Raw genomic sequence first — 41,229 nt, 5'->3', positions numbered from 1 at the left:
CTCCTGGGCAGCCTGACGCTCAGCGGCCTCGGCAGCCTCCTGCGCGGCCTGACGCTCGGCAGCCCCCTGGGCAGCCTCACGCTCAGCGGCCTCGGCAGCCTCCTGGGCAGCCTGACGCTCGGCGGCCTCCTGGGCGGCCTCACGCTCAGCGGCCTCACGCTCAGCGGCCTGGCGCTCGGCGGCCTCCTGAGCAGCCTCGCGCTGGGCGGCCTGCTCAGCACGCTGGGCAGCGGCGCGCTCGGCGGCGGCCTTCTTCGCGGCCTCCTGGGCGGCAACCTTCTCGCGCCAGCGCTGCTCGGCGGCAGCCTGCTTCTCCGCCTCCGCCTTCTCGGCAGCGGCCTTCTCCTGCGCAGCCTTCTCAGCTGCGACCTTCTTCGCGGCAGCCTTCTTGGCGGCAACCTTCTTGGCGGCTGCCCTTTCCTGAGAGGCCTTGTCAGCTGCGGCCTTCTCCTGCGCAGCCTTCTCAGCTGCAGCCTTCTCAGCGGCGGCCTCCTGGGCCGCCTCCTCCTGGGCCGCCTTGTCCTGCGCAGCCTTCTTCGCAGCGGCCTTCTTCTTCGCGGCTGCCTTCTTGGCGGCCTCCGCCTTCTTCTTCTGGAGCTCGGCCTTCTTCTGGGCGGCGGCCTTCTCCGCGGCCTCGGCGTCCACGGAGGACTGACGCTCCACCTGCGCGCTGCGCTCGACCTCGACCTTGGCCTCCTCGGCCATGACGTTGTCCTCGCCCTTGCCGATCTGTCCCTGAGCGACGCCGCCGGCCACCACCAGGCCGCCGGCGAGGACGGCCACGGTCGCCTTGGTTGCAGTGCGGCCGGAACGCTTTGCATTGCGCGAGTGCAGGTTGTCAGTCACGGTGATCCTCTTCCGAGCATGTCCGTGTGCGATCCCTGCGCTCCCTGCAGAGCCTCCGACCATGGCGGTTGCCGTCGAAACGAGTGACTCCCCGCTGTCCACTCGGAGGACGCACACGGTGTGGACACGGGGCGCCCGGACCGACTCCTGCATCCGGGCACCGGCTCAGGCTACACACAAGGTCACAGGAATGTCACGCGTTCATCACGAAACGTCGCATCCCCTTCCGTCGATCAGACATGATCGCCCCTTGTCAGGAGCAATCATGAGAAATACCGACCGATCGGTCCCCCGCGACGCAGACCGTGACCGATCATCACGATCGAGACCGAGTCGCAGCTGGAGCACCCCCGTCCGCGACTCCGGAGTCTCAGGCCCTGCACCGGTGAGCTGCCGCCCTTCAGGCTCCGGTGGCGATCCGCACGTGGGCGGCGGTCTCGCGGCCCAACTCCAAGGCCGGGGCACCCTCCACATCCACGGCCTGCACACGCAGGTACTCCGGATCTGAGGTCTCACTGACCTCCAGCACCACGCCCGGTCGGATGTGGGCCCGGAACAGCTCCTCGAGCAGCTCCGCATCCGCCTGCACCGCCTCGGCAAGACTGGCAACGGTCGCCCGACCCCCCGCGGCGTCCACAAGAGACTTGGAGGACAGCCCCATGCTCGAGCTCCATTCGGCGGCGGACTGACGGTCCGGCCGCGGCGGGATCGGGGTGCCGTACGGGGTGGTGTCGGGGTCGTCGAGGATCTCGAGCAGACGCTGCTCGACCTGGTCGCTCATGACGTGCTCCCAGCGGCAGGCCTCGTCATGGACATAGGCCCAGTCCAAGCCGATGACGTCGGCCAGCAGGCGCTCGGCGAGCCGATGCTTGCGCAACACCGCCACGGCCCGTTCACGACCCTGCTCGGACAGCTGCAGACGCCGGTCCTCGCCGACATGCACGAGCCCGTCGCGCTCCATGCGGCCGACCGTCTGGGACACGGTGGGTCCGGAGTGTTCGAGGCGTTCGACGATGCGGGCGCGCAGCGGCGGGATGCCCTCCTCCTCGAGCTCGAGGATGGTGCGCAGGTACATCTCCGTGGTGTCGATCAGATCGGTCATCCGCCGTCGCCCTTCTCAACTCGTTGCCACCGCGTCCGGACTGCGTCTCGGCGCCGCCCCAGTCTAGCGAGCGCTGCCCGCCTGCGCGTCGTCACGTTCACCACGCCCCCGGCGGGCCGGAGCACAATGGCCTGATGCACGTGCCCCGCGCACCGTGCACTCTCCCCTCCCGGCTCCCCAGGCAAGAGAAGACGAGGTGTCCCGCCGTGGCCATGGATCCGTCCGCCATCACCCTGCCCGCCCACCTGCTCCCCGCCGACGGCCGCTTCGGCGCCGGCCCGTCCAAGGTCCGCGCCGAACAGGTCGAGGCGCTCGTCGCCGCAGGCCCGAAGCTGCTCGGCACCTCGCACCGTCAGGCCCCGGTGAAGAACCTGGTCCGCAGCGTCCGCGAGGGCGTCTCCACCCTGTTCTCCGCGCCGGAGGGCTATGAGGTCGTGCTGGGTGTCGGCGGCTCCACCGCCTTCTGGGACGCGGCGAGCTTCGGCCTGGTCCGGGCGAAGGCCCAGCACCTGAGCTTCGGCGAGTTCGGATCCAAGTTCGCCCGGGCGACGGACAACGCCCCGTTTCTGGAATCCTCAGACATCCGCACCGCGGAGCCGGGCACCCGTCCCGCCCCGGAAGCGGTGGCCGGTGTGGACGTGTACGCGTGGCCGCACAACGAGACCTCCACCGGTGTCTTCGCTCCGGTCGTCCGACCGGAAGGAGCCGACGCGGACTCCCTCGTGGTCGTGGACGCCACCTCCGCCGCGGGCGGACTGACCGTGGACATGGCCGAGGCCGACGTCTACTACTTCGCTCCGCAGAAGAACTTCGCTTCAGACGGCGGCCTGTGGCTGGCTCTGTTCTCTCCGAAGGCCCTGGACCGGGTGCAGGAGATCAAGGGCTCGGGCCGGTGGATCCCGGAGTTCCTGGACCTGTCCATCGCCGTGGACAACTCGGTCAAGGACCAGACCTACAACACCCCGGCACTGGCCACCCTCGTCATGCTGGACGAGCAGCTGAAGTGGATGAACGGCAACGGTGGACTGGAGTTCACCACGTCCCGCACCGCGGAGTCGGCCTCCCGGGTCTACGCGTGGGCCGAAGCCTCGGGCGTCGCAACCCCGTTCGTGCAGAACCCGGACGAGCGCTCGAACGTCATCTGCACCGTGGACTTCGACGACGCCGTGGACGCCGCCGCGATCGCCAAGGTGCTGCGCGCCAACGGCGTGGTGGATGTGGAACCGTACCGCAAGCTCGGCCGCAACCAGCTGCGCATCGCAACCTTCGCCGCCATCGAGCCGGACGACGTGTCGGCCCTGCTCGGCTGCATCGACCACGTGGCCGGTCAGCTCACCTGAGTCGGTTCCTCCGCAGCGTCCTCGGCCTCCGATGCCTCGGCGTCGGAGGCCGAATCCGTCTCCGGGGCCGCTTCAGTGCCGGCAGGGGCCTTCCCATCGGCGGGCTTCTCGGCACCGTCGTCCTTCGCGGCCGTCTCCTCGTCGTCGCTCTCGGCTGCGCGGTTCGGGTCGCGCCCCTCGGCGACCGCCTTCATGCGCTCGCGCTCCTCCTCGGAGACGCGGTCTGCGTAGGGCACCCAGGCCGGGGCGACGATCGAGTCCTCGCCGGCTGCCAGGCCGACCTCGCACACGGTGACGAGCTTCGAACGCGGCGCGCGGGCGACGGTGGCATACCACTGCCAGCCACGGTAGCCGGGCAGCTTCGCGTCCCAGCGGTGGGTCATGAGGCGGTCGTCGTCCACGGTGGCGCCGCGATGCTCGCCGATCTGCTCGTCCTCGGCCAGACCGGCCAGGCCGGCCCGTGCGGTGTGGATGGCCTCGGCGAGGACCTCGTCGCGGCGCGGGGCCCTGCGACGGGCCGGCTTCTTCACCGGATTGTCCGCCGCCTTCTGGTGTGCGGCACTCTTCCCGGCGGCCTTCTCCTCGGCCACCTGCCCGTTCTGCGGCACCTCATCTGCCACGGTCTGCTCGGTCACGGCTCAGGCCTCCAGGTCGTCGGCGACGCGGCGCAAGACCTGCGCCATCTTCTCGGCCTGGGCGCGCTGCGGGTACCTGCCGCGGCGCAGACCGTTGGACGTCTGGTCGAGCCACCTGATGAGGTCCTCCATGAGCATCGCCATCTCGTCCGGCTTCGGACGGTGATTGCGCACGGAGGAGGGCCCGGACTCCAGCACGCGCAGCGAGAGCGCCTGCAGGCCGCGGCGGCCCTCGGCGATGCCGAACTCGACGCGGGTGCCCGCGCGCAGCTCCTTCACCCCGGCCGGCAGCGCGGAGGAGGGCACGTGCACCTCCTCGCCGCTGTCCGCCTGTGCGAAGCCGAATCCCTTGGCGGCGTCGTAGAACTTGATGCGTCCGGTGGGCATCGGATCACTTCCCTGCTTCAGTCGTCGTGGCGTCCCACTGCGGCTCCGGCACCGCCGAGTCCTCCGGCGTGCACGGTGGCCGTCGTGCCGGGAGCGGGCGGGGTCCAACACACCGGCGCGGCGAGGCCGCGGCATCGGTGGGACCGTTCCTGCCGGGAAGGCTCCCGTTGACGAGGGGACGTGTCTTCTCTGACGGCTCAGGATACCCGCTCGGCCTACCATGGGCGGCATGTCCTCCACCCCTGCGCAGCACGACTCCACCGCCCGCCCGACCGGCCGCTCCGGCTCGACGCTGCTGACCGGCGTCCTGGTCGTCGGCGTGCTGCTCACCGCGGTCTCCCTGATCGCCCTCGTGTGGCTGCTGGTCGGCTATTTCGCCGGCGCTGTGAGCCATGCCGCCCTGTACGGGCTCTCACTGTTCGGCATGCCTGCCGGCTTCGCCCTGCTTCTGCTCTACGTCATCCTCGCGGCGATCCGCCGCTCCCGCCTCTGACCGGCGATGCCCGACGCCGCCCGGCCCGGCGACCGGGGCGAGCCGCCCCGGGAGCGCAGGCGACCGTCGTCGCAGGCCTCCCACAAATCCCGTGGCAGACCCGCAGGCGACGTGCAGACAACCCCCAGGTTCCGGGGCCACACTGGACGCATGCAGAACAAGAACCCCGAAGCCCGCCTCCTCGTCGTGGACGATGAGTCGAACATCCGCGAGCTGCTCTCAACCTCCCTGCGGTTCGCCGGCTTCGACGTCGTCGCCGCTGAGAACGGGCACGACGCCCTCGCGGCCGCCGAGGAATTCCAGCCGGACCTGGCCGTGCTGGACGTGATGCTCCCGGACATGGACGGCTTCACCGTCACCCGCCGCCTGCGCGCAGCCGGCCGCCACTTCCCGGTCGTCTTCCTCACCGCCCGCGACGGCACCGAGGACAAGGTCACCGGCCTGACCGTCGGCGGCGACGACTACGTCACCAAGCCCTTCTCCCTCGACGAGGTGGTGGCCCGCATCCGCGCCGTGCTGCGCCGCACCGCTCCCGCCGAGGACGACGCCGCCGTGCTGCGTGTGGACGACCTCGAACTGGATGACGACGCGCACGAGGTCCGCCGCGGCGGCGACGTGGTGGACCTGTCCCCCACCGAGTTCAAGCTGCTGCGCTACCTGATGATGAACCCCAACCGCGTGCTCTCGAAGGCCCAGATCCTCGACCACGTCTGGGAGTACGACTTCAACGGCGATGCCTCGATCGTCGAGTCCTACATCTCCTACCTGCGCCGCAAGATCGACGTCGGCGACCGCGAGCGCATGATCCACACCAAGCGCGGTGTGGGCTACATGCTGCGCACCGCGGACAAGCGCTGAGGCGCATGACCGGCCTCAGCGCCGCGAGAGGCCCCGGGATCCGCCCGTGGGCCTCGTTGCGCTACACGTGGAAGAACTCCTCGCTGCGCAGCAAGCTCATCGTGCTCATCACCGCACTGATGCTGCTCACGGTGGCCCTCACCGCGCTGTTCACGGCCACGCTCTTCCGCAACGAGCTCGTCCGCCAGCTGGACGAGGACCTGCAGTCCAACCGTGACAACGTCTCCATCTACCTGACGTCGGTGGGCCAGTCCGGCGGCTACTACACGCCGCCGCACTCGATCCTGCGCTTCTACGGCGAGCTCTGGGACAACGAGGGCAACCAGCTGGTCAGCACCCCGGTGGCCGCGGACATGGACGGCCCCCGCCTGGACGCCCTCACCGAGCAGCAGGTCACCCAGCGCGGCTCGGAGGCGTTCGAGGTCCCCGGCAGCACCGAGAACTCCGACGGCTGGCGCGTCCGCCTGTACCGCCTCCGCAGCGGTGAGGGCACCGTGGCGGTCGCCCTGCCCCTGCGCACCGTGACCTCCTCCGTGGAGCGCGTGACCACGCTCGTGGTGACGATCGGCCTGATCTCCACCGCCGGCGCGGTGATCCTCGCGAACATGGGGGTGCGCCGCGCCTTCCGTCCGCTCAACCGCGTGGAGCGGACTGCCTCCATGATCGCCGCAGGCGACCTCTCACAGCGTGTGGAGAACGCGCCCCCGGACACCGAGGTCGGCCGCCTCTCCCGTTCGCTCAACGCGATGCTCGCGCACATCGAGTCCGCGTTCCGGGACAAGGAGCAGTCCGAGTCCACCATGCGCCGGTTCGTGCAGGACGCCTCCCACGAGCTGCGCACCCCGCTGGTCACCATCCGTGGCTTCTCCGAGCTCTACCGGCACGGCGGCATCACGAAGGAGGAGGACGTGGCCGCGGCCATGGGCCGCATCGAGTCCGAGGCCACCCGCATGCACCAGCTGGTGGAGGACCTGCTGACACTGGCCCGGCTGGACGAGCAGCGCGCCCTGGAGTCGCAGCCGCTGGACCTGCAGATGCTCGCCATGGATGCCGTGCTGGATGCGAAGGTCAACGCCCCGGACCGCGAGGTCACCATGGTGGGCCTGGACGGGGGCCGCGCCACCTCCGCCACCGTGTACGGCGACGAGGGCCGCATCCGCCAGGTCGTCGTGAACCTGATGACCAACGCGCTGCGCTACACGCCGGCCGGCACGCCGATCGAGATCGCCGTGGGCACCGTGGACGTGCTGCCCGGCTCCACCGACGCCTCGGGACACCAGGTCAAGGGTGCCCGCGACTCGGTCATCGAGATCCGGGACCACGGCCACGGCATCTCCGAGGAGGAGGCGAACCGCATCTTCGAGCGCTTCTACCGTGCGGACAGCTCCCGCCACCGCGAGACCGGCGGCACGGGCCTGGGACTGGCGATCGTCGCCGCGATCGTCGCGCAGCACGACGGCTCTGTGCGACTGCGTGAGACCGAGGGCGGCGGCGCCACCTTCTCGGTACACCTTCCCTGGTCCTACGTGGAGGACGCCTTCGACGACGAGGACGACGACTTCGAGCCGGACGAGGAGCTCGAGCAGGACGACCCCTCCTCCACAGGCGACCGAAACGCCTGATCCGTCCACAGCAGCAGGACCCGGCCGCGCGCCCGGGTCCCTCCTTCTGTCAGCGTGGTGGTCACGGCGGCACCCCGCCGCCGGAGACGAGACGCAAGGAGACTGTCATGACCGTCGTCCAGATCGACATCGAGGACCTGTTCGCCAAGAGCGCCGCCGTGGAAGGCTCGATCGGCCGGCTGCAGGCCGAGGTCAACGCCATGGAGGCCAACCTCCGCCAGCTGCAGGACACCTGGCGCGGCCAGGCGTCCACGAACTTCCAGACCGTGCTCACCGAGTGGCGCGGCACCCAGGCCCGCGTGGAGGAGGCCCTGGCCGGCATCCGCCGTGCCATGGACCAGGCCGGTGCCCAGTACTCCGAGGCAGAGCAGGCGAACGCCGCGATGTTCCGCTTCTGAGCAGACGGCCGACGGGCGGGTCTAAGGTGGCCTCCATGGCCGTCTACATCGACCCGCCCGTCTGGCCCGCGCATGGGACGGTGTTCTCCCACCTGGTCTCGGACGCCAGCCTCGAGGAGCTGCACGCCTTCGCCGAGGCCACAGGGATCACCCGACGGGCGTTCGACCTGGACCACTACGACGTGCCTGCCCACCGCTACGACGAGCTGATCGCCGCGGGGGCCGTGCCGGTCAGCGGACGGGATCTGACCCGGCGGCTGACCCGCTCCGGCCTGCGGGTGCCCTCGCGGCGCCGGCCGAAGCGCCGGGATCCCATGCTCCTGCGGCGCTGGGAGAACCTCTTCGCCGCCGGGCCGGCCGCCGACCCCGCCGCGGTCGAGGAGCTCGGCCGAGACCTGCTGGCCCGGTGGAGCCAGCCGCACCGCCACTACCACGCTCCGGACCACCTGTTGGCGGTCCTCGAGGCCGTGGACCGGCTGCGCACGGACGGCGAGGAGCTCGGTCCGCACCCCCGTGCCGTGCCGCTGGCGGCGTGGTTCCATGACGCCGTCTACGACGCCGACCCGTCCCGCCCCGCCGGTCAGGACGAGGAGGATTCCGCCCGTCTGGCCGAGGACCTGCTCTCCGCACCGCCGCTGGCCGTGCCGGACGCGGAGATCGCCGAGACCGCCCGCCTGGTGCGGCTCACAGCCCGCCACCGGCCGGACGAAGAGGACTCCGCAGGCGCCGCACTCTCGGACGCGGACCTCGAGGTCCTGGGCCGCGACCCGGAGGCCTACGAGGCCTACGTGGCCCTCGTCCGAAAGGACTTCGCCCACGTGGCCGAGCCCGACTGGCGCCGCGGACGCTCCGCCGTTCTGGACGACCTGCTGGCGACGGAACGGCTGTACACGACGGCGAGCGGCCGTCGTCGTTGGGAGCAGGCGGCACGGGCCAACCTGACCCGGGAGCGCGACCTGCTGCGCTGAGGCCCCGCTCCTGCCGCTTCGCCGCCCCAGCTGGGAAGCCGCCCACCTGGCTGAGCGGCAATGTCTCCAGACATGCGGCGAGGCCCGGCCCCCTGTGAGGGGACCGGGCCTCGCCTGCGTCGGTCGACCCGGCTGCGGGCCGGGTCAGGCGTCAGCAGGCGGTCACATCATGCCGCCCATGCCGCCCATCGGGTCCATGCCGGCGTCGGCGCCCGGGGCGGCCTTCTCCGGCTTGTCGGCCACGACGGCCTCGGTGGTGAGGAACAGGCCGGCGATGGAGGCGGCGTTCTGCAGGGCAGAGCGGGTCACCTTCACCGGGTCGTTGATGCCTGCGGCCAGCAGGTCCTCGTACTCGCCGGTGGCGGCGTTGAGGCCGTTGCCCTCCGGGAGGTCCTTGACCTTGTCCGCCACAACGCCCGGCTCCAGGCCGGCGTTGAGGGCGATCTGCTTCAGCGGGGCCTCGATGGCGACCTTCACGATGTTCGCGCCGGTGGCCTCGTCGTCCTCGAGCTGCAGGCCGTCGAAGGCCTTGGCGCCGGCCTGGATCAGGGCCACGCCGCCGCCGGCGACGATGCCCTCATCCACGGCCGCCTTGGCGTTGCGGACGGCGTCCTCGATGCGGTGCTTGCGCTCCTTGAGCTCCACCTCGGTGGCGGCACCGGCCTTGATGACGGCCACGCCGCCGGCCAGCTTCGCGAGGCGCTCCTGCAGCTTCTCACGGTCGTAGTCCGAGTCGGTGTTCTCGATCTCGGAGCGGATCTGGGAGACGCGGCCGGCGATCTGGTCGGCGTCGCCGGCACCCTCGACGATGGTGGTCTCGTCCTTGGTGACGACGACCTTGCGGGCCTGGCCCAGCATGTCCAGGGTCGCGGTCTCCAGGGACAGGCCGACCTCGGAGGAGATGACCTGGCCGCCGGTGAGGATCGCGATGTCGGCCAGCATGGCCTTGCGGCGGTCGCCGAAGCCCGGGGCCTTCACGGCGACGGACTTGAAGGTGCCGCGGATCTTGTTGACCACGAGGGTGGCCAGGGCCTCGCCCTCGACGTCCTCGGCGATGATCAGCAGCGGCTTGCCGGACTGCATGACCTTCTCCAGGACGGACACCATGTCCTTCACGGTGGAGATCTTGGAGTTGACGATCAGGATGTACGGGTCCTCGAGGACGGTCTCCTGGCGGTCCGCGTCGGTGACGAAGTAGCCGGAGATGTAGCCCTTGTCGAAGCGCATGCCCTCGGTGAGTTCGAGCTCGAGGCCGAAGGTGTTGGACTCCTCGACGGTGATGACGCCCTCCTTGCCGACCTTGTCCAGGGCCTCGGCGATGAGGGAGCCGATCTGCTCGTCGGCGGCGGAGATCGACGCGGTGGCGGCGATCTGCTCCTTGGTCTCGATCTCGCGGGCGGCGCCCAGGAGCTCGGAGGTGACGGCCTCGACGGCCTTCTCGATGCCCCGCTTCAGGGCCATAGGGTCGGCACCGGCGGCCACGTTGCGCAGGCCCTCACGGACCAGGGCCTGGGCCAGCACGGTGGCGGTGGTGGTGCCGTCGCCGGCCACGTCGTCGGTCTTCTTGGCGACCTCCTTGACGAGCTCGGCACCGATCTTCTCGTATGCGTCCTCGAGCTCGATCTCCTTGGCGATGGAGACGCCGTCGTTGGTGATGGTGGGCGCGCCCCACTTCTTCTCCAGCACGACGTTGCGGCCGCGGGGGCCCAGGGTCACCTTCACGGCGTCGGCCAGGGTGTTCAGCCCCTTCTCCAGGCCGCGGCGTGCCTCTTCGTCAAATGCGATGGTCTTGGCCATGTCTGCATGTCCTTTCTGGACGGCTGCGTTCTCAGCGGTCGGTGACCTGTGCAGTGCCCGCGACGGACGGCGTCCCACCGGGAGCGCCTCACCGCTGTCAGGTCCTGCTCCGCATGCGCCCTGGTCTGCCGCGGGACGCGGCTGGCAGTCGGCACACCGGAGTGCTAAAGCCATTATGAGCACTCTCGCTCGGTGAGTGCAAAAGGTCCGCTGACGGCGCAACAGCGCCCCGCCTGCCCGCCGGAGAGCGGGTGGACGGGGCGCCGGAGGCGATCCGCGCCGGCCGGGCCGGCACAGGGATCAGGCGTCGGTCACTTGAACATGACTGCCGCGACGCCGTTCAGCTTCAGGTTGGGGGTCTGGTACGCCGGGATGCCCAGCTCCTTGGCGACCGCCTCGGCGGTGCCCTTGAACGAGGACTGGTTGTACAGCACCGCGGAGCTGCTCAGGCCGTAGCCGTTCCAGTTCTCCGCCGTCACGTTGGTGAAGCCGGCCTTCTCCAGCCGGTCGGCGTAGCCGGCGGCGAGCTTGTTGACGCGGGTGGCGTTGTAGACGACCACGCGATTCTTCTTGACCGACGCCTCCGCCTTCTTGGATGCCTCAGCCTTCTTCGACGCCTCAGCCTTCTTCGACGCCTCGGCCTTCTTCGATGCCTCGGCCTCGCGGGCCTCCGCGACCTTGCGGGACTCCTCTGCGGCACGCGAGGCGGCGGCGCGGGACTCGTCGGCCTGCTTCGACGCCTCCGCCTTACGGGACTCCTCAGCCTTCTTCGACTCTTCGGCGGCGCGGGACTCCTCAGCCTTCTTCGACTCCTCCGCCTTACGGGACTCCTCAGCGGCAGCGGCGGCAGCCTCGCGGGACTCCTCGGCCTTCTTCGACTCCTCCGCCTTGCGGGACTCCTCCGCCTGCTTCGATTCCTCGGCCTTCTTCGATTCCTCAGCCTGCTTGGATTCTTCGGCGGCCTTGCGGGACTCCTCGGCCTGCTTCGACTCCTCGGCCCGCTTCGACGCCTCCGCCTTGCGGGACTCCTCTGCCTTCGTGGACGCCTCCGCCTTCTTCGACTCTTCAGCGTCCTCGGACTTCTTCGCCTCCTCCGTCTCGGAGGCGGCCGTGCCCTCGCGCTCGTCGTCACCAGAGGCGGAGGCGGCATCGTCGGACGCAGTGGCGGTCACGGACGCGGTGGCGTCGGCGGTGGTGGAGTCGTCCCCGCGCTGGAGGAACGGAAGGGCAACGCCCACGAACAGGCCCACCAAGATGGCGGCCACGGCGATGAGCAGAAACGGACGGACGCCGGCACCGGCGGCCGCCGCCCCCTCGAAGTGGTCGCGGTGAGCGCCGCGCTGGTCCGTGTACTCGGGGACGTCGTCGAAGCGATCAGGCGTGTAGGCCATCGTGAATCAGGTCTCCTGGGCGACAGTGGGGGAAGTAGAGGCGGCCGGTCGGGCAGGTCGTCCGGCACGTCGACGGGTCCCTCGCCTGCGGCGAAGCCGCTGAACGAGGAGGGGCCTGCAGGCGAGCGCGGCCTCCCGATCAAGCAGGCCGTTCAACATCTGATAGTAGGCGGTGGGGGTCAGTCCCAATCGTTCGCGGATGGCCTGGTCCTTGGCCCCCGGGTACCGCCAGCGCAGGTCCTCGAGTTCGAGCACCTCCCGCTCCAGCGGGGTGAGCTCGTCTCGTGGGGTCGTCGGCATGTCCCACATGGTACGTTCCCCCGCCCCCACCTCGGCGGACGTGTCACCGTGGCGCGGCACACGTACCGGAAGCCCGTCGCGCCCGCGGACTGCCGGACGGCCTGCCGCAGGCGAGCGCAGACCGTGTCCGGATAGCCTGGCGGGATGGACCTCATCGCGCCGCTGGAGCCGGGCTGGGCCCGGGTGTTCGCCGACCACGACGCCGCCTTCGCCGCCGTCGCCGAACAGCTGCGCGCCCGCCGCGCCGCCGGCGAGCAGATCCTGCCGGCCCCGGAGAACGTGCTGCGGGCCTTCCGTCAGCGGTTCGACGACGTCCGCGTGCTCGTGCTCGGCCAGGACCCCTACCCCACGCCGGGGCATCCGATCGGCATGAGCTTCGCCGTCGCCCCGGATGTCCGGCCGCTCCCCCGCTCCCTGGTCAACATCTACCGCGAGCTCGCCGACGACCTCGGCGTCACCCCACCCGAGCACGGCGACCTCACCGCGTGGACCGAGCGCGGAGTGCTCATGCTGAACCGCTGCCTCACCGTGGCTGCCGGCTCCCCGGGTTCGCACCGCGGCATCGGCTGGGAGCAGATCACGCAGACCGCGGTGAAGTCCCTCGCCGAGCGTGACGCTCCGCTGGTCGCCCTGCTCTGGGGCGCCGACGCCCGCCGGCTCGCCGCGCCGCTGCGTGCACACGGGGTGGGCGTCGTCGAGTCCCCGCACCCGTCTCCCCTGAGCGCCCACCGCGGGTTCTTCGGCTCGCGGCCGTTCAGCCGGGCCAATGCGTGGCTGACGGAGCACGGTGCGCAGCCGGTGGACTGGAGCCTGCCCGCCTGAGGCGGGCGTCCGTCGTCGTCCCCTGTCCGCCCCGACGACGGCACGCGCCGCCGCCTGCAGGCGCACCCGACCCGACGGCCGGGTCCGGGCGGCGGCCTCCGGTCAGCGGACGTGGCCGGCGCCGGTGGCCGGCCGCGACCCCACGAAGATCCGGTCTGTCAGCGGCCGGGCGAGGATGTCGCCGAAGACCACGCCGCCGGCAATCGCGGCCACCACGACGGTCGCATTGAAGATGCCGGCCACGCCGAGCAGGGTGGAGCCGGACTCCACCGTGAATTCGTAGAGAGCACGGAAGATCGCCAGACCGGGCAGCAGGAAGAGCATGCTGGGCAGCACCACCACGATCTGCGGGAAGCCCAGACGCAGGGCCGCGATGCGGCCCAGAAAGCCCACCGCCATGGCGGCGATCGCCGGGGTCAGGCGCGGGCCCGTGCCGATGCCGTCGAACAGCAGCCAGACGCCGTAGGCGGCGGAGGCCACCAGCCCGGAGGCGATCAGTGCCTTCCATGTGGCCTGCTCGACGATCGAGTCGGACATCGCAGCGCAGGCCACGAGCAGCATCAGGACGATGGCCGGCAGCTCCGATCCCGTCGGCGCCTCGGCCAGGTCCAACGTCGGCAGGCCTGCGATCTCCGAGCCGATGACGCCGATCATGATGCCGCCCATCAGGCCCATGTAGCCCAGCAGCGCGGAGGTCAGGCGGCCTGCCGCGGTGAGGGGGAAGCCGTTGATGGCGTCCTGCACGGCGGCCACGAAGCGGGAGGACGGCAGCAGGATCATGATGCCGCCGGCGATCACCAGGGACGGGTCGATGCCCACATTCACCGCGTGCAGCGTCAGCGCGATCGTGGTGGCGAGGAAGCTGCCGAGCATGGTGCTGAAGATCTCCGGGAGCCCGCGCTTCTCCACCTTGATCTTCAGCCAGAACACGATCCATGTGGACACCATGCCCACCAGTGCCCCTCGCCACGTGCCGCCGATGAACGGCACGAACAGGCCGCAGAAGACGCCGGCCATGATGACCTCGGACCAGGCCGGGAACGGTTTGGGCGTGCGCCGGATCTCCACGAGGCGGCGCTGCGCCTCGGCACGGGTCGTCTCCCCGTCGGCGATCTCCTCCACGAGTCGGTGGAGCAGGCCGAGGCCGGCGAAGTTCGTGGACCAGGAGCGCACCACACGCTGCAGCGTGTACGGCACCTCTCCCCGTGAGGAGTCCGGGGCGTAGTTCAGGGAGATCGCCTGGTTCGTCAGGTCGATCTCGATCTCGTGGATGCCGAACGCCTGGGTGACCACGATGATCGAGGACTCCACGTCCATGGAGCTCGCCCCGAAGCTGAACATCGTCTCACCGAGCTTGAGGGCGAAGTCCAGGGTGGTGCGGGCGTCCACGGCCGCGTCCTGATCGGCCTTGCGGGCGCTGAGCCGGGAGCGCATACGGCGGCCGTAGGCGGAGCTGCCGAGGCGCTCCACAAGGGCGATCGCCTGGGTGGGCATGTGCTCGCCGTAGACGACCCGGTCTGGATTTGGGTCCGCCGCGGGCTTGGGAGAACGGCGCAGCCGCGGACGGGGCAGGCGGCGGCCCCGCGACCGCTCTCCCGGAACCGCGAACGGGGCGTCGGCGAAGCCGGACTCCTCGAGCTGGGGTTCGTGCAGGGCCGCGTCGGCGAACGCTTCGAGGGCGTTGGCGTCCGGGTCGGGGACGGCCTGCGGGGCAGGGACGCGGCCGTTGCCGTCGGCAGGGGCCAGCACGGAGGTGGTCACCGGCTCGGACAGCGGCGGCTGGGTGAGGGGCGAGTCCGCCACCGGCTCGGTGGACATCTCCACCATGCCGGTGGCCGCATCCGTCTCCACGGGGTCGAGGGCGGCGTCCGGGACGGCCGGGGCCGGGGACGTGACGGGGTCGGAATCGGCGTGGGCGGGCCGGATGACGGGGATGGCCGAGACCTCGACGGGCGCCTCCGGGATGCGCGGGTCGAAGGACTCCTGCTGGGGATCCTGTGACACCGTGACCTCCTGCCTCTGCTGGGCTCCGCTGACGCGGTCCAGTACACCATGTGCGCCGGGCACGTGGCGCGGGCCGGGCCCGGTGCGGCCGTCGCCCTGGGCGCCTCCACGGAAGGCACCTCCACGAAAAAAGCGAGACCCTCCGTGGCGGAGGGCCTCGCGGCGGTGGATCTTACTGGACTCGAACCAGCGACCTCTCGCGTGTGAAGCGAACGCTCTAACCAACTGAGCTAAAGATCCTTGGTCTGACTCCTCCACAGCGGGCGGAGCAACTTGCTGAAATATACACGATGTCCCGGCGGTCGTCCAAACCGTCGACCGGGCCCTGCCCCGGGCACGGAGCGGGGCGGAGACCGCCAGGTCCCCGCCCCGCCCCTCACGCCGAGGGGAATCGGTGTGTCAGGTCAGCGGATCACTCAGGGCGGCCGCCGACGTCCGAGCCGCCCAGTGCCGCGGCAGCGTCCACGAGGCCGGCACCGCAGCCCTCGGCGCAGGTGCCGGGCATGGTGCGGGCGGTGTCCTTCAGCTGCTGCTCGACGGCGGCCGGGTCGGCAGTGCCGTTGGCGACCAGCAGGGCGGCCACACCGGCCACGTGCGGGGCGGCCATCGAGGTGCCCTGGTAGGCGGCGTAGTCCGCGCCGGCCGGGGTGGTGGTGCCGGAGTCCACGGTGGAGATGATCTCCGCGCCCGGGGCGGTCACGTCCACGGCGTCGCCGTAGTTCGAGAAGGAGGCCTTGGAGCCCTGCTCGTCGGAGGCGGCCACGGTGACCACGTTGTCACAGTTGGCCGGGCGGGAGTTGGCGGCCGGCTGGGACTCGTTGCCTGCGGCGACCACGACGGTGGTGCCGTTGGCCACGGCCTGGTCGATGGCGCTCTGGTAGGCGGTGCCGCACATGCCGGAGCCTCCCAGGGACATGTTGATCACATCGGCCGGCTCGGGGTTGTCCGGGACGCCCGGCACGGACCCGCCCGAGGCCCAGACGATCGCGTCGGCGATGTCAGACAGGGAGCCGCCGCACTTGCCGAGCACACGGACCGGCTGGATGGTGGTGTCCGGGGCCACGCCCACCACGCCTTCGGTGTCCGCGACCGCACCGATGGTGCCGGCCACGTGGGTGCCGTGCCAGGAGGAGCCGGACTCCATCATGGCGTTGCACTCGCCGTACTCGATCCAGTCACCCTCATCGCTCGGGTCCGCGTCACGGCCGTCGCCGTCACGGGCGGAGTCCGCGTCCGAGATGAAGTCATAGCCGCCGGAGACGTTGGCGTTCAGGTCCGGGTGGTCCACGATGCCGGTGTCCAGCACGGCGACGGTGGAGCCCTCGCCGGTGCCGGCGTCCCAGGCGCCCTCGACGTTCATGCCGTTCTCCCCGTGGAAGCCCCACTGCTCCGAGTACAGGGCATCGGACGGGGTGGATGCGGCGACGGTCATGATGGCGTCCGGCTCGACGGACTCGACCGACGGATCCGCGGCCAGCTGGAGCATGAAGGCCTTCGAGGCGGCCTGGTCCAGCTTCTTGTCCGCCTGCACGACGTGGGAGCCGGAGGCGGTGGCGCGCAGCTCCTTGACGGAGACTCCGGCGGCCTTGGCGGCCTTGCCCCAGGCGTTCGCGCGGCCCTGGGAGGTGGTCGCGGCCTGCGCACCCTCCTTGTAGGTCACGATGAACTTGTCGTAACCGTCCGCGTTCGGGTCCTTGGCCGCCATGCCCTGGGCCACGAGGTCGGCAACCGGGGTGGCGATGGTCGGGGCCTTCTCGGCCGGGGCCGCGATCTGGTCGGCGAGGGCCGGGGCGGCGGCGAACGCGCTGCCTCCCAGCGCTGCGGCGGCGAGCAGGGCGCCGGCGCGGCGGGCGGTCTTGCGGGTGTTGTCTCGGTGGGCAGCCATCGGGCTTCTCCTCTGACAGGTGATCGGTGATCTGGTTGCTTCCGTCCGTCGCGGCCTGAACTCCCCTGGGGGAGCTCCCCTCGCCGCGACGTCCGGCGATGCCCTCACGCTAGGCAGGTGAGCCAGGTCACTTTCAATCCTCGGGCGCACATCCGGCACCTTGGTGCCGGATCCCGGCACGGTCGTCGACGTCCGGCGGCACCGACGGTCAGCACCCTGGTCCCGTCGGCCGGGACGGTCCGCCTGCACGCCGGTACACCGTGACCGGCACCGTGGTGCCGGAGGGGCACCCACGACGACGGCCGCGCACCCCCGCGGGGTGGGCGGCCGTCGTCGGGCACTAGGGGTACTTGACATCAGGCGCCGGCACAGACGACCCCGGCCCGGGGAGCGGGCGCTCCCCGGGCCGGGCCGTCGGGTCAGTGCAGGCCGGCGGGACCTGCGGCGTCACCGACGCGTCAGCAGACTCAGCGGGCGGTCAGCGAGACGTCGTCCAGACGGAAGACGGTCGCGGAGTACGCATCCTCCTCGCCACGGAAGAACACGGTCACGTCCTTGCCCGCGAAGCGGGACAGGTCCGCGGTGTGGGTCGCGTACCCGCGGCCCTGCTCCATGTTGGAGTGCGTCTTCAGCGTGTAGGAGGCGATGCCGTCGTTGACCATCACGCTCATGCGGTCATAGGCGGCGGAGGTGCCCTCGTTCGAGTCCACGCGCAGGGCGTAGGACAGGGTCGAGGTCGTGCCGGCCGGCAGGGACACCCGCTGCTCGATGGTGGCGGTGTTGCGGTAGCCCAGTCCGTTCATGGCGGCGTGGTAGTTGCCGGAGTGGGAGCCCGCCGCGGAGTACACCGGGGTGGAGTTGCCGGTGCCGAGCCACCCGGTGGCACCCTGCTCGAAGCCGCCGTTGGTCAGCAGTTCCCCGCCGATCGGGTCCGGGTCCGGCTCCGGCTCCGGTTCCGGCTCCGGCTCCGGAGCAGGGTCCGAGCCGCCGCCCAGAGAGGCGAGGGTCGTGGCGGCATCCACCAGGCCTGCGCCGCAGCCGCCGGAGCAGGATCCCGGCATGGAACGGGCGTTGTCCTTCAGCGCCGACTCGACGGCGGCCGGGGTGAGGGAGCCGTCCTTGGCCAGCATCAGCGCTACCGCGCCGGCCACGTGCGGGGTGGCCATGGAGGTGCCGTTGTAGGCGGCGTAGGTCGAGGAGCTCGGGGTGGTCTTGCCGGCGTTCACGGTGGAGATGATGTCCGTGCCGGGGGCCGTCACGTCCACAGGGGATCCGTAGTTGGAGAACGAGGAACGGTTGCCGCTGGAGTCCGAGGCGGCCACGGTGATGACGTTGTCGCAGTTGGCCGGGGTGGCCCCGGAGGCGTCCCTGTTGTCGTTGCCGGCGGCGACCACGACCGGGACGCCGCGGGACACGGCCGAGTCGATCGCGTTCTGATAGGTCGCGCTGCAGGCACCGGAGCCGCCGAGGGACATGTTGATGACGTCCACCGGGGTCTGGTTGTCCGGGACTCCGGGCACGGATCCGCCCGAAGCCCAGACGATCGCATCGGCGATGTCGGACAGCGAGCCGCCGCACTTGCCGAGCACGCGGGCGTGCTGCAGCTTCACATCCGGAGCCACACCCACGACTCCCTCGGTGTTCGCCACGGCGCCGACGGTGCCGGCCACGTGACTGCCGTGCCAGGAAGAGTCGGACGCGTAGGGCGAGTTGCACTCGCCGGCGACGGACCAGTCGCCCTCGTCGGTCGGGTCCGCGTCACGGCCGTCGCCGTCACGGGCGTTCCCCGGGTCGGAGATGAAGTCGTAGCCCGGGACGGTGTTCGCGTCCAGGTCGGGGTGGCTGGTCTGGCCGGTGTCGATGATGCCGACCGTGACGCCGGAGCCGGTGGAGTGGTCCCAGGCGCCGGGGACGCGCATGCCGTTGGCGCCGTGGAACCCCCACTGCTGGTTGTAGAGGGCGTCCTTCGGGTCAAGGGCCGCGGTGAAGATGACGTCCGGCTCGACCGACTCGACGGCCGGATCGGCCTTGAGCGTCTCCATGAACTCCGCGGACTCGGCCTGGGACAGCTTCTTGTCCGCCTTGATCACACGGGAGCCCACGGCGGTGGCGCGCAGCTCCTTCACGGAGACGCCGGCCTGCTTCGCGGCCTTGCCCCAGGCATGGGCACGGCCCTGTGCGGTGGCGGCCGCAGAGGCGGTCTCCTTGTAGGTGACGATGAACTTGTCATAGCCGTCCGCGTTCGGATCCGGGACCTCCATGCCCCGGGCCGCCAGGTCAGCGACGGGGGTCGCCAGGATCGGGGCCTTCTCGGCGGGGGCCGGGACCTCGGTGGCGGTGGCGGCCGGAGTGGCCGCGAGGGCGGAGCCGGCGACGACGGCGGCTGCCAGAGCGGCGCCGAGACGGCGGGTCGGGCGGTCTTCGGCGGTGGTCATGGTCGTCTTCACCATGATGGTTCTCCTGATGGAAGAGGTGATGATGGCACACCGCCGCAACCCTTGCGTCCCCCCGGTCCGGTGGTGATGTGGATAACAGTAGGCGCCGCTGACCAGGCCGGAAAGCAGGGCAGGGCGTTCCTGGACGATCGTCGAGAAACGTCGTCCCATGGTGCCTGTCGATGGCACGATCGGACAGGCGGCGGCACCTTCGGACAGATCGCTGCACCTACGTCCATATCAGCCCGGCGGTTCCGAAAGTCGGACATAAAAGTGTCCTGGACGCCTCGAGGGCGTATGGTCGTCCTGAGACGTGGCCCACACCCCGCCTCCGCAGTGTTTGCGGACAGGGCCGGCCGCCTCAGATCTTCCGGAATCGAACGCTCATGGACGAGCAGAACGGACGGCGCACCATGACCACCCTGATCCCCCACTTCATCGACGGCCAGCGTGTCGAGGGCACCGGCGAGCCGACGCAGGACGTCTTCACCCCCGCCACCGGCGAGGTGTCCGCCCAGGTGTCGCTGGGCGGCGCCGAGCGCGTGGCCGAGGCCGTGGAGTCCGCCCAGAGGGCCTTCCAGACCTGGTCCACCATCAACCCGCAGCGCCGCGGCCGCATCCTGCTCGAGTGGGTCCGCCTGATCAACGAGAACGCGGACGAGCTGGCCCGCTCCATCGCCCGGGAGCACGGCAAGACCGTGCCGGACGCCCACGGTGACATCCAGCGCGGCGTCGAGGTGGTCGAGTTCGCCGCCGGCGCCCCGCACCTGCTCAAGGGTGAGTTCTCCTCCGAGGTGGGCCGCGGCGTGGACGTGCACTCCATCCGTCAGCCGCTCGGTGTGGTCGCCGGCATCACCCCGTTCAACTTCCCGGCCATGATCCCGCTGTGGAAGGCCGGCTGCGCCCTGGCCGCAGGCAACACCATCGTCCTCAAGCCGTCCGAGCGTGACCCCTCCGTGCCGGTCCGCCTGGCCGAGCTGGCGGTCGAGGCCGGCATGCCCGCCGGCGCCGTGAACGTGGTCAACGGCGGCAAGGACGCCGTGGACGCCCTGATCGAGCACGAGGCCGTGCAGGCCGTCGCGTTCGTCGGCTCCACCCCGATCGCCCAGTCGATCTACGCGCACGCCACCTCCCTGGGCAAGCGCGCCCAGTGCTTCGGCGGCGCGAAGAACCACCTCGTGATCATGCCGGACGCGGACCTGGACCAGGCCGCGGACGGCCTCATCGGCGCCGCCTTCGGATCCGCCGGCGAGCGCTGCATGGCCATCTCCGTGGCCGTCCCGGTGGGCGAGGAGACCGCGGACAAGCTGGTCGCCAAGCTCCAGGAGCGCATGAAGGACCTGACGATGGGCGCCTCCGACCAGGAGGGCGCCGACTTCGGCCCCGTGGTCACCGCGCAGGCCAAGGAGCGCATCGAGGGACTCATCCAGGCCGGCGTCGACGAGGGCGCGGACCTGCTGGTGGACGGCCGCGGCGCAACCGTCGAGGGCCACGAGAACGGCTTCTACGTGGGCGCGACCCTGTTCGACCGTGTCACCGCGGACATGCGCATCTACAAGGAGGAGATCTTCGGCCCGGTGCTGTGCGTGCTGCGCGCGAAGGACTACGAGGAGGCCCTGCGCCTGCCGTCCGAGCACGAGTTCGGCAACGGCGTGTCGATCTTCACCCGCGACGGCGACACGGCCCGAGACTTCTCCACCCGCGTGAACGTCGGCATGGTCGGCGTGAACGTGCCGATCCCGGTGCCGATCGCCTACTACTCCTTCGGCGGCTGGAAGGCCTCCGGCTTCGGCGACCTGAACCAGTACGGCACCGACGGCCTGAAGTTCTACACCAAGACCAAGACCGTCACCACGCGCTGGCCCTCCGGCATCCGCTCCGGCGCCTCGTTCGTGATGCCCGAGGGCTCCTGATCCGCAGACCGCTGAGGAGGACTCCGAGATGAGCGAGAACACCGAGAACGTCGTCGTCCCCGAGGATGCCCGCCGTGTGGCCTTCCTGGGCCTGGGCAACATGGGCGGCCCGATGGCCGCGAACCTGGTGAAGGCGGGCGTGCAGGTCACCGGCTTCGACCCGGTGCCGGAGGCCGTGGAGGCCGCCCGTGCCGCCGGCGTCGAGATCGCCGCGACCGGCGCGGACGCCGCGCGGGACGTGGACGTGGTCATCACCATGCTGCCGAACGGCAGCCTGGTGAAGGCCACCTACGCCGGCGGTGAGGGCTCCGAGGGCCTGCTGGCCGTCGCGAAGCCGAACACCCTGTTCGTGGACTGTTCCACCATCGACATCGCCGAGGCCCAGGAGGCCGCACAGATGGCGAAGGACGCGGGCTTCGACTCCGTGGACGCCCCGGTGTCCGGCGGCGTGGTGGGCGCCCAGAACGGCACCCTGGCCTTCATGGTCGGCGCGGGGGACGCCGCGTTCGCCCGCGTCGAGCCACTGCTGCAGATCATGGGCGCGAAGATCGTCCACTGCGGCGACCACGGCATGGGCCAGGCCGCGAAGATATGCAACAACATGATGCTGGCGATCACCCAGATCGGCGCCGCCGAGGCGTTCGTGCTGGGCGAGCGCCTGGGCCTGGACCCGCAGGTCCAGTACGACGTCATGAGCACGTCCACCGGCCAGTGCTGGTCCGTGAACGTGAACTGCCCGGTCCCGGGCCCGGTGCCGACCTCCCCGGCCAACCGGGACTTCGCCGGCGGGTTCATGGGTGCGCTGATGGCGAAGGACCTGGGCCTGGCCCTGTCCGCCCTCGACCGCGAGAACGTGGACGCCGTGCTGGGCCGCACCAGCCAGCGCCTGTACCAGGCGTACGCCGACGGCGATGGCGCCCGCAAGGACTTCTCCGGCATCATCGAGACCGTCCGTGCCGACCAGGCGTCGGCCTCCCTCGAGTCCAAGGAGGACACCGCGTGACCGAGAAGACCACCGCTGACGAGCCCGTGATCCTGACGGAGACCGACGGCCGCGTCGGCGTCATCACCCTGAACCGTCCGAAGGCGCTGAACGCCCTCAACGAGGCCACCATGAACGCCGTCGTCGAGGCCGCCGAAGCCTTCGACATGGACCCGGAGGTCGGCGCGATCCTGCTGCTGGGCTCCCCCAAGGCGTTCGCCGCCGGCGCGGACATCAAGGAGATGAAGGACCGGACCTTCACCCAGATGTATGCCTCGGACTGGTTCCAGGCGTGGGAGCGTCTGGGCCGTGTGCGCACCCCGGTCGTGGCGGCCGTGACCGGCTACGCCCTCGGCGGCGGCTGCGAGCTCGCCATGATGGCGGACGTGCTGATCGCCGGCCCGGGCACCCGCTTCGGCCAGCCGGAGATCCAGCTCGGCGTCATCCCGGGCATGGGCGGCTCCCAGCGACTGACCCGCTCCGTGGGCAAGGCCAAGGCCATGGACATGGTGCTGACCGGCCGCCAGGTGGACGGCGAGGAGGCCGAGCGCATCGGCCTCGTCTCCCGCCTGGTGGAGGACGAGAAGGTCCAGGACGAGGCGCGCGAGGTGGCGCAGAAGATCGCGTCCTTCTCCAAGCCGTCCGCGCAGATGGCCAAGGAGGCCGTGGCCGCCGCGTTCGAGACGACCCTGCAGCAGGGCATCGTCCACGAACGCCGCATCTTCCACTCCCTGTTCGCCACCGCGGACCAGAAGGAGGGCATGGGCGCCTTCGCCGAGAAGCGCAAGCCCGAGTGGAAGCAGGCCTGACGGCCCGCCCGTTCCTTCCCGACGACGGCCTCGCACCTGACAGCGTCAGGTGCGAGGCCGTCGTCGTCCCGCCGGCGTTCTGCCCCACCGCCTGCCCCGGGGTGCGCGTGCCTGCCGCTGTCCCGTCACCGCCCTTCGCCAACTGGTGAGGACACGCCGTCTCGAGCCCCCTCAGGCCCCGTCATGACGGTGTGTCCTCACCAGTTCGTGAGGCAGGTGTCCCCTCGTGAGGCAGGTGTCCCCGCGCGAGGCAGATGTCCCCGCGCGGAGACCTGCCTCAGCGCTTCGGACGCTGGATGCCCAGGTCCTCCTCGCGGTACTCGACGCCGCCGACCTCCTCGCCGCCGTGGCGCTTGACCTCCTCGGAGCGCAGCTCCACGCGGCGCACCTTGCCGGAGATGGTCTTGGGCAGCTCACGGAACTCGATGCGGCGGATGCGCTTGTACGGCGGCAGCTTGGTGACCGTGTACTGCAGGATCTCGCGCGCAGTCTCCTCGTTCGGCTCATAGCCGGCGGCGAGGGTCACGAAGGCCTTCGGCACGGCCAGGCGCATCTCGTCCGGGGTCGGGACGATCGCGCCCTCCATGACGGCAGGGTGCTCCACCAGCACGGACTCGAGCTCGAACGGGGACACCTTGTAGTCCGAGGACTTGAAGACGTCGTCCGCACGGCCGACATAGGTGTAGACGCCCTGCTCGTCCTTCGAGGCGATGTCGCCGGTGTGGTAGAGGCCGTCGCGGAAGACCTCATCCGTCTTCTCCTTGTTGCCGAAGTAGGACTTCAGCACGCCCACCGGGCGCGGGTCGAGCTTCACGCAGATCTCGCCCTCGTCGGCCTCCTGACCCGTGAGCGGGTCGATGAGGACGATCTCGTAGCCCGGCAGCGGGCGGCCCATGCCGCCGATCTTCATGCGGGCGCCGGGGGTGTTGGCGATCTGCAGGGTGGTCTCGGTCTGGCCGAAGCCGTCGCGGATGGTGACGTCCCAGGCGCGCTGCACCTGGTCGATGACCTCGGCGTTGAGGGGCTCGCCCGCGGAGATGGCCTTCTTCGGCGGGGTCTTCAGCTGGGTCAGGTCGGCCTTGATCAGCATGCGCCACACGGTCGGCGGGGCACAGAAGCTGGTCACGCCGCCGTCCTGCATGGCCTTCATCAGCGCGCCGGCCTCGAACTTGCCGAAGTTCAGCACGAAGATCGTGGCCTCGGCCAGCCAGGGGGCGAAGACGTTGGACCACGCGTGCTTGGCCCAGCCCGGGGAGGCCACGTTCAGGTGCACGTCTCCGGGCTGCAGGCCGATCCAGTAGATGGTGGAGAGGTGGCCCACCGGGTACGACGTGTGGGTGTGCTCCACGAGCTTCGGCTTCGAGGTGGTGCCGGAGGTGAAGTAGAGCAGCAGGGTCTCGTCCGCGGCGGTGGGCGTGTCCAGGACGGGCTCGGCGTCCACCGTGTAGGCGTCCTCGTAAAAGAGGACCTTCCGATCCCCGACCTGGGGGACCTCCTTCTCGGCGTCGGAGGCATAGACGCCCGGGACGTGGATGAGCGTGCAGTCGCCCTCGACGTCGGTGAACTTGGCGAGGTTCTTGGCGTTGGCCACGGCCCAGCGGGCCTCGGCGCGGTCCACCCGGTCCTGCAGGTCCACCGCGGTCATCTGGGTGGTGGTGGGGACCATGACGGCGCCGATGCGGATGCAGGCGAGCATGGTCTCCCAGAGCTCGACCTGGTTGTCCAGCATGAGGATCAGGCGGTGGCCACGCTGCACACCGGTCTGCTGCAGCCAGGCGGCGACCTTCTTCGAGGAGGCGGAGAGGTCCGCGTAGGTGCGACGCAGCACGCGACCGTCCTCCTCGACGATCACGAGGGCGTCGGCGGTGCCGCGCTGCGGGTCTGCGGCCAGCTGGTCGAACCAGTCGGTGGCGAAGTTGAACTCGGTGAAGCGGGGCCACACGAACTCGCGGCGGGCCGCGTCATAGTCCTGCTGGTGCTTCACGAGCAGGTCGCGCGCAGCGCGGAGCTCTTCGGTCACAGTCATCGTGCTACCTCCTGTGGACGTACAATGATCGGAACATCGGGTTTCTATGACTCCCACCATAGGCGTGGCCCAGGTCACACGGAAGACTGTTTCACCCAGTGAACGGCACGTCACCGACCCGGGCGCCCAGAGCACGTCACGCCGTGAGACACAGCACCCTGCGACCAGACACGCACCGCACCGGCGCGGTGCCTTCACCCCTTCGAAGGAGACGACGATGCCCCAGTCCGACGCCCTCCCCTCGCCCGACCTCCTCGACCTCTGCGCCGAGCTCCCGGCCGAGGAGCGCACCCGTCTGGAGCGGATCGAAGAGCACCTGCAGACCGTGGTGCGCCCGGCCGTGATCGAGCCGTGGACCCGGGACGAGTTCGTGCCGGATCTGCTCCCGGGCCTCGGCGCCCTGGGCCTCGGCACGATCTTCACCGACGGCTCCTCCGCCCTGTTCCAGGGTCTGGTGCACGCCGCGATCGCCCGCGTGGACCTGTCCCTGTCCGCCCTGGTCGGCATCCACAACGAGCTGATCGTGGGCACCATCGCCCACCTCGGCTCGGAGGAGCAGAAGGCCGCGTGGCTGCCGAAGCTTCAGGCCCTCGAGGCCATCGGCGCGTTCTGCCTCACCGAGCCGGAGCACGGCTCGGACATCGCCGGCGGCCTGGCCACCACCGCCGAGCGCACCGAGCAGGGCTGGACCATTCGCGGCTCCAAGCGCTGGATCGGCGCCGGCACCCTGGCCCAGATCGCCCTGGTCTGGGCCCGCGACACCGCAGACGACCAGATCAAGTGCTTCCTTGTGCCCACGGACACCCCGGGCTACAAGGCCACGAAGATCGAGCACAAGACCGGCCTGAAGATCATGCAGAACGCGGACATCGTGTTCGAGGACGTCGAGGTCGGCCAGGACGCCCTGCTGCCGGGCGCCACCTCCTTCGCCCAGGCCAACGACCTGCTCCTGGCTTCCCGCGCCTGGGTCGGCTGGCAGGGCGTCGGTGCCCAGCAGGCCGTGTTCGACATCCTGCGCTCCTACGCCCTTCAGCGCGAGCAGTTCGGCAAGAAGCTGGCCGGCTTCCAGATCATCCAGCAGCACATCGCCGAGATCGCCGGCAACCTCATGGCGTCGGCCGGCATGATGCGTCAGATCGCCCGCCTGGCCGAGGCCGGAGACCTGGTGATGATGCATGCCGCCTCCGCGAAGGCCACCTCCACCCGCCTGGCCCGTTCCTCCGCGTCGCTCGGCCGTGACGCCCTGGGCGGCAACGGCATCGTGGCGGACTACGAGATGACCAAGGTCATGAACGACATCGAGGCCATCTACTCCTATGAGGGCACCTACGCGATCAACTCGCTGATCGTGGCCCGCGCCCTCACCGGCGTCTCCGCCTTCCGCTGAGCCGCCGGTGAGGCTGCGGCCCCGCCCGCGGCGACGACGGCCCCTCGCCCCCGCCCCTCCCCGCACCGGGTCGGCGGGGCCGGGGAACGGCGAAGGACCCCCGGAACCGTGGTTCCGGGGGTCCTTCGCGTCTGCGAGCCCCCTACCGGATTCGAACCGGTGACCCTCTGTTTACAAGACAGATGCTCTGGCCAGCTGAGCTAAGGAGGCGAAGCGGACCCGCCGAGTGCATCGGCGGGTCCCCTCAGCCTACCGGGTGCGGCCTGCGCGGCCGCGGCGGCGGGACGGGGTGTCCCGGCCGCCGCCGCTCAGCGCACTCCGGCGCGGCTCACTCGTCGCCCATCTGGGCGTCGGCGAACTCCTGGAAGGACTGGTCCTTGCCGTCCACAGCCCAGTTCTTGCCGTTCACGAAAACACCCGGGGTGCCCGGGATCTTGGCCTCCTGGGCCTTGGCGGTGGTGTACTTCACCATCGGGCGGTAGGTGCCGTCCTTGACGCAGGAGGAGATATCCGCCCCGGCGGAGTTGGCGATGGCAATCAGCTCGTCGTCCGAGAGGCCGGCGCCCGATTTCTGCGAGTAGGTGGCGAACACGTCGGACACGAAGGCGTCGTAGGACTCCGGCGCCTCCTCTGCCACGCAGTAGGACGCGGCGGCGGCACGGGAGGAGTAGTTGCCGGTGCCCGGGCGGTCCAGGAACCCGACCATGCGGTACTCGACGGTCGCCTTGCCCTCGGCCATCAGGTCCTGCAGGTAGCCGTTGTTCCTCTCCTCGAACTCGGCGCAGTGCGAGCAGTTGAAGTCCGCGTAGATGACGATCTGGGCCGGGTCTCCGTCCGCCGGCTCCTCGGCGCCCGGGATGGACTCCGGCTGCTCCTCGGAGGGCTCCTCCGGCACGTTGACGGCAGCGGCGTCCACCTCTGCACCCAGCTTGTCCTTCGGTTCGGCGAGGGTCTTCTTGCCGGTCATGGTCACGCCGCCCTGCTGGTTGGCAATGGAGGCGGCCTCGCCCTGGTCGGGAATGCTCTGCGAACCACGGGTGAGCACGAAGGCGATCACCAGGGCCACCACCAGCACGATCGCGCCGACGGTGCCCCAGATCGCGATGGTGCGGTTGCGGCGCTCCCTGCGCCGCTGCTGCTCCTGCATCTGACGGGCGCGGGCGCGCGAGTCGGCCACGCGCTCGGCCTTCGTCTTCCGGGAGTTGTTGGTGGCCACGGGTCCTCCTTGAGGGACGGGTGTTCTCATGCGGCGTCCCCGCACCCGGCCGCGCAGGGCACACGGCGGCGCCGTGACGGAACGCGTCGAGCGGGGTGAACTGCCATGTGAGCATACTGGGCCGATCTGGGAGGATCGTGGTCCGGGCCGACGCGCGTCACGTTCCGGCCCCCGTCCCGATCGCCGTCACGAGGAGCCCCGCCATGGCGAGCACCGCCCGCACCGGCCTGTCCATCACCGCGCCCGGCCGCGCCTCGGGGCCGGCGGCGAAGCTGCTGACCCTGCCCTGGTCCGTCCCGCTGGCCCAGTGGCCCGAGGACGTGCTGGCGGCCCTGCCCCGCGGCATCTCCCGCCACGTGGTGCGCTTCGCCCGGCTCGGGGACGCGACGGTCGCGGTGAAGGAGACCACCGAGGAGCTGGCGTTCCGCGAGTACCACCTGCTGCGGGCGTTGGAACGCAAGGAGGTCCCCTCAGTGGAGCCGGTCGGCGTGGTCACCGGCCGCACGGACGCGGACGGCCGGCCGCTGCCGGCGATCCTGGTGACGAAGCACCTGCGCTTCTCCCTGCCCTACCGCGCCGTGTTCTCCCAGCGGATGCGCCGGCCCACTCTGGTGCGCCTGATGGACGCGCTCGCCCTGCTGATGGTGCAGCTGCACCTGGAGGGGTTCTTCTGGGGCGACGTCTCCCTGTCCAACGTGCTGTTCCGCCGGGACGCCGGCGCGTTCGCCGCCTATCTGGTGGACGCGGAGACCGGGGAACTGCGCGAGCAGCTCTCGGACGGCCAGCGAGCCCATGACCTGGAGGTGGCCCGCACCAACGTGGTCGGCGAGCTGATGGACCTGGCCGCCGGGGACATGGCGGACGCGGACGTGGACCCCTTCGAGACCTCCGAGATGCTCGTGGAGGCCTACACCCGGCTCTGGGAGGAGCTGACCGCTGACACGGAGTTCACCCCGGACGAGGCCTGGAGGGTGGAGGAGCGCATCCGCCGCCTCAACGAGCTGGGCTTCGACGTGGAGGAGTACGCCCTGCGCCCGGTGGACGACGGCGCCCGCCTGGTCCTGCAGCCGAAGGTCGTGGACCCCGGCCACCACCACCGCAGGCTCATGCAGCTCACGGGCCTGGACGTGCAGGAGAACCAGGCCCGCCGCCTGCTGCAGGACATCGAGTCCCGCCGGCAGGCCGTCTACCCGGACGCCTCGGAGTCCGAGGCCGCGCACCGCTGGCTCGTGGAGATCTTCGAGCCGCTGGCCCGGCAGGTCCCGGAGGACCTGCGGCACAAGCTCGAGCCGGCGGAGGTGATGCACCAGGTGCTGGAGCACCGCTGGTACATGGCCGAGCGCCAGGAGCGCGAGGTGCACTTCTGGGAGGCCGTGGAGGACTACATCGACCAGGTCCTGCGCGCCCGCCGGGACGAGGACGCGGTGGTCCTCCACCCGACCACCACCATGCTGAAGGCGATCCCCACGCCCTTCGCCTCGGACGACGCCTGACGCATCGTCGTCCCGGGCTCAGCCCCGCTGCAGCAGGAGGAACCCCGGGGCGGGCAGGACGTCCGGCACCGCGGTGAGCGGGCCGTCGTCGTCGTGCCCGGCGAGCAGCTCGGCGCCGACGAGGTCCTCCGGCAGGGGCATCGGCTCCTCGCCGAGCGCCGCCAGGAGCACGACGACGGACCCGTCGCCGCCCCCGGCCGTCCGGCGGTCCCAGCGCACCCACCGCTGGTCGGCGGCAGACTGCACGGCGGTGGCGGCGCGCCGCGGCTCGGTGAGCTGCGGCACGGTGCGGCGCAGACGGATCAGCTCGCGGTAGGTCCCGCGGATCCGGGCCCCACGCCCCGCCACGGCCTCGGCGCGGTCCAGCACGGCGGAGTCCCGGGTGGCGGGGTCCTGCGGGTCCGGCACGGCAGCCTCGTCCCAGCCGTGTGCGGCGAACTCGCGGCGGCGTCCGGTGCGCACCGCCTCGGCGAGCTCGGGCTCACGGTGGGCGGTGAAGAACGGGAACGGCGAGGAGGAGGCGAACTCCTCCCCCATGAACAGCATGGGGGTGGCCGGTCCGGTGAGCAGCAGGGCGGCCGCGGCGGCCAGGGCCCCCTCGGAGAGGGCGGCGGCGGTGCGGTCGCCGGCGGCGCGGTTGCCCACCTGGTCGTGGTTCTGGATCGAGGAGACGAACGCGTGGTTCGGGACGTCCTCGGCCACCGGGCGGCCGTGGTCACGGCCGCGGAAGGAAGAGAAGGTGCCGTCGTGGAAGAACCCCGCCTCCACCGTCTTGGCCAGGGCGCCGTCGGCGGCGAAGTCGGCATAGTAGCCGTGGGTCTCCCCGGTGGTGGCCACGTGGATCGCGTGGTGGACGTCGTCGTTCCACTGGCCGGCCAGGCCCAGCCCGCCCGCCGCGCGTGGGGTGATGAGGGAGGCGTCGTTGAGGTCGGACTCGGCGATCAGCGGCAGCGGGCGGCCCAGCTGCGCGGCCAGGGCGTCCGCGTGGGCGGCCATCTCCTCCAGCAGGTGCACGGCCCGGGTGTCGCGCAGGGCGTGCACGGCGTCCAGCCGAAGCCCGTCCACGTGCATGTCCTTCAGCCACAGGGTGACGTTGTCCAGGATGAACCGGCGGACCTCGTCCGAGTCCGGTCCGTCCAGGTTGGGGCCCTCGCCCCAGCCGGTTCCCGCAGACAGGTAGGGGCCGAAGACGCCGAGGTAGTTCCCCGAGGGGCCGAGGTGGTTGTAGACCACGTCCTGCACCACGCCGAGGCCGCGCGCGTGGGCGGCGTTCACGAACCGGCGGTAGGCCTCGGGGCCTCCGTAGGACTCGTCCACCGCATACCAGCCGACGCCGTCGTAGCCCCAGTTGTGCTCACCCCCGAAGCTGTTGACCGGCAGCAGCTCCACGTGGGTGACGCCGAGCTCGGCGAGCTCGTCCAGGTGCCCGATCGCCGCGTCCAGTGTGCCCTCGGCGGTGAAGGTGCCCACGTGCAGCTCGTAGAGGACGGCGCCGCGCAGGCCGCCGCCCTGCGGTGCGGACGGGTCCCGCTCCACGCCGTCCGGGCCGGCCCAGCCGGCGTCGGTCCACGCGAAGTCCGCCGCCTCACGGTCTCGGCGGGAGGGACCGTGCACGGTGTCCGGCTGTCGGCGGGAGCGCGGGTCCGGGACGGGGGCGGACCTGTCCACCCGGTAGCCGTAGCCGGGGTTCGCCCTGCCGGCGGCCTCCTCCACGTCCGCCGCCGGCGTCCACCAGCCGCCGCCGGCGCGCTCCATGCGCACCGCTGCGCTGACGGGCCAGCGGTCCTCGGCGTCGTGTAGCTCGCCGGGCTCGGTGTCCACCAGGACGATCTCGACCGTCTCGGCATGCGGCGCCCACACGGCGTAGGGCACCTCGCGCGCGGCGTCCGCCGCCGCCTTGGCCTGGGCACCGGGGTCCAGCCGGGCACCGTCCAGGCGGGACCAGGCGGCGCCGCCGGTGACTGCGGCGTCGTTGTACGGGGTCTGCTCGGCCGGGGCCATCGGCCCGGTCACGGAACGGTCGGTCATGCGGTCTCGGCCTCCTCGCCGGCGGTCTCCGGCAGCGCGGTCTCGGTCTCGGTCTCGGTCGTCTCGTCCCGCAGCAGCAGCGCCACGGCCCCGGTGCCGGCCACGGTGCCGTCCTGCCCGGTGCGCGCCAGCAGATCCGCCAGGCGCACGCAGCCGTCCCCGCCGACGGCCACGAGGCGGTCGGTCAGCACCTCCCGCCAGGGCCCGGAGGGCAGCTGGACGACCGTGTCCCCGAAGCCGCCGGCGGCGGCCAGGGCGAGCGGCTCACGGACCACGACGACGACCGCCTCGCCCCGGTCGACCGCGATCGCCTTGTCCGCGGCCGCGCCGGTGACGTCCAGCGGACGGGCGCGGGTGAAGGCGTGCGGGCGGTCCCGGCGGGCACGCAGTGCGGCGGCCACGACGGCCAGCTTCGCGGCATCGGCATCGTCTCCGCTCGCGGCGGTCCAGGCCAGACCCTCGGCGGTCGTCTCCAGCACCGGGCCGGCCGGAACCAGACCGGCGTCGATCCGTTCCAGCAGGGCGGCGCGGCGCTCGTAGTCCACCGGGCGGCGGTTGTCCGGGTCGACGAGGGTGGGGGCGGGCAGCTCGGTGCCCTGGTACACGTCCGGGACGCCGGGGCCGGTGAGCTGCAGCAGCTTCTGGGACAGCTGGAGCACCTGGCCCGTGGCCGCGATGCGGTCGGCGAAGGACTGCAGGACCTCGCGGACCCGCCCGTCCTGGGCGCAGGCGGCGTCCATGGCGGCGGTGACGCGGGCCTCGTAGTCCTCGTCCTGCGCGGTCCACGTGGTGTGCAGGCCGGCCTCGCGAGCCGCCTTGAGGGCGAAGTCCACAAGGCGCTGTGACTCCGGGGCGGTGCCGTCCACCGGCCACACGCCGAGCACGGACTCCCAGAGCAGGCGGGCGAAGTCCGAATCCTCCAGCGGATGCAGCCGGTCGAGCTCGTCGAACGCCTCCGCCCAGTCGTCGGCGTGCTCGGCGAGCGCCATGATCCGGGCGCGGGTGTCCTCGCCGCGCTTGGTGTCGTGGGTGCTCAGCGTGGTCATGGCGTGCGGCCACTCGGCGCAGCGGCGGGCCCAGGCACGCAGCAGCGCCTCGGCGTCTCCGCCGGCGTCCGAGGGGTCGCCGCCGACCTCGTTGAGGTGGGCCCAGCGGGTGTAGCGGTAGAAGCAGCGGTCCTCCACCCCCTTGGCCATGACCATGCCGGAGGTCTGCTGCATGCGGCGGGCCGCCGGATGGGCCGGGTCCGTGAGCAGCGGCGCGAGTGCGTCCAGCACCCCGGCCAGCTCCGGGCGCGCCGCGGCGGCATCGGCCAGCGCGCCGTCCAGCCGTGCCCGACCCGTGGGCAGGTAGGTGCGGTACACGTGCAGGTGGGCCATGACCTCCCCGAGGGCCGCGGCCAGGTCTGCCTCCGCGGCGGAGGCGAGGGCGCCGTCGTCGGGAAGGCTCCGGCGGACCTCGCGGACCAGGCGGGCGGTCTCGGCGGCCAGCTGGCCGGCGGCCACGTCCCGCTTGGCCTCGAGCACCATCGAGTTCCAGCGGTCCTTCTCAGCGGCGTCCTCCTCGGCGGTGCCGGCGGCGCGGGCCGGGGTGAGGGCACGGTCCACCGCGCCGAGGGCGTCGTAGCCGGTGGTGCCCTCCACGTCCCAGGCGGCCGGGAGGTCCTCGCCGGGCTCGAGGATCTTCTCGATCCAGATCGGCCCGCCCGGCAGCAGGCGGCGCAGGCGCTCCACATACTGGCCCGGGTCGGCCAGGCCGTCCGGGTGGTCCACGCGCAGGCCCTGGACCCAGCCGTTGTCGATCCAGCGGGCCACCTCGGCGTGCGTGGCCGCGAAGACCTCGGGGTCCTCCACGCGCACGCCGGCGAGGGTGGTGATGGTGAAGAAGCGGCGGTAGTTCAGCTCGGCGTCGCCGCGGGTCCACGGCACGAGCCGGTAGTGCTGGCGGTCGTGGGCGGCGCGGGCGAGCTCGTTCTGTGCCGCCTCGTCCCCGGCGTCCGCGTCATCGGTCCGCTCCCCCAGCGCGGCGCGGGCGGCGTCCAGGCTGCCCGGAGCCAGGGGCAGGACGTTGTCCCAGTAGCCGAGGGCGGGCTCGCCCTCGTGGTCCACGATCCGCAGGTGCGCCAGCTCGGCCTCCGGGTCCTCCTCGGTGCCCTCGCCGAGGATCGGCACCATCACCCTGCCGTCGAAGGCCCCCCAGTCCACGTCGAACCAGCCGGCGTGCGCGGCGTCCTGCCCGTGCTGCAGCAGGTCCCACCAGGCGGGGTTCGCGGCGGCGGTGGCCACACCCACGTGGTTGGGGACGATGTCCAGGACCAGGCCGGAGCCGGCGGCCTCGAGGTCCGCGGCCAGGGCGGCGAAGTCCTCGTCCGTGCCGCGGGAGGGGTCCAGGGTGGTCGGATCCACCACGTCGTAGCCGTGGGCGGAGCCGGGCTCGGCGGCCAGCAGCGGGGACAGGTAGATCCAGTCCACGCCGAGGCGGCGCAGGTAGGGCACCAGGGCGCGGACGCGGGCCAGGTCCATGCTCGCGTCGACCTGGAGGCGATAGGTGGAGGAGGGGATGCGACGGCCGGACGATGCGGCGGGAACGGTGCTGCTCACGGCAGCGACGCTAGCAGGCGGGTGCCCGTCCGGGCTGCGGGTGCGCGCCCGGTGCCGGCACGTGGGGTCACATCCCGCCGGTGCCGGCACGGGGGTCACATGCCGCCGGTGCCGGGCTCGCCCAGGATGTCCTCGCCGATCCGGGGCTCGCCGGTCGTCTGCTCGACCATGACCAGCTCACCGACGGCGGTGTGCCCGTCCGCGTAGGTGAGGTCCGCGGTGAAGGACGTGCCCGTCTGCTTCACGTTCGTGACCTCCACGATCTCGGGGTACTTCGCCTTCACGTTGCTCTCGAAGGCCGCCCGGTCCTGGATGAAGACCACCACGCCCATGACCGCCGCGGCCGCCGCGAGCACGGCGAAGCCGTACCCGACCCGCCGCTGGATCGCGGTGTCGTGCAGCAGGTTCGGGTCCACGTTGCGACTCTCCCGGGCCGAGTGGGCGCGGTGGCGGCGCACCCGCACGACGGCCACGAGGATCAGCGTCAGCGCGATGGCCCCGCAGATCAGCGTCGCCCACAGGCCGACCCACGGCAGGGTGAAGCTGATCGTCTCGTAGTGGATGTTCTCGTCCATGGCGGAGTCCGTTCGCAGGGCCCAGGGGGCGGTCAGGGCAGGGGTACACCGCGGGCCGCGGTGAGCAGTCGGTACCAGTCTGAATGGTCGAGGGCCGCGGCGGCGTCGTCCGCGCGTGAACACGCCGCGATGCGCCCCGGGTCCATCGTCCCGACCACCGGCCGCACGTCCCACGGCAGCCGGCGAAGCCAGCCCAGCACCACGGCTTCACCCGGCAGCCCGAGCCGCTCGGCGATCTCCTCCACGACGACGGCCGCCTCCTGTTCGGGGCTCCTCGCCTCGTCCGTGGTGCGGCGGGTGTAGCGTCCCTGGCCCAGCGGACCCCACGCCTGCAGGGCGATGCCTTCGTCCGCGCACCACTGCGGCAGCGTGGCCGCTCCGGAGGTGGGGACGGCGTCGTCGTGGTTGGCGAGCACCGCGGCCTCCACCAGGGCCCGGTGGTGCAGGCCGAGCTCGACCTGCACGCAGTCCAGGCCGGTGCCGTCCGCGGAGAGGCTGCGCAGCGCCGCGTGGAACCGCTGCGCCCGTTCCCATGGCAGGTTGGAGACGCCGAGGCGCTCCACCCGGCCGGCCTCGCGCTCGTCCAGGAAGGCGCGGACGGTGTCCTCCACGGGGGTCAGCACGTCCGGGCGATGGATCAGCAGGGTGTCCACGCGGTCCGTGCCGAGGCGTTCGAGCGAGGCTGCGAGCGAGGCCTTCAGGTGGTGCGGCGAGGAGTCGTAGCGGGTGGTCGGCGCCGGGCAGGTGCCGGGCGCCGCACCCGGCGGTGTGGTCCCCGGCAGCACGATGCCGCACTTGGTCTGCACCCGCAGTCCGTCGCGGACCTGCGGGGCGAGGCCGGCGAGCGCGGCGCCCACGGCGCGTTCGGAGTCGCCGTCACCGTAGATGTCCGCGGTGTCCAGCACGCCCACGCCCGCCGCCAGCGCCGCCTCCAGGGCGGCGGCCGCGCGGGCGGGACGGTCCCCGTCGACGCCCCAGCCCATGGTGCCGAGCACGAGGGGCGAGGCGGTCTGCCGAGGCGCGCGGACGTCGTCGTGGTGCAGGTCCATGGCGGTCATGGTGCCACGCTCACCCGCTCAGCTCCGGGTACTCCGCCAGCACCTCGGGCGGGATCTGCGTGACGGTGGGGACGCGGCGGTCCTCGACGGTCACCAGGACGTCCGGGACCACGATCGCGTCGTAGACGTCCGGTGCCAGGTCCGGACGCCCTTCTGGGCGACGCCAGTGCAGCTCCACGAGGTAGCCGCCGTCCACCGCCTCGACCTCGTCCGCGACGATCAGGGCCGCGCCGTAGCGTGCCTTGAGGTTGTCCCGCAGGTTCACGTGGGCCTCGTCCCGGGTGTGGAGGCCGAGGAAGCCGAGCAGGAGGAACCCGCACGCTGCGACGATGCCCGCGGTGCGCACGAGCTCCCAGCGGCGCAGGCGCCGCCAGTCGTCCCGCTCCAGGGTGCGCCGCCGGTCCGCGCCGGGGCCTGCGGCGGCCTCGGCGGCGCGGATGGACTCCCGTTCCTCGGCGGCGCGGCGCCGGCCCCACACGAACAGGCCGATGCCTGCGACCAGCAACAGGAGCGCGCCCGCGTAGAGCGCCCAGGGCTCCCAGGTGTAGACGGTGCGGTAGCCGTAGACCAGGACCACGGCGTCCTCCCCTCCTCCAGTCAGGACGAGCGCGCACTCAGTCCTGCTCCTCGAGTCTGTTCCTCGAGCTCGACCTGGACGCCGCCGGCGAACGGCTCGTCGTCCGACCTTCTCTCGTTGCACCTCGGCCGCCCAGGGCCGAGCGGGCGGAACGTATGCGGGGGCCGGACGGCCCCGCCGGGCTCGCTCCACAGGTCCACCCTAGCAAGACGGTGTGAGCCGCATCACGTGGCGAGGCCGTTCCGCGGCCGGGCGCAGGGCGGGGCCGCCGGGCGGGGATGCCGCGCAAGGGGCACGGCCCGGTGCCGCCGACCGGCCCGGCTGTGATGTGATGGGACGCATGAAGCTCGCCACGTTCCGCCGCCCGTCCGAGGACGCCGCCTACCCGGGCAACACGTTCGCCGCCGTGATCACCGCCGTCGACGAGGCCGATCCGCAGATCGCCGTCGAGGCCGTGGAGATCGAAGGCTGTACGGACGTGGGCGAGTACCTCACCGCCGAGCCGGCCGAGCAGCGCCGCATGGTCGAGGAGGCCCTGGCCGCCGCCGAGCAGGACCGCGCTCGCGTGCTGGACGTCTCCACGCTCATGTACGAGACCCTCGTGCCGTTCCCCACCAAGGTGATCGGTGTGGGCCTGAACTACCGTGACCACATCAAGGAGACCGGACTCGAGGCCCCCGAGCATCCGACCCTGTTCGCGAAGTTCGCCCAGTCCCTCACCGGAGCCCTGGACGACGTGGAGATCCCTCAGGAGGACCACCGCCTCGACTACGAGGGCGAGCTCTGCATCGTCATCGGCGAGCCGGGCCGCCGCATCCCGGAGTCCCAGGCCGGTGAGCACATCGCCGGCTATGCCGTGGCGGACGACGTGTCCGTCCGCGGTTTCCAGGGCCGCACCTCCGAGTGGCTGCAGGGCAAGGTCTGGGACGCCTCCACTCCGGTGGGCCCCTGGCTGGTGACCCCGGACGAGTTCTCCTCGAAGGCCCAGATCACCACCACGGTCAACGGAGAGAAGCGCCAGTCCGCCAAGGCGCTCGACGTGGTGTTCACCCCCGAGCAGATCGTCTCCTACATCTCCCAGATGGTGACCCTGCACCCGGGCGACCTCATCATGATGGGCACCCCGGCCGGCGTCGCCCTCGGCCGCAAGGGCAAGGACGGCAAGCGCGCCTGGCTCGTTGCCGGTGACGTCGTCGAGGTGGAGATCTCCGGTCTGGGCCGTCAGCGCACCGAGATCCGTTGAGCGGCTCCGCACCGACCTCCGCGCCCGGTCTGCCCGACTCCGTCGGGATCCTCGGCGCCGGCCGGGCCGGCACATCGCTGGCCCGCGCCCTGGCACGCATCCCCCGGCTGGCCCCCGGCACGGACGCCCCGCGCGTGCTCATGGCCGCCACCCGTCCGCCGGCCGCGCTGCGCCACCACCTGGGCATCTACGCGCCGGAGGCCGAGGCCGTGCGTCCCGACCAGCTCGCCGCGGACACGCAGCTGACGGTGATCGCCGTCCCCCGCGAGGACCTCGACGAGATCGAGGTGCCGGACCTCGTCGGCCCGCGCACGCTGGGCGTCGTGGACCTCACCAACTCCTGGGGCGGCTACGGCCTTCCCGACGACGTCACCTCCTTCCTGCCCGACGTCGCCGGCGGCTCCCGGCCGGGCGACGACACGCTCGCCGTGGCCGCCTGGCTGCGCGACCGGGGCGTCACCGTCCCCGTGCTGCGAGCCTTCTTCGACATCTCGCACCACGACCTGGACAGCGCCGGCAGGGCCGAGGAACCCCTCCGCGCGCTGGCCGTCGGCAGCGACCACGGCGGCGAGCAGGCCCGGGCGGCGCTGGCCTTGCTCGTGGCCGCCATGGGCTACGCCCCGGTGCAGTTCACGGGCCTGCGCCGCGCCGCCGTCGTGGAGCCGGAGGGCCCCGGCTTCGGCGGGGAACACACCGCCGACGAGCTCCGGCACCTGCTGGACACAGCCTCCTCTCATCTAGGGTGGTGAGCGCGGCCACGCCGGCCGTGAACTGGACAGCCCGCACTGGAGGAACGCCATGAGCCGAGCCGACCGCCCCGAGATCCGCGCCACCGAGGCGAGCACGCCGCCGCACGGCTCGTCCGCGCGTCTCGAGGCCGACGGGCCCCGCCTCCCGGTCGCGGTGGCGGCGGGCGCCGTCCTCGGCCTGGCCATGCTCGGCCCCTCCCAGGCCCTCGCGGAGACGACGGCGGCCGGCGGGCCGTCGCGCTCCGGGGGGACGGCCGTCGTCGGCGCCTCCCTGTTCTCGGCCTCGGCAACGGGGCAGGAGCACGGGCCGGCCGCCGCCGAACAGGCCGCCGGTGAGCGAAGCACCGACCGACAGCCGATCACCGAGGTGGTGCTGGACGACACCGCCGGGATCATCGATCCGGCACAGCTGGAGCGGGACCTGGCGGAGATCGAGTTCCGCGGACCGGTGAAGGTGGCGGTGTACACCGAGCGCGGCGTGAGCCTGGACCACCTGAGCGACGACCGCGCCTCCCAGGAGTTCAACGGCCGTGTGCTGCAGCACGCCCGCTCCGCACGCCCGGAATGGATCAGCCCGGACGGGCAGAAGTGGGCCGACGGGCTGCTGATCTACGCCCTGGACCCGGACAATCGCATCATGGGCGTCTACGCCGGCGAGGACCTCGACCTGAGCCTGGGGCAGCAGGAGAGCATCCGGGAGGCGGCCACCGGCGCCGCCCGGGAGGCCAAGTGGACCGACGCCGCCGTGGACGCTGTGGACGAGGCCGCCGAGCTGATCGCCCGCCCCTGGTACCAGAACCCGGTCGTCTACCTGGGGGCCGGCGGCGTCGCGCTGGCCGGCGGCGGCGTCGGTGCCGGCCTGGCCTACCATCGCAGAACGCTGCGGAAGCAGACCCGGAGCAATCTCGAGGCGTCCCGCACCCACCTGACCAACGTCACCATGGACATGGAGGCCACCGAGGTCAACGCCTCCACCGTGCCCACGGACAACCCGTACGGTGCCGCGCTCATGGAGCGCTTCCGCGGCTTCAAGCAGCGCTCCATCGACCTCACCGAGGAGCTCGAGAGCCTCGAGGCACTCGACCGGAAGCAGCACCACAAGGCCGACATCGTCCGCCGCGCCTCGCGACTGAAGACGGAGGCCCAGACCCTCGACGCCCTCGACGACACCATCGGCGCCGCGAACACCTTCCTCAACCGCCACCCCGGATGGGAGGACGCCTGGGACCTGCAGACCACACCCCTGCGTGAGGACCTCGACGGCGCCGAGCAGCTCCTCGACGACCTGGACTCGTCCGTGCACGGCTCCCCCGCCGCCCAGGCCCTGAGCTCCTCGGTGACGAGCATGAGGCAGCGGCTGACCGCCCTCGGCGCGGAGCTCTCCGAGCAGCAGGCCACCCCTGAGGCGGCCCTCGACGAGCTCGACCGGATGCGCCAGGACTTCACCGATCGCCTCGACGCCCTGGCCGAGGCGCAGATCGACGCCTACGCGAAGACGTCCAAGGAGAGGGTGGCCATGCGCCGCAGCATGGACAACCAGCGCCGCACGCGCAGGCCCGGGCGAAGCGGATCCATCCTGGACACCACCCACGACTCCGGCTTCTACTGGCAAGTCTGGTCCTACAGCGCCGGCTACAACGCCGGACGGCGCTCCGTGGACGAGGCCCGCAGCAGCTCCTCCTCGTCCAGCGGCACCGGCTACGGCAGCGGAGGCGGCAGCTTCTCCGGCTCCGGGTCCTCCGGGCGCTTCTGAGCCGTGACGGACCGCTCCTGGCTGCCGAGACGGGCGCCCGTCCACGCCGGACACCGCCTCTGACGCCGGGCCGACGCCGGTGAGGGACAGGCCGAGGAGGACGGGAAGACCTGGCGGGGAAGCCGTCGTCGTGCTTCAGTGTCCGGTATGAGCACCGATGCGCCCACGCCGGCGGACGACCGCGAGGACCCGCTGCGCTTCTACTTGGACAAGGCGTCCCCTGAGGTGTGGGATGCCATGACGGGCCTGCGCAAGGCCGTGGCGGCATTCGCAGAGGACGCGGAGCTGGACGCCGAACTCGTGGAGCTGATCTCCCTGAGGATCTCCCAGATCAACGGCTGCGCCTATTGCCTGGACATCCACACCCGCCTGGCGGAGAAGGCCGGACTGAGCGCCCAGCGGATGGCCCTGCTGCCGGCGTGGGAGGAGGCCGGAGACGTCTACACGCCGCAGGAGCGGGCCGCTCTGAGGCTGGCGGAGACGGCCACCAGGCTGCCGGAGACCGAGGAGCAGCAGGTGGCGCAGATGATGGCCCACGGGGACCTGACGGACAGGCAGTACGCGGCGGTCCAGTGGATCGCCGTGACCATGAACGCGACGAACCGGATCAGCATCCTCTCCCACCATCCCGTGAAGAGGAGGGGCTGACGCGGCGGGGACGCGACGTCCCTCCTCACGCGAGCTCGAATGGTGGCCCCCGGACACGACGAAGCCCCCGCTCTGCTGAGCAGGGGCTTCCCCATATGGTCGGGGTGACAGGATTTGAACCTGCGGCCTCGTCGTCCCGAACGACGCGCGCTACCAAGCTGCGCCACACCCCGTCGGACACGCTTGCGCGTTTCCAACAGAGGACAACACTACCAGCGTCCCCAGCCGCGCGCAAAACGGAAGCACGCGGATTCTGGTGGAGAGCCGGACGTCCTGCAGGACGGGCGTCCCTGCTCTCACTCCTGACAGGATGGGACACAGACCAGAGACCTGAGAATTCAAGGAGGACGACGGCGATGGGACGTGCACGACGACCGTGGTGGAATCCCTTCGCAAGCCCTGGTGCGGCCTCCTCCGGGCATCACGACGCCGCAGGGGAACAACACCAGTCACTGACCGACTCTGTAGAGCAGCTGCGGACGCTCCTGAAGGTTGAACGGACCCGGCTGCGCCCGGACACCTGGCAGCGTGCCTCACAGATCGTGGAGCGCACAGCGGAGCTCCTCCCCCAGTGGACGGAACTCACTGAAAGACGGGCAGCCGAGGCGCTCGTCGTCGACGACGTGGTGTGCCGGCACCTGCCCCGACGCCTGGAGGCCTTCCTCGCCGTCCCCGACTCCCAGAAGCCGACTGCTGCACCGGAGCTGCTCGAGCAGTTGGAGCAGCTGGAACAGTCCCACCTGAAGGCAGTACGCAGACTCCACGCCGTCTCACGAATCCGGCTGGAGTCGCTGCGCGCGCAGCGCGGGGACACCTGACGCAGGCCCGCCTGGGTGCAGCCACCCGGCGCCGGCACAACGGGCACTGGTCCAGCCGGCACCGACAAGAG

The 41,229-nt window shown here is 71.5% G+C and carries 33 protein-coding genes, 3 tRNA genes and 1 pseudogene; 17 read left to right on the top strand and 20 right to left on the bottom strand.

Going from position 1 to position 41,229, the window contains the following annotated elements:
• Positions 1-846: pseudogene (locus HMPREF2863_RS12020) on the bottom strand (hypothetical protein); the annotation flags it as partial.
• 400 nt (positions 847-1,246) lie between these two features.
• Positions 1,247-1,948, bottom strand: a complete 702-nt coding sequence (locus tag HMPREF2863_RS03690; protein WP_067190853.1) for a metal-dependent transcriptional regulator — start codon at positions 1,946-1,948, stop codon at positions 1,247-1,249.
• Between the two features lie 212 nt (positions 1,949-2,160).
• Between HMPREF2863_RS03690 and serC the strand changes: the two genes are divergently transcribed.
• Positions 2,161-3,288 carry a phosphoserine transaminase gene (serC, locus tag HMPREF2863_RS03685; RefSeq protein ID WP_067190883.1) on the top strand — a complete coding sequence of 376 codons (1,128 nt, stop codon included), beginning with the start codon at positions 2,161-2,163 and terminating at the stop codon, positions 3,286-3,288.
• Here serC and HMPREF2863_RS03680 read toward each other — a convergent pair.
• Positions 3,276-3,923, bottom strand: coding sequence for a DUF3027 domain-containing protein (locus HMPREF2863_RS03680; protein WP_070637997.1), 648 nt, complete (start codon positions 3,921-3,923; stop codon positions 3,276-3,278). The genes serC and HMPREF2863_RS03680 overlap by 13 nt on opposite strands.
• A 3-nt stretch (positions 3,924-3,926) precedes the next feature.
• Positions 3,927-4,310: a cold-shock protein gene (locus HMPREF2863_RS03675; protein ID WP_067190855.1), complete on the bottom strand. Its 384-nt coding sequence runs from the start codon at positions 4,308-4,310 to the stop codon at positions 3,927-3,929.
• A 229-nt stretch (positions 4,311-4,539) separates the two neighbouring features.
• Between HMPREF2863_RS03675 and HMPREF2863_RS03670 the strand changes: the two genes are divergently transcribed.
• The 5 genes from HMPREF2863_RS03670 to HMPREF2863_RS03650 all read left to right on the top strand — a co-directional run bounded on the left by HMPREF2863_RS03670 (position 4,540) and on the right by HMPREF2863_RS03650 (position 8,649).
• Complete coding sequence (locus HMPREF2863_RS03670) at positions 4,540-4,803, top strand: hypothetical protein (RefSeq protein WP_135103348.1); 264 nt, start codon at positions 4,540-4,542, stop codon at positions 4,801-4,803.
• Between the two features lie 150 nt (positions 4,804-4,953).
• On the top strand, positions 4,954-5,661 hold the full coding sequence (locus HMPREF2863_RS03665) for a response regulator transcription factor (protein ID WP_067190858.1): 708 nt from the start codon (positions 4,954-4,956) through the stop codon (positions 5,659-5,661).
• A gap of 5 nt (positions 5,662-5,666) precedes the next feature.
• Positions 5,667-7,283 (top strand): sensor histidine kinase, encoded by a 1,617-nt coding sequence (locus HMPREF2863_RS03660; protein ID WP_070637994.1) that lies wholly within the window; start codon positions 5,667-5,669, stop codon positions 7,281-7,283.
• A 107-nt stretch (positions 7,284-7,390) separates the two neighbouring features.
• Positions 7,391-7,681 (top strand): WXG100 family type VII secretion target, encoded by a 291-nt coding sequence (locus HMPREF2863_RS03655; protein ID WP_067190862.1) that lies wholly within the window; start codon positions 7,391-7,393, stop codon positions 7,679-7,681.
• Between the two features lie 35 nt (positions 7,682-7,716).
• Positions 7,717-8,649, top strand: coding sequence for a DUF4031 domain-containing protein (locus HMPREF2863_RS03650; protein ID WP_070637991.1), 933 nt, complete (start codon positions 7,717-7,719; stop codon positions 8,647-8,649).
• Positions 8,650-8,811: 162 nt separating this feature from the next.
• Here HMPREF2863_RS03650 and groL read toward each other — a convergent pair whose 3' ends face one another.
• The 3 genes from groL to HMPREF2863_RS11420 form a co-directional block, all read right to left on the bottom strand.
• Positions 8,812-10,446 carry a chaperonin GroEL gene (gene groL / locus HMPREF2863_RS03645; RefSeq protein WP_067190866.1) on the bottom strand — a complete coding sequence of 545 codons (1,635 nt, stop codon included), beginning with the start codon at positions 10,444-10,446 and terminating at the stop codon, positions 8,812-8,814.
• A 311-nt stretch (positions 10,447-10,757) separates the two neighbouring features.
• Positions 10,758-11,837 (bottom strand): LytR C-terminal domain-containing protein, encoded by a 1,080-nt coding sequence (locus tag HMPREF2863_RS03640; protein WP_070637985.1) that lies wholly within the window; start codon positions 11,835-11,837, stop codon positions 10,758-10,760.
• 6 nt (positions 11,838-11,843) lie between these two features.
• The gene (locus tag HMPREF2863_RS11420) at positions 11,844-12,137 is read right to left on the bottom strand and encodes a DUF3263 domain-containing protein (RefSeq protein WP_245232192.1); all 294 of its coding nucleotides are present in this window, start codon (positions 12,135-12,137) and stop codon (positions 11,844-11,846) included.
• A 144-nt stretch (positions 12,138-12,281) separates the two neighbouring features.
• Here HMPREF2863_RS11420 and HMPREF2863_RS03635 point away from each other — a divergent pair, with 144 nt between their 5' ends.
• Positions 12,282-12,959 carry a uracil-DNA glycosylase gene (locus tag HMPREF2863_RS03635; RefSeq protein WP_067190871.1) on the top strand — a complete coding sequence of 226 codons (678 nt, stop codon included), beginning with the start codon at positions 12,282-12,284 and terminating at the stop codon, positions 12,957-12,959.
• 102 nt (positions 12,960-13,061) lie between these two features.
• Here HMPREF2863_RS03635 and HMPREF2863_RS03630 read toward each other — a convergent pair whose 3' ends face one another.
• From HMPREF2863_RS03630 to HMPREF2863_RS03615, 4 genes are all read right to left on the bottom strand, one after another.
• On the bottom strand, positions 13,062-14,963 hold the full coding sequence (locus tag HMPREF2863_RS03630; protein ID WP_067190873.1) for a threonine/serine exporter family protein: 1,902 nt from the start codon (positions 14,961-14,963) through the stop codon (positions 13,062-13,064).
• Between the two features lie 166 nt (positions 14,964-15,129).
• Positions 15,130-15,203: transfer RNA gene (locus tag HMPREF2863_RS03625), tRNA-Val, on the bottom strand.
• A 172-nt stretch (positions 15,204-15,375) separates the two neighbouring features.
• On the bottom strand, positions 15,376-16,848 hold the full coding sequence (locus tag HMPREF2863_RS03620; RefSeq protein WP_067190875.1) for a S8 family peptidase: 1,473 nt from the start codon (positions 16,846-16,848) through the stop codon (positions 15,376-15,378).
• A gap of 467 nt (positions 16,849-17,315) precedes the next feature.
• Positions 17,316-19,298 (bottom strand): S8 family serine peptidase, encoded by a 1,983-nt coding sequence (locus tag HMPREF2863_RS03615; protein ID WP_246828814.1) that lies wholly within the window; start codon positions 19,296-19,298, stop codon positions 17,316-17,318.
• Positions 19,299-19,669: 371 nt separating this feature from the next.
• On the opposite strand from HMPREF2863_RS03615, the gene HMPREF2863_RS03610 reads away from it, so the two are divergent.
• From HMPREF2863_RS03610 to HMPREF2863_RS03600, 3 genes are read left to right on the top strand one after another with little or no spacing between them, the layout of a single operon-like run.
• A complete protein-coding gene (locus HMPREF2863_RS03610) occupies positions 19,670-21,196 on the top strand; it encodes a CoA-acylating methylmalonate-semialdehyde dehydrogenase (RefSeq protein WP_369804909.1) in 1,527 nt (508 codons plus the stop codon).
• Between the two features lie 28 nt (positions 21,197-21,224).
• On the top strand, positions 21,225-22,199 hold the full coding sequence (mmsB, locus tag HMPREF2863_RS03605) for a 3-hydroxyisobutyrate dehydrogenase (RefSeq protein ID WP_070637980.1): 975 nt from the start codon (positions 21,225-21,227) through the stop codon (positions 22,197-22,199).
• Positions 22,196-22,987: an enoyl-CoA hydratase gene (locus HMPREF2863_RS03600; RefSeq protein ID WP_083315199.1), complete on the top strand. Its 792-nt coding sequence runs from the start codon at positions 22,196-22,198 to the stop codon at positions 22,985-22,987. The genes mmsB and HMPREF2863_RS03600 overlap by 4 nt, the downstream gene beginning before the upstream one ends.
• A gap of 277 nt (positions 22,988-23,264) precedes the next feature.
• Here the strand turns inward: HMPREF2863_RS03600 and HMPREF2863_RS03595 are convergent, their stop codons facing one another.
• Positions 23,265-25,013, bottom strand: coding sequence for an AMP-binding protein (locus HMPREF2863_RS03595; protein WP_070637977.1), 1,749 nt, complete (start codon positions 25,011-25,013; stop codon positions 23,265-23,267).
• 217 nt (positions 25,014-25,230) lie between these two features.
• Here HMPREF2863_RS03595 and HMPREF2863_RS03590 point away from each other — a divergent pair, with 217 nt between their 5' ends.
• Positions 25,231-26,400 carry an acyl-CoA dehydrogenase family protein gene (locus tag HMPREF2863_RS03590; RefSeq protein ID WP_070637974.1) on the top strand — a complete coding sequence of 390 codons (1,170 nt, stop codon included), beginning with the start codon at positions 25,231-25,233 and terminating at the stop codon, positions 26,398-26,400.
• A gap of 136 nt (positions 26,401-26,536) precedes the next feature.
• Here HMPREF2863_RS03590 and HMPREF2863_RS03585 read toward each other — a convergent pair.
• Positions 26,537-26,610 (bottom strand) — tRNA-Thr (locus tag HMPREF2863_RS03585).
• Positions 26,611-26,728: 118 nt separating this feature from the next.
• A complete protein-coding gene (locus tag HMPREF2863_RS03580) occupies positions 26,729-27,616 on the bottom strand; it encodes a DsbA family protein (RefSeq protein ID WP_246828813.1) in 888 nt (295 codons plus the stop codon).
• 203 nt (positions 27,617-27,819) lie between these two features.
• On the opposite strand from HMPREF2863_RS03580, the gene HMPREF2863_RS03575 reads away from it, so the two are divergent.
• Positions 27,820-29,109: a DUF4032 domain-containing protein gene (locus HMPREF2863_RS03575; RefSeq protein ID WP_070637971.1), complete on the top strand. Its 1,290-nt coding sequence runs from the start codon at positions 27,820-27,822 to the stop codon at positions 29,107-29,109.
• Positions 29,110-29,127: 18 nt separating this feature from the next.
• Here the strand turns inward: HMPREF2863_RS03575 and treZ are convergent, their stop codons facing one another.
• The 5 genes from treZ to HMPREF2863_RS03550 form a co-directional block, all read right to left on the bottom strand.
• The gene (gene treZ / locus HMPREF2863_RS03570) at positions 29,128-31,137 is read right to left on the bottom strand and encodes a malto-oligosyltrehalose trehalohydrolase (RefSeq protein ID WP_246828812.1); all 2,010 of its coding nucleotides are present in this window, start codon (positions 31,135-31,137) and stop codon (positions 29,128-29,130) included.
• Positions 31,134-33,737 (bottom strand): malto-oligosyltrehalose synthase, encoded by a 2,604-nt coding sequence (gene treY, locus HMPREF2863_RS03565; protein WP_246828811.1) that lies wholly within the window; start codon positions 33,735-33,737, stop codon positions 31,134-31,136. Before treY ends, treZ begins: the two co-directional genes overlap by 4 nt.
• Positions 33,738-33,832: 95 nt before the next feature.
• Complete coding sequence (locus HMPREF2863_RS03560; protein WP_070637965.1) at positions 33,833-34,312, bottom strand: hypothetical protein; 480 nt, start codon at positions 34,310-34,312, stop codon at positions 33,833-33,835.
• Positions 34,313-34,344: 32 nt separating this feature from the next.
• Positions 34,345-35,370 (bottom strand): aldo/keto reductase, encoded by a 1,026-nt coding sequence (locus HMPREF2863_RS03555; protein WP_083315197.1) that lies wholly within the window; start codon positions 35,368-35,370, stop codon positions 34,345-34,347.
• A gap of 10 nt (positions 35,371-35,380) precedes the next feature.
• The gene (locus HMPREF2863_RS03550; RefSeq protein WP_070637962.1) at positions 35,381-35,947 is read right to left on the bottom strand and encodes a hypothetical protein; all 567 of its coding nucleotides are present in this window, start codon (positions 35,945-35,947) and stop codon (positions 35,381-35,383) included.
• A gap of 340 nt (positions 35,948-36,287) precedes the next feature.
• Here HMPREF2863_RS03550 and HMPREF2863_RS03545 point away from each other — a divergent pair, with 340 nt between their 5' ends.
• The 4 genes from HMPREF2863_RS03545 (at position 36,288) to HMPREF2863_RS03530 (ending at position 40,340) form a co-directional block, all read left to right on the top strand.
• Positions 36,288-37,190: a fumarylacetoacetate hydrolase family protein gene (locus HMPREF2863_RS03545; RefSeq protein WP_070637959.1), complete on the top strand. Its 903-nt coding sequence runs from the start codon at positions 36,288-36,290 to the stop codon at positions 37,188-37,190.
• On the top strand, positions 37,187-37,939 hold the full coding sequence (locus HMPREF2863_RS03540) for an NAD(P)-binding domain-containing protein (protein WP_070637956.1): 753 nt from the start codon (positions 37,187-37,189) through the stop codon (positions 37,937-37,939). Before HMPREF2863_RS03545 ends, HMPREF2863_RS03540 begins: the two co-directional genes overlap by 4 nt.
• A gap of 49 nt (positions 37,940-37,988) precedes the next feature.
• Positions 37,989-39,692 (top strand): DUF5129 domain-containing protein, encoded by a 1,704-nt coding sequence (locus HMPREF2863_RS03535; RefSeq protein ID WP_070637953.1) that lies wholly within the window; start codon positions 37,989-37,991, stop codon positions 39,690-39,692.
• 147 nt (positions 39,693-39,839) lie between these two features.
• Positions 39,840-40,340 carry a carboxymuconolactone decarboxylase family protein gene (locus HMPREF2863_RS03530; protein ID WP_070637950.1) on the top strand — a complete coding sequence of 167 codons (501 nt, stop codon included), beginning with the start codon at positions 39,840-39,842 and terminating at the stop codon, positions 40,338-40,340.
• Between the two features lie 96 nt (positions 40,341-40,436).
• Here HMPREF2863_RS03530 and HMPREF2863_RS03525 read toward each other — a convergent pair.
• A tRNA-Pro gene (locus HMPREF2863_RS03525) sits at positions 40,437-40,513 on the bottom strand.
• Positions 40,514-40,882: 369 nt separating this feature from the next.
• Here HMPREF2863_RS03525 and HMPREF2863_RS11765 point away from each other — a divergent pair.
• Positions 40,883-41,158 (top strand): hypothetical protein, encoded by a 276-nt coding sequence (locus HMPREF2863_RS11765; RefSeq protein ID WP_141756354.1) that lies wholly within the window; start codon positions 40,883-40,885, stop codon positions 41,156-41,158.
• The last annotated feature ends 71 nt before the right edge of the window (positions 41,159-41,229 follow it).

The organism is Micrococcus sp. HMSC067E09 (assembly GCF_001812555.1).
Taxonomy (GTDB): Bacteria; Actinomycetota; Actinomycetes; order Actinomycetales; family Micrococcaceae; genus Micrococcus; species Micrococcus lylae.
The sequence above is the reverse complement of the archived record's forward strand: the minus strand, read 5'-3'. Positions and strand labels throughout refer to the sequence as shown.

Coding starts and splice junctions, on each gene's coding strand:
- HMPREF2863_RS03690 (WP_067190853.1), bottom strand. CDS start 1,948: ATGACCGATCTGATCGACACCACGGAGATGTACCTGCGCACCATCCTC.
- serC (WP_067190883.1), top strand. CDS start 2,161: ATGGATCCGTCCGCCATCACCCTGCCCGCCCACCTGCTCCCCGCCGAC.
- HMPREF2863_RS03675 (WP_067190855.1), bottom strand. CDS start 4,310: ATGCCCACCGGACGCATCAAGTTCTACGACGCCGCCAAGGGATTCGGC.
- HMPREF2863_RS03670 (WP_135103348.1), top strand. CDS start 4,540: ATGTCCTCCACCCCTGCGCAGCACGACTCCACCGCCCGCCCGACCGGC.
- HMPREF2863_RS03665 (WP_067190858.1), top strand. CDS start 4,954: ATGCAGAACAAGAACCCCGAAGCCCGCCTCCTCGTCGTGGACGATGAG.
- HMPREF2863_RS03660 (WP_070637994.1), top strand. CDS start 5,667: ATGACCGGCCTCAGCGCCGCGAGAGGCCCCGGGATCCGCCCGTGGGCC.
- HMPREF2863_RS03655 (WP_067190862.1), top strand. CDS start 7,391: ATGACCGTCGTCCAGATCGACATCGAGGACCTGTTCGCCAAGAGCGCC.
- HMPREF2863_RS03650 (WP_070637991.1), top strand. CDS start 7,717: ATGGCCGTCTACATCGACCCGCCCGTCTGGCCCGCGCATGGGACGGTG.
- groL (WP_067190866.1), bottom strand. CDS start 10,446: ATGGCCAAGACCATCGCATTTGACGAAGAGGCACGCCGCGGCCTGGAG.
- HMPREF2863_RS03640 (WP_070637985.1), bottom strand. CDS start 11,837: ATGGCCTACACGCCTGATCGCTTCGACGACGTCCCCGAGTACACGGAC.
- HMPREF2863_RS11420 (WP_245232192.1), bottom strand. CDS start 12,137: ATGCCGACGACCCCACGAGACGAGCTCACCCCGCTGGAGCGGGAGGTG.
- HMPREF2863_RS03635 (WP_067190871.1), top strand. CDS start 12,282: ATGGACCTCATCGCGCCGCTGGAGCCGGGCTGGGCCCGGGTGTTCGCC.
- HMPREF2863_RS03620 (WP_067190875.1), bottom strand. CDS start 16,848: ATGGCTGCCCACCGAGACAACACCCGCAAGACCGCCCGCCGCGCCGGC.
- HMPREF2863_RS03615 (WP_246828814.1), bottom strand. CDS start 19,298: ATGGTGAAGACGACCATGACCACCGCCGAAGACCGCCCGACCCGCCGT.
- HMPREF2863_RS03610 (WP_369804909.1), top strand. CDS start 19,670: ATGGACGAGCAGAACGGACGGCGCACCATGACCACCCTGATCCCCCAC.
- mmsB (WP_070637980.1), top strand. CDS start 21,225: ATGAGCGAGAACACCGAGAACGTCGTCGTCCCCGAGGATGCCCGCCGT.
- HMPREF2863_RS03595 (WP_070637977.1), bottom strand. CDS start 25,013: ATGACTGTGACCGAAGAGCTCCGCGCTGCGCGCGACCTGCTCGTGAAG.
- HMPREF2863_RS03590 (WP_070637974.1), top strand. CDS start 25,231: ATGCCCCAGTCCGACGCCCTCCCCTCGCCCGACCTCCTCGACCTCTGC.
- HMPREF2863_RS03575 (WP_070637971.1), top strand. CDS start 27,820: ATGGCGAGCACCGCCCGCACCGGCCTGTCCATCACCGCGCCCGGCCGC.
- treZ (WP_246828812.1), bottom strand. CDS start 31,137: ATGACCGACCGTTCCGTGACCGGGCCGATGGCCCCGGCCGAGCAGACC.
- HMPREF2863_RS03560 (WP_070637965.1), bottom strand. CDS start 34,312: ATGGACGAGAACATCCACTACGAGACGATCAGCTTCACCCTGCCGTGG.
- HMPREF2863_RS03555 (WP_083315197.1), bottom strand. CDS start 35,370: ATGACCGCCATGGACCTGCACCACGACGACGTCCGCGCGCCTCGGCAG.
- HMPREF2863_RS03545 (WP_070637959.1), top strand. CDS start 36,288: ATGAAGCTCGCCACGTTCCGCCGCCCGTCCGAGGACGCCGCCTACCCG.
- HMPREF2863_RS03535 (WP_070637953.1), top strand. CDS start 37,989: ATGAGCCGAGCCGACCGCCCCGAGATCCGCGCCACCGAGGCGAGCACG.
- HMPREF2863_RS03530 (WP_070637950.1), top strand. CDS start 39,840: ATGAGCACCGATGCGCCCACGCCGGCGGACGACCGCGAGGACCCGCTG.